Annotated in this window: 51 protein-coding genes, 1 pseudogene and 3 riboswitches (2 of these 55 cut by a window edge); of the genes and pseudogenes, 21 read left to right on the forward strand and 31 right to left on the reverse strand. The window is 68.4% G+C overall.

The genetic code is table 11. From position 1 onward, the window contains the following. From ABIC51_RS08815 to ABIC51_RS08850, 8 genes are all read right to left on the reverse strand, one after another. Positions 1–1,001, reverse strand: the 5' portion of a protein-coding gene (locus tag ABIC51_RS08815) for an extracellular solute-binding protein (protein ID WP_175899755.1). The gene continues 166 nt to the left of window position 1, outside the view; the window shows 1,001 of its 1,167 coding nt (coding positions 1–1,001); the start codon lies at positions 999–1,001; its stop codon lies beyond the left edge, outside the window. 284 nt (positions 1,002–1,285) lie between these two features. Further along, positions 1,286–1,459, reverse strand: a complete 174-nt coding sequence (locus ABIC51_RS08820; RefSeq protein WP_167562610.1) for a hypothetical protein — start codon at positions 1,457–1,459, stop codon at positions 1,286–1,288. Between the two features lie 134 nt (positions 1,460–1,593). Continuing rightward, a complete protein-coding gene (locus ABIC51_RS08825; protein WP_175899757.1) occupies positions 1,594–2,187 on the reverse strand; it encodes an RBBP9/YdeN family alpha/beta hydrolase in 594 nt (197 codons plus the stop codon). Positions 2,188–2,203: 16 nt separating this feature from the next. Continuing rightward, complete coding sequence (locus tag ABIC51_RS08830; RefSeq protein WP_175899760.1) at positions 2,204–3,568, reverse strand: MFS transporter; 1,365 nt, start codon at positions 3,566–3,568, stop codon at positions 2,204–2,206. A gap of 171 nt (positions 3,569–3,739) precedes the next feature. Continuing rightward, a complete protein-coding gene (locus tag ABIC51_RS08835; protein ID WP_021159631.1) occupies positions 3,740–4,795 on the reverse strand; it encodes a beta-keto acid cleavage family enzyme in 1,056 nt (351 codons plus the stop codon). 118 nt (positions 4,796–4,913) lie between these two features. Further along, the gene (locus ABIC51_RS08840; RefSeq protein WP_175899763.1) at positions 4,914–5,762 is read right to left on the reverse strand and encodes a TauD/TfdA dioxygenase family protein; all 849 of its coding nucleotides are present in this window, start codon (positions 5,760–5,762) and stop codon (positions 4,914–4,916) included. A gap of 10 nt (positions 5,763–5,772) precedes the next feature. Further along, positions 5,773–6,753, reverse strand: a complete 981-nt coding sequence (locus ABIC51_RS08845; RefSeq protein ID WP_175862932.1) for a quinone oxidoreductase family protein — start codon at positions 6,751–6,753, stop codon at positions 5,773–5,775. Positions 6,754–6,771: 18 nt separating this feature from the next. Further along, positions 6,772–7,740, reverse strand: a complete 969-nt coding sequence (locus ABIC51_RS08850) for a universal stress protein (RefSeq protein WP_175899766.1) — start codon at positions 7,738–7,740, stop codon at positions 6,772–6,774. A gap of 242 nt (positions 7,741–7,982) precedes the next feature. On the opposite strand from ABIC51_RS08850, the gene ABIC51_RS08855 reads away from it, so the two are divergent. Then, positions 7,983–10,685: a winged helix-turn-helix domain-containing protein gene (locus ABIC51_RS08855; RefSeq protein ID WP_175899769.1), complete on the forward strand. Its 2,703-nt coding sequence runs from the start codon at positions 7,983–7,985 to the stop codon at positions 10,683–10,685. A 222-nt stretch (positions 10,686–10,907) separates the two neighbouring features. After that, complete coding sequence (locus ABIC51_RS08860) at positions 10,908–12,032, forward strand: porin (protein WP_060172245.1); 1,125 nt, start codon at positions 10,908–10,910, stop codon at positions 12,030–12,032. A gap of 47 nt (positions 12,033–12,079) precedes the next feature. Here ABIC51_RS08860 and ABIC51_RS08865 read toward each other — a convergent pair. After that, a pseudogene (locus ABIC51_RS08865) lies at positions 12,080–12,289 on the reverse strand (transposase); the annotation flags it as partial. Between the two features lie 67 nt (positions 12,290–12,356). After that, the gene (locus ABIC51_RS08870) at positions 12,357–12,893 is read right to left on the reverse strand and encodes an Imm21 family immunity protein (RefSeq protein ID WP_175899771.1); all 537 of its coding nucleotides are present in this window, start codon (positions 12,891–12,893) and stop codon (positions 12,357–12,359) included. Between the two features lie 416 nt (positions 12,894–13,309). Here ABIC51_RS08870 and ABIC51_RS08875 point away from each other — a divergent pair, with 416 nt between their 5' ends. The 6 genes from ABIC51_RS08875 (at position 13,310) to ABIC51_RS08900 (ending at position 18,596) form a co-directional block, all read left to right on the forward strand. Then, positions 13,310–14,014, forward strand: a complete 705-nt coding sequence (locus tag ABIC51_RS08875; protein WP_027787401.1) for a glutathione S-transferase N-terminal domain-containing protein — start codon at positions 13,310–13,312, stop codon at positions 14,012–14,014. Positions 14,015–14,222: 208 nt separating this feature from the next. Then, complete coding sequence (locus tag ABIC51_RS08880; protein ID WP_175755829.1) at positions 14,223–14,597, forward strand: immunity 22 family protein; 375 nt, start codon at positions 14,223–14,225, stop codon at positions 14,595–14,597. A 956-nt stretch (positions 14,598–15,553) separates the two neighbouring features. Beyond that, positions 15,554–16,447 (forward strand): LysR family transcriptional regulator, encoded by an 894-nt coding sequence (locus ABIC51_RS08885; protein WP_060172240.1) that lies wholly within the window; start codon positions 15,554–15,556, stop codon positions 16,445–16,447. Between the two features lie 158 nt (positions 16,448–16,605). Further along, complete coding sequence (locus tag ABIC51_RS08890) at positions 16,606–17,163, forward strand: carboxymuconolactone decarboxylase family protein (RefSeq protein ID WP_059700261.1); 558 nt, start codon at positions 16,606–16,608, stop codon at positions 17,161–17,163. Between the two features lie 179 nt (positions 17,164–17,342). Further along, the gene (locus ABIC51_RS08895; RefSeq protein ID WP_175899775.1) at positions 17,343–17,783 is read left to right on the forward strand and encodes a carboxymuconolactone decarboxylase family protein; all 441 of its coding nucleotides are present in this window, start codon (positions 17,343–17,345) and stop codon (positions 17,781–17,783) included. Positions 17,784–17,924: 141 nt separating this feature from the next. Beyond that, positions 17,925–18,596 (forward strand): hypothetical protein, encoded by a 672-nt coding sequence (locus ABIC51_RS08900; RefSeq protein ID WP_175899778.1) that lies wholly within the window; start codon positions 17,925–17,927, stop codon positions 18,594–18,596. A 122-nt stretch (positions 18,597–18,718) separates the two neighbouring features. Here ABIC51_RS08900 and ABIC51_RS08905 read toward each other — a convergent pair whose 3' ends face one another. Then, the gene (locus ABIC51_RS08905) at positions 18,719–19,297 is read right to left on the reverse strand and encodes a TetR/AcrR family transcriptional regulator (RefSeq protein WP_060084879.1); all 579 of its coding nucleotides are present in this window, start codon (positions 19,295–19,297) and stop codon (positions 18,719–18,721) included. 170 nt (positions 19,298–19,467) lie between these two features. Between ABIC51_RS08905 and ABIC51_RS08910 the strand changes: the two genes are divergently transcribed. Both ABIC51_RS08910 and ABIC51_RS08915 read left to right on the forward strand, forming a co-directional pair. Next, a complete protein-coding gene (locus tag ABIC51_RS08910; protein WP_175899781.1) occupies positions 19,468–20,907 on the forward strand; it encodes an alpha/beta fold hydrolase in 1,440 nt (479 codons plus the stop codon). Positions 20,908–20,967: 60 nt separating this feature from the next. Then, a complete protein-coding gene (locus tag ABIC51_RS08915) occupies positions 20,968–21,396 on the forward strand; it encodes an MFS transporter (protein WP_175899785.1) in 429 nt (142 codons plus the stop codon). A gap of 105 nt (positions 21,397–21,501) precedes the next feature. Here the strand turns inward: ABIC51_RS08915 and ABIC51_RS08920 are convergent, their stop codons facing one another. After that, a complete protein-coding gene (locus ABIC51_RS08920) occupies positions 21,502–22,017 on the reverse strand; it encodes a MarR family winged helix-turn-helix transcriptional regulator (protein ID WP_175900135.1) in 516 nt (171 codons plus the stop codon). Positions 22,018–22,155: 138 nt separating this feature from the next. Between ABIC51_RS08920 and ABIC51_RS08925 the strand changes: the two genes are divergently transcribed. Both ABIC51_RS08925 and ABIC51_RS08930 read left to right on the forward strand, forming a co-directional pair. Next, a complete protein-coding gene (locus tag ABIC51_RS08925) occupies positions 22,156–23,334 on the forward strand; it encodes an MFS transporter (RefSeq protein WP_175863854.1) in 1,179 nt (392 codons plus the stop codon). A 171-nt stretch (positions 23,335–23,505) separates the two neighbouring features. Continuing rightward, positions 23,506–23,652 (forward strand): hypothetical protein, encoded by a 147-nt coding sequence (locus tag ABIC51_RS08930; protein WP_175899789.1) that lies wholly within the window; start codon positions 23,506–23,508, stop codon positions 23,650–23,652. Here ABIC51_RS08930 and cobM read toward each other — a convergent pair whose 3' ends face one another. From cobM to ABIC51_RS08955, 5 genes are all read right to left on the reverse strand, one after another. Beyond that, a complete protein-coding gene (gene cobM / locus ABIC51_RS08935) occupies positions 23,653–24,381 on the reverse strand; it encodes a precorrin-4 C(11)-methyltransferase (RefSeq protein ID WP_060172228.1) in 729 nt (242 codons plus the stop codon). 43 nt (positions 24,382–24,424) lie between these two features. Beyond that, complete coding sequence (locus ABIC51_RS08940) at positions 24,425–25,156, reverse strand: cobalt-precorrin-6A reductase (protein WP_060196418.1); 732 nt, start codon at positions 25,154–25,156, stop codon at positions 24,425–24,427. Continuing rightward, the gene (locus ABIC51_RS08945; protein WP_060196421.1) at positions 25,153–26,241 is read right to left on the reverse strand and encodes a cobalt-precorrin-5B (C(1))-methyltransferase; all 1,089 of its coding nucleotides are present in this window, start codon (positions 26,239–26,241) and stop codon (positions 25,153–25,155) included. The genes ABIC51_RS08940 and ABIC51_RS08945 overlap by 4 nt, the downstream gene beginning before the upstream one ends. Continuing rightward, positions 26,241–27,503, reverse strand: coding sequence for a precorrin-6y C5,15-methyltransferase (decarboxylating) subunit CbiE (cbiE, locus tag ABIC51_RS08950; RefSeq protein WP_175899792.1), 1,263 nt, complete (start codon positions 27,501–27,503; stop codon positions 26,241–26,243). Before cbiE ends, ABIC51_RS08945 begins: the two co-directional genes overlap by 1 nt. Positions 27,504–27,637: 134 nt before the next feature. Continuing rightward, positions 27,638–27,934 carry a hypothetical protein gene (locus ABIC51_RS08955; protein ID WP_146252710.1) on the reverse strand — a complete coding sequence of 99 codons (297 nt, stop codon included), beginning with the start codon at positions 27,932–27,934 and terminating at the stop codon, positions 27,638–27,640. A gap of 142 nt (positions 27,935–28,076) precedes the next feature. Beyond that, a riboswitch (cobalamin riboswitch) is annotated at positions 28,077–28,267 on the forward strand. 106 nt (positions 28,268–28,373) lie between these two features. Here ABIC51_RS08955 and cobG point away from each other — a divergent pair. From cobG to cobJ, 4 genes are read left to right on the forward strand one after another with little or no spacing between them, the layout of a single operon-like run. Further along, a complete protein-coding gene (gene cobG / locus ABIC51_RS08960; protein WP_354006476.1) occupies positions 28,374–29,738 on the forward strand; it encodes a precorrin-3B synthase in 1,365 nt (454 codons plus the stop codon). Next, the gene (locus ABIC51_RS08965; RefSeq protein WP_059623562.1) at positions 29,731–30,357 is read left to right on the forward strand and encodes a precorrin-8X methylmutase; all 627 of its coding nucleotides are present in this window, start codon (positions 29,731–29,733) and stop codon (positions 30,355–30,357) included. Before cobG ends, ABIC51_RS08965 begins: the two co-directional genes overlap by 8 nt. Then, positions 30,354–31,088 carry a precorrin-2 C(20)-methyltransferase gene (locus tag ABIC51_RS08970; RefSeq protein WP_027787411.1) on the forward strand — a complete coding sequence of 245 codons (735 nt, stop codon included), beginning with the start codon at positions 30,354–30,356 and terminating at the stop codon, positions 31,086–31,088. Before ABIC51_RS08965 ends, ABIC51_RS08970 begins: the two co-directional genes overlap by 4 nt. Beyond that, positions 31,085–32,806, forward strand: a complete 1,722-nt coding sequence (cobJ, locus tag ABIC51_RS08975) for a precorrin-3B C(17)-methyltransferase (protein WP_354006411.1) — start codon at positions 31,085–31,087, stop codon at positions 32,804–32,806. The genes ABIC51_RS08970 and cobJ overlap by 4 nt, the downstream gene beginning before the upstream one ends. A gap of 6 nt (positions 32,807–32,812) precedes the next feature. Here cobJ and ABIC51_RS08980 read toward each other — a convergent pair whose 3' ends face one another. Further along, positions 32,813–34,012, reverse strand: a complete 1,200-nt coding sequence (locus ABIC51_RS08980) for an MFS transporter (RefSeq protein WP_354006412.1) — start codon at positions 34,010–34,012, stop codon at positions 32,813–32,815. A 94-nt stretch (positions 34,013–34,106) separates the two neighbouring features. On the opposite strand from ABIC51_RS08980, the gene ABIC51_RS08985 reads away from it, so the two are divergent. Next, positions 34,107–35,009: a LysR substrate-binding domain-containing protein gene (locus ABIC51_RS08985; protein WP_354006413.1), complete on the forward strand. Its 903-nt coding sequence runs from the start codon at positions 34,107–34,109 to the stop codon at positions 35,007–35,009. 216 nt (positions 35,010–35,225) lie between these two features. Here ABIC51_RS08985 and ABIC51_RS08990 read toward each other — a convergent pair whose 3' ends face one another. Both ABIC51_RS08990 and ABIC51_RS08995 read right to left on the reverse strand, forming a co-directional pair. After that, a complete protein-coding gene (locus ABIC51_RS08990; RefSeq protein WP_354006414.1) occupies positions 35,226–37,490 on the reverse strand; it encodes an Ig domain-containing protein in 2,265 nt (754 codons plus the stop codon). A 510-nt stretch (positions 37,491–38,000) separates the two neighbouring features. Next, positions 38,001–38,489, reverse strand: a complete 489-nt coding sequence (locus ABIC51_RS08995) for an H-type lectin domain-containing protein (RefSeq protein WP_124671876.1) — start codon at positions 38,487–38,489, stop codon at positions 38,001–38,003. 229 nt (positions 38,490–38,718) lie between these two features. On the opposite strand from ABIC51_RS08995, the gene ABIC51_RS09000 reads away from it, so the two are divergent. Continuing rightward, positions 38,719–40,074: a chitinase gene (locus ABIC51_RS09000; RefSeq protein ID WP_059700229.1), complete on the forward strand. Its 1,356-nt coding sequence runs from the start codon at positions 38,719–38,721 to the stop codon at positions 40,072–40,074. Between the two features lie 125 nt (positions 40,075–40,199). On the opposite strand, the gene ABIC51_RS09005 is transcribed toward ABIC51_RS09000, so the two are convergent. The 4 genes from ABIC51_RS09005 to ABIC51_RS09020 form a co-directional block, all read right to left on the reverse strand. Continuing rightward, complete coding sequence (locus tag ABIC51_RS09005; RefSeq protein ID WP_124544980.1) at positions 40,200–40,943, reverse strand: IclR family transcriptional regulator; 744 nt, start codon at positions 40,941–40,943, stop codon at positions 40,200–40,202. A gap of 60 nt (positions 40,944–41,003) precedes the next feature. Further along, on the reverse strand, positions 41,004–42,170 hold the full coding sequence (locus tag ABIC51_RS09010) for an acyl-CoA dehydrogenase family protein (protein ID WP_021160073.1): 1,167 nt from the start codon (positions 42,168–42,170) through the stop codon (positions 41,004–41,006). A 142-nt stretch (positions 42,171–42,312) separates the two neighbouring features. Next, on the reverse strand, positions 42,313–43,614 hold the full coding sequence (locus ABIC51_RS09015) for a CitMHS family transporter (RefSeq protein WP_060084866.1): 1,302 nt from the start codon (positions 43,612–43,614) through the stop codon (positions 42,313–42,315). Between the two features lie 113 nt (positions 43,615–43,727). After that, entirely contained in the window at positions 43,728–44,924 is a 1,197-nt protein-coding gene (locus ABIC51_RS09020; protein ID WP_027787419.1) for a CaiB/BaiF CoA transferase family protein, read from the reverse strand. A 277-nt stretch (positions 44,925–45,201) separates the two neighbouring features. Here ABIC51_RS09020 and ABIC51_RS09025 point away from each other — a divergent pair, with 277 nt between their 5' ends. Next, positions 45,202–45,441 (forward strand): hypothetical protein, encoded by a 240-nt coding sequence (locus tag ABIC51_RS09025; protein ID WP_027787420.1) that lies wholly within the window; start codon positions 45,202–45,204, stop codon positions 45,439–45,441. Between the two features lie 149 nt (positions 45,442–45,590). Beyond that, the gene (locus ABIC51_RS09030; RefSeq protein ID WP_059710208.1) at positions 45,591–46,013 is read left to right on the forward strand and encodes an NUDIX hydrolase; all 423 of its coding nucleotides are present in this window, start codon (positions 45,591–45,593) and stop codon (positions 46,011–46,013) included. A gap of 21 nt (positions 46,014–46,034) precedes the next feature. Here ABIC51_RS09030 and ABIC51_RS09035 read toward each other — a convergent pair whose 3' ends face one another. From ABIC51_RS09035 to cobW, 7 genes are all read right to left on the reverse strand, one after another. Further along, on the reverse strand, positions 46,035–46,361 hold the full coding sequence (locus ABIC51_RS09035) for a low molecular weight protein tyrosine phosphatase family protein (RefSeq protein ID WP_124838891.1): 327 nt from the start codon (positions 46,359–46,361) through the stop codon (positions 46,035–46,037). Between the two features lie 13 nt (positions 46,362–46,374). Further along, on the reverse strand, positions 46,375–46,947 hold the full coding sequence (locus ABIC51_RS09040) for a DUF1993 domain-containing protein (RefSeq protein ID WP_027787423.1): 573 nt from the start codon (positions 46,945–46,947) through the stop codon (positions 46,375–46,377). A 182-nt stretch (positions 46,948–47,129) separates the two neighbouring features. Further along, positions 47,130–47,582 carry a YaiI/YqxD family protein gene (locus ABIC51_RS09045; RefSeq protein WP_354006415.1) on the reverse strand — a complete coding sequence of 151 codons (453 nt, stop codon included), beginning with the start codon at positions 47,580–47,582 and terminating at the stop codon, positions 47,130–47,132. A 60-nt stretch (positions 47,583–47,642) separates the two neighbouring features. Then, positions 47,643–48,251, reverse strand: coding sequence for a vWA domain-containing protein (locus ABIC51_RS09050; protein WP_175899810.1), 609 nt, complete (start codon positions 48,249–48,251; stop codon positions 47,643–47,645). A gap of 68 nt (positions 48,252–48,319) precedes the next feature. Continuing rightward, on the reverse strand, positions 48,320–49,396 hold the full coding sequence (locus tag ABIC51_RS09055) for a magnesium chelatase ATPase subunit I (RefSeq protein ID WP_060372701.1): 1,077 nt from the start codon (positions 49,394–49,396) through the stop codon (positions 48,320–48,322). Continuing rightward, positions 49,393–53,205: a cobaltochelatase subunit CobN gene (gene cobN, locus ABIC51_RS09060; protein ID WP_354006416.1), complete on the reverse strand. Its 3,813-nt coding sequence runs from the start codon at positions 53,203–53,205 to the stop codon at positions 49,393–49,395. The genes ABIC51_RS09055 and cobN overlap by 4 nt, the downstream gene beginning before the upstream one ends. Before the next feature lie 6 nt (positions 53,206–53,211). Further along, positions 53,212–54,300, reverse strand: coding sequence for a cobalamin biosynthesis protein CobW (cobW, locus tag ABIC51_RS09065; RefSeq protein ID WP_059484574.1), 1,089 nt, complete (start codon positions 54,298–54,300; stop codon positions 53,212–53,214). A 330-nt stretch (positions 54,301–54,630) separates the two neighbouring features. Continuing rightward, positions 54,631–54,895: riboswitch (cobalamin riboswitch) on the reverse strand. A 113-nt stretch (positions 54,896–55,008) separates the two neighbouring features. Beyond that, positions 55,009–55,246, forward strand: a riboswitch (cobalamin riboswitch). Between the two features lie 167 nt (positions 55,247–55,413). Between cobW and cobA the strand changes: the two genes are divergently transcribed. Beyond that, positions 55,414–55,751: the start of a uroporphyrinogen-III C-methyltransferase gene (gene cobA / locus ABIC51_RS09070; RefSeq protein ID WP_175899814.1), read on the forward strand. 412 nt of this gene lie beyond the right edge of the window; 338 of the gene's 750 nt are visible here — the first part of the coding sequence; it begins with the start codon at positions 55,414–55,416; its stop codon lies off the right edge, out of view.

The raw sequence follows: 55,751 nt of genomic DNA on the forward strand, positions 1-55,751 counted from the left end.
AGCGTCACGCCTTTCACCGCCGGGCCCGGATAGAAGTAACCGTCGTCGTAGGTCATCGCCTGCTGCGCCGGTTCGAGCAGGAAGTTCATCAGCTTGAACAGCACGTCGAGCTTGTCCTTCGGCACGCCCTTCGGGATCACCATGTAGTGCGCATCGTTGACCCACGTCATGTTGTCGAACGCCTGGACCCGGAACTCGGCCGGCACGATGCCGAGCGCACGCGGGTTGAGGTCCCAGCCGGTGACGGTCACGGTCATGTCGCGCGTGCCTTCGCCGAGCTCCTTCATCACCGCCGACGTGCCGCCCGGGTAGTACGGGACGCAGTCGTTGAGCTGCTTCAGGAACGCCCAGGTCTTGTCCCAGCCGTTGATCGGGTCCTGCGGGTTCTTGTCGCCGAGCACGTACGGCAGCCCCATCAGGAACGTGCGGCCGGGGCCCGAGTTCGCCGGGCGCGCGTAGATCAGCTTGTTCGGGTGCGCCTTGCACCACGCGAGCAACTGATCGGGTGTTTTCGGCGGGTCGCTGACCTTCGCCGGGTTGTATTCGAGCAGCGGGCCGGCCGGCATGTAGGTGACTTCGAGGCCGAAGCCCTGTGCGAGGTCCTGCATCTTGCGCGGGCCGGGTGCGTACCTGTCGAGCACGCCGGGGAATGCGCCCGCGTTGTCGGGCAGCACCTTCAGCCACAGGTTCTGCTCGATGCCGGCGGCCAGCGCGTCGGTGCCCGTCAGCACGAGGTCGATGTCGGCGCGCCCCGCCGCCTGCATCGCCTTGATCTTGCCCGGCAGCTGCGGCGCCGGTGCGTTCGTGAACGTGACGCTCGACACGAGGGTCGGGTTCTTGTCCCTGAAGGCTTCGATGGCCTTCTGCGTGAGTTGCAGGTTGCCCGCGACATCGACGATGTTCAGCGATACGGGGGCGGCAACGGCTGCCGAGGCCGACAGCGTGAAGCCCACGGCGAGTGCGATCCGGCGGACACGGCGAGCGATCGTGGTGGCGTTCATGTCTCCTCACTTCGGTCGGTGGATGGGACCTTTCTTTTCAGGAAATCATGACGGCGTTATACGATGTCGGTCAACAAAAAACCGATCGGCGCGGGGCGGGACTTTCCCTGACAAACACCTTCCGGTGAGTGCCGATTTGGTTACCTGGCAAGATGGGCCGGGGATCGCGGCTGGACGCCAAGTCGTCTTGCGACGTCATATCTCTGCGGGGGGCAATCCGGGCGAAGCGGATACAACGGGCCCCGACCGGATCGGTGCCGTCAGCGTTCGGCAGGCCCGGCAAATCAGCGGTTCTTCAGCGCGATCAACACGTCCCGGTGTCCGGAAATGACTTTTCGCGCCGCGCGCGGCACGTCGCCCTTCTCGGCTTCGGTCGAAGCCTTGACCTCGCTGGTGGGACGGATGATCGTGCGGGGTTTCAACGCGACTTCGTACAGCACCTTTCGTTTGGGATCCACGACGGCATTCCGCAAAAAATGACAGTGATCGACCGCTTGTCCGTCAATCGGATGCAGCGGTCGCGTCGCTGTCAGTCATGGCGTCCGACGAACGGACGAAAACGGCCGCAAGGCCGGCAAACAATGCCCGAATATCAATTCCTCAAGCCTGAATCGCCTTCGCCCAACGCCCTCACCTCGTCGATCAACCGTTCCGCATCACGCCACTCGCCATACCCGGACGCCGGATTCAGGTGCCCCACCTCGCCGAGATCGACGAGCCTGCTGCCCCACCCTGCCGCCAGCGTTTCGACGCGCTCGTAGCGCGCGAGCGGATCGTTGCGGCTCGCGGCGACGATGCTCGGAAACGGCAGCCGCCCGGTCGGCACCGGCGTCCAGCCGTTCGCGTCGATTGCGTCGGGCGCCGGATAACCGGCGGGCATCGGCGTATCGAGATCGGCCGGCGCCGCGAGCAGCGCGCCGTGGATCTTGCGCGTGGCCTGCCGCGCCCAGTGCACGGCAATCATCACCCCCGCGCTGTGCGCGACGAGGATCACGGGGCCCTTGATCGCGGCCAGCGCCGCATCGAGCGCCGCGACGCGTGCGGCGCGGCTCAGCTTGTCCGCTTCGAGCGGCGCGACGGCGCGTGCGTTCGGCAGGCGCCGTTCGAGGTGCGTCTGCCAGTGGTCTTCGACGTGATCGCGCAAGCCGGGCACGATCAGGATGGTGGGTGCGGTCGTCAGGGTCATGCAGCCTCCGAAGCGTTCAGGAAAGTCTGGGCGCGCGCCGTTCGCGTTCGACGCGCGCGAGGTCGGCCACATAGCTCGCGCGTCCGATCGCGAACAGCACGGCGGCCATGAGCGGCACGACGGGAATCCATTGGAGTGCGCCGACGAGGCCGGCGCGATCGGCGGCCCACCCCGTCAGCAGCGGGCCCGGCGCCATGCCGAGCAGGTTGTTGGCGAGCGTGAGCGTCGCGAACGCCGACGCGTGGATCGCGGCCGGCGTCAGGTTCGCGACCATCGCGCCCGACGCACCGGACGCGCCCGCGCCGACCAGCATCCCCGCGCAGATCAGCGCGAGCTGCAGCGGCCCGGGCGGCAGCCGGAACGCGACCGCGAGGCAGACGCCGGTCAGCACGCAATACGCGATCGCGGTCAGCCACTTGCGCTTGCCGTCGGTTTTGCCGACGCGGTCGGTGACGATCCCGCAGCCGACCATCCCGATACCCGCGAGCAGCACGAAGCCGGCGGCGAGCACGGCCGCGCGGTCGGGCGCCATCGCGTAGTAGCGGTTCAGGTAGCTCGGCAGCCATGCGAACAGCGCGCCCGGCACGAACAGGTGCAGCCCGCTGCCGAGATACGCGCAGATCACCGAACGCGACGCGAACAGCCCCGACATCAGCACGCGCACGCTGCCGCGCAGGTCACGCGGCGTGTCGGTGTCGCGCCGGCAGGGTTCGGCGCCGTATTCAGTGCCGTATTCGGTGCCGTATTCAGAGCGATATGCGGCGAGCCGCCGTTCGGTCACAACGCAGCGATACGCGACGAGCAGCACGATGCCGAGCGCGGCCATCACGCCGAACGACCAGCGCCAGCCGAGATGCGTGCCGACGAGCCCGCCGAGCGCCATGCCGAACACGGAGCCGAATGCGCCGCCGGCCATGAACGCGCCGGTCAGCGTCGCGCGCAGCCGCGCCGGGAAGATGCTGAGGATCAGCGCGACGCCGACGCTGCCGTACGCGGCTTCACCGAGCCCGACGAGGCCGCGCGCGACGAGCATCTCCGTGTAATGGGTCGACAGCGCGCAGCCGAGCGTCGCGACGCTCCACAGCGCGGCCATCAGCACGATGCTGCGCACGCGCCCGAAGCGGTCGGCGAGCACCGACAGCGGAAACGTCAGCAGCCCGACCAGCAGCGCGACGACGCCGGAGAGCGAACCGAGCTGCGTGTCCGACAGCGCCCATGCTTGCTTGAGCAGCGGGAACACGGCGTTGAGCACCTGCCGCGACATGTAGTCCGACAGCAGCAGGCCGACGGTCAGCCCGAACACGAGCCACGCATAGGCAGGCGCGCGCCGGCCGGCGGCGGCGACGTCCTGGATCGACGGCTCGACATGATGGATCAGCATGCGTGTCTCCTCCGGCACCGGAGCGATCGTGCTCCGGCGCGGCTTGCGTGGCCCCGCTCCGTTGACCGGAGTCCGCCCCCGCATCACGCGCGGGGATGGGTGCCACGCCACAACGATCGGCGGGCCGCGGCCGCCATGGCCGCGGGCCCGGATGCGCGGATGCGCGGCGCGTCAGGCGGCCCGCAGCGGCACGTTCGGCTGGCCCGGCCGGCGGTTCGGCGCCATCCCGAGCTGCGCGAGGGTCTCGTCGATGCCGTCGTACTGCACGCCGATCCGGTAGATCGCCTTCGCTTCCTTGCCGGTCGCGATGTCGCGGCCGAGTTCGCGCGCGATCCGTGCGCACTGCTCGACCTGCTGCACCGACGTCATCCGGTTGCCCTTCTGGTCGATGATCGTGTCCTCGATCCCGCAGCGCGGATGCAGGCCCAGCGCCATCGCAACCGTATTGATCGGCAGCACGTTCTTCATCAGGGATTCGAGCGTGATGCACGCGCCGTCCGGGCAGCGCCGCACGAATTCCATGAAGTTGTACGGATTCGGGCCGTCGAAGCCGCCGCCGATGCCGACCCACGTGACGTTCAGCGGGCCGCGATAGACGCCGCGGCGGATGATCCGTTCGAGCGTTTCCAGCGCGTGCATGCCGGTGAGCTGGAAATGGGGCTGGATGCCGGCCGCCTGCAGGCGGCGCAGGTGCTCGTCGACCCAGCCGGGGCCGGCCGGCACGGTCATCTCGCGGTACGCGTCCCACAACGCGGCTTCGTTCAGCGACGTGCCGGCGATGTCCTTGCGGTTCATCAGCTCGGTGATGTTCATCTGCACGGTGTTGATCGCGACCGTCACCTGGTCGGGCTTCGGCGTCAGCTCGGCGAGCATGTGGCGCGTGTCGTCGGACAGCCATTTTGCTTCCGCGCCGTCGCCTTCCGGCGCGAACGAGATCGAGCCGCCCACCTGCAGGATCATGTCGGGCACCGCCTCGCGCAGCCGGCCGAGCAGCTCGTTGAACTTCGACAGCCGCTTGCTGCCCTTGCCGTCGAGTTCGCGCACATGCAGGTGCAGCACCGTCGCGCCCGCGTTGTAGCAGTCGACGGCCTTCTGCACGTGCTCGTCCATCGTCACCGGAATGTCTTCCGGAAAATCGGCGGGCATCCATTCGGGGCCATACGGTGCGACCGTGATGACTACCTTGTCCTGGTTTTCCGGGTGCAGCGAATCGTCGAGAAATTGCATGTCGTCCTCCAGTGGAAATCGTTTTTGTGCAGGCGTACGGGCGTGCGTATCCCGCCGCGCCGGGCGTCGGGCCCGGCGCGTTGTTCGGGGTGGCGAATCGGTTAGGGTGCGAGCGCGCTCAGAACGGCGCGTCGCCGACGATGCCCGCGCGCTCCATCCGGCGCACGCACGGCGGGTAGTCCATGACCGCGTAATGCTGGGTGCTGCGGTTGTCCCAGATCGCGACGCTGTTCTTCTTCCAGCGCCAGCGCACCTGGTATTCGGGGATGTATGCCTGGCTGATCAGGTATTGCAGCAGCTGGCCGGCGCCGGGATTCGCGTCCTGCCCGACCCGCACGCGCGCGGGCGTGTGGTAGTTCGTGAAATGCGTGGTGAACGCGTTCACGTACAGCACCTTCTCGCCGGTTTCGGGGTGCGTGCGCACGACCGGATGCTCGGCGTCCGGGTACTGCGCCTTCAGCGCGAGGCGCTTGTCGATCGGCATCGCCGCACCGAAGCTCGCCTCGATGCTGTGGCGCGCGCGCAGGTCGTCGATCTGCTGCTTCACGTGGTCCGGCAGGCGCTCGTAGGCGAGCACCATGTTCGCCCACATCGTGTCGCCGCCAACCGGCGGACCGTCGATGCAGCGCAGCACGCAGCCGAACGGCGGCGCCACGCGCCAGCTCGCATCGCTGTGCCACGCATTCTCGTAGCGGTCGTTCGGCTGGTCGGGCGACTTGTAGATCCGCACGAGCCCCGGGTGTTCCGGGTCGCTGCCGGCGACCGGATGATCCTCGAGTTCGCCGAAGCGCCGCGCGAACGCGACGTGCTCGGCGCGCGTGATGTCCTGGTCGCGCAGGAACAGCACGCGATGCCGCAGCAGCAGCGCGCGGATCTCGGCGAACAGGCCGTCGTCGTGCACGGCGTCGGCGAGGCTCACGTCCAGCAGTTCCGCGCCGAGCGCACAGGTCAGGGGTTCGACTCGCATGCGCGTCTCCTCAGACGATGAACACCGACGAACCGGTCGTCTTGCGCGATTCGAGATCGCGGTGTGCCTGCGCGGCATCCTGCAGCGCGTAGCGCTGGTTGATCCCGATCCTGATGCGGCCGGCCGCGACGTGCGCGAACAGTTCGCCGGCCAGGTCGTTCTTCTCGGCCGGATCGGCGATGTAGTCGGCCAGCGCCGGGCGCGTCAGGTACAGCGAGCCCTTCATCGCGAGGCGCTGCGGATCGAACGGCGGGATCGGGCCCGACGCGGTGCCGACGCACACCATCAGCCCGCGCCGCTTCAGCGAATCGAGCGAGCCTTCGAAGGTGTCCTTGCCGACGCTGTCGAACACGACGTCGACGCCCGCGCCGTCCGTCAGCTCGCGCACGCGTTTCGCGACGTCCTCGTGGCTGTAGTCGATCGTATGGTCGCAGCCGTGCGCGCGGGCGATCGCGGCCTTGTGCTCGCTCGAAACCGTGCCGATCACCGTGAGCCCGAGCAGCTTCGCCCATTGCGACACGATCAGCCCGACGCCGCCGGCGGCCGCGTGCAGCAGGATCGTGTCGCCCGGCGCGAACGCGTGGATACGGCGCAGCAGGTAGGCCGACGTCAGGCCGCGCATCGTCATCGCCGCGGCCGTTTCGCACGAAATGCCGGCCGGCAGCCGCACGAGCGGCGCGGCGGGGATCAGCCGCTCGGTGCTGTATGCGCCGAGCGTGTTCAGGAAGCCCGTGTAGGTCACGCGGTCGCCGACGGCGACGTTCGTCACGCCCGGGCCGACGGCGTCGACCACGCCGGCCGCCTCGACGCCGATTCCGGCCGGCAGCGGCACCGGATACAGGCCGCTGCGGAAATACGTGTCGGCGAAATTCAGCCCGACGGCTTCGTGCCGCAGGCGCACCTGGCCGGCGCCCGGATCGCCGACGTCGACTGCTTCCCAGCGCAGCACGTCGGGGCAGCCGGTTTCGTGGAATCGCACTGCATGTGCCATCGTGTTCTCCGTATGTTGTCAGTCGGATGCGCGCCGCGCATCGTCGGGTTCGTTCATGTCCGGCGGCGTCGCGGCTGCGCCGTCCGCCAGCGGTTCATCCAGTCCGGCCCAGTCCGCGTCGCCCAGGTAGCGTCGCGCGGCCGGGAAAATCACGCCTTCCATCCGCCCCATCTGCTCGAACGCGCCGTGTGCATAACGGGCGAGCGCCGCGTCGAACGCGGCCGACGGCAGCCCGTCCGCGGCGATCCGCTCGAGCGCATCGAGCGCTTGCGCATCGCGCTGCCGCTGGCGGTCGAGTTCGTCCAGTTCGGCCGCGACGCACTCCGCGCGCACGCGCAATGCCGCGAAGAGGTGCGCTTCGGCGGCCGTGCCGACACGGGCGCGCTGCAACGCGGCGAGCGATGCCAGCGCACGCTGTGCGTCGGCCGCGTGCAGCAGCGGTACGTCCGCGTCCATCAGGCCATGCTGCGCGTCGCTCGCTTGTCGCTGCCGTGCATCCGCGTCCACGCCGGACGCCATCAGCGCATGCAGCAACCCGCCGACCGCGCGATGCGCATCGAGGCATCGCGCCATCACGCGCGCCTCGGCCGGCGTTCGCCGCGACGTGCACACGAGCACCGGTACACCGCTCGTCGCGAGCAGGTGCTGCCGCTGCGCGCAGGCTGCCGCATCGGCATCGTGCGGCAGCGCCGCGACGCCGATCAGGTCGCAGCCGAGTTCGGCCGCCAGCGCGCCGGGTGCCGCATCGCCGGCCCCCGGAGGGCCGGCCCCCGCGATCGCATGGGACAACCCCTGCGCCCGCGCGGCGGCTTCCACTTTCGCACCGTGTTCCGGCAGCCGCGCTCCGGATAAACGCGAGGCCGGCGCGGCGCCGGCCAGCAGGAACGTGACCCGGGCACCGACCGCGCGCGCCAGTTCGAGCGCATGGCCGATCGCGTCGATGCCGCCGGGCGCGCCGTCGACCGTCACGAGCAGATGGCGGTACATCGTGCCGCTCCGTTTATCCGGCGAGCGACGCGTTGCGTCGTGTGCCGGTCGATACGATGTTCATGGCCCTTTCCTCGTTGCGTTCGTCATGGATCGGAACCCATGCTATCGACGCGGTGCCGGCACGGCCCCACTCGTCGCGGGGGGGATTGACGCGCGAACGCGCTTCGGCCGATCCTTCCCCCCACACCCACCCCGGACGCTGGCCCGCACGGCACCGCCGGATTCCGACTGCTGCCCCGATGGCCCACCCACCCGCTCGCGCCGACGCGCCTCCCACCGAACTGGTCCTGAAGACGACCGCGCCGCGCGTGCCGGCGCAGTTGCTGGCCCGCGCGCGGCTGAGCCTCGCGTCGCCCGCTTTCGACGGCCGGCCGGTCACACTCGTGCAGGCGCCGGCCGGTTACGGCAAGACGTCGCTGCTCGCGCAATGGCGCCGCGAGACCCTCGCGCTCGGCCGCGCGGTCGTATGGCTGTCGGCCGACGAGCGCGACGATGCGCCCCGGTTGCTGCAGGGGCTCGTGCAGGCGGTGCGGACCGGTTGCGCACGGCCCGGCTTCGGGCGCCTGATCCCGCCCGGCGCGGCCGACGCGGCGCGTGCGCTCGAGGGCGTGACCGCCTGGCTGGCCGAGGTCGCGCAACTGTCGATCGACGCCCTCCTGATCGTCGACGATGCGGAGCGGTTGCCGCCGGCCGGCCTCGAGGCGCTGACCTACGTGCTGCACAATGCGCCGCAAAACCTGCATGTCGTCGTCGCCGCGCGGCGCGGGCTCGACCACACGGCCGGCGACCTGCTCGCCGGCGGCCAATGCACGCTCGCGGGCCCCGACTGGCTGCGCTTCACGCTCGACGAGACGATCGCGCTGGTCGGCGCGCGCTTTGCGCAGCGGGTCGACGCCGACGCGTGCGCGCGGCTGTTCGAACGCGTCGACGGCTGGCCGCTCGGCCTGCAGCTCGCGATGGCCGCGATGGCGCGCTCGGCCGATCCGCGCCAGGCGGTCGACGCGCTCGCCGCCCGCGTGGACGGCACGCGCGACCGCCTCGTCGAGCTGCTGCTCGCGAACCTGTCGGCCGACGACACGGCGTTCCTGATCCGCACGAGCGTCGCCGATCGCCTGCATCCGTCGCTGTGCGCCGCGCTGCTCGACGACGCGGACGCGCCCGACCGTCTCGCGCGGCTCGCCCGCGACACGCCGCTGTTCATCGCGTCGGACGATTCGGACTGGTGCCGACTGCATCCGCTCGTGCGCGACACGCTGCGCGACCGCCTCGCCGCGGGCCCCGACGCCGAGCGCAGCGCGCTGCATGCGCGTGCGGCCGCCTGGCTCGACGCGCACGGGATGACCGAGGAAGCCGCGCGCCACGCGTATGCGGCCGGCCAGTTCGAGGTGGCGTATGCGCTCGCGCAGCGCTGCCTCGAGGATGCGATCAAGCAGGGCCGCATCAACGACGTGCTCGACTGGCTCGCGCTGCTGCCCGACGCGGAGCTCGACAAGCGCCCGACGCTGCGCATCGCGGTCGCGTGGGCACTGGCGCTCGGCGAGCGCCACGTCGAGGCGCAGCGCCAGATCGCGGGCATCCTCGCGGACACCGGCACGCCCGCGGCGATGCGCTACGAATGCGCGCTGATCCTCAGCGCGGCCGCGTATTACGCCGACGAAATCGACCGTTTCGTCGAGCTGTTCGAACCGTGGGCCGACTTCACGCCGCCGGCGGCGACCTGGCTCGCGCAAATGCACGCGAACCGGCTGTCGGCGCGCGCGATCATCGTCGGCGAACCGGCGCAGGCGCGCCGCTTCCAGCACGCCGCACCGCGCGGCGAGACGGCGGCCGGGTTCGGCTACGTCGCGCGCTGGGGCGAGCTGATCACGGGCCTGAGCTACCTGCGCGAAGGCCAGGTCCGGCTGGCCGACGACACGCTGTCGCCGGCGCTGGCACGCGCGGAAGCCGATCTCGGGCGCCGCCATCCGCTGACCTGCATGCTCGCGGCGATGTGCGCGGCGCTCGCGTACGAGGCCGACCGCGTCGACCAGGCCGCCGCGTTGCTCGCGAACCGGCTCGACGTGCTCGAACATGCGGGCACGCCCGATACCGTGCTGCTCGGCTATCGCACCGCCGCGCGCATCGCGCTGCTGCGCGGCGTCGAGCACCGCGCGATCGACCTGCTCGAAGCGCTCGACGCGATGGGCGTCGCGCGCCGCCTGCCGCGCCTGTCCGTCGCGAGCCTCGCCGAACAGGTGCGCATTCACGCGGCGCGTTATCGCGAGGCGACCTGCCATGCGCTCGTCGAGCGGATCGATGCGATCGCTGCCGCCGAGTTTCCGTCGCACGGGCCGTTGTGGCGGCGCCCGGTCGTGCTGCTGCAGGCGAGCGCGCATGCGGGTGCGGCGCTGGCCGCGCGCCGCTGGGACGACGCGCGCGCGGCGCTCGACGAAGCGGCGGTGCTGGCCCGTGAAATGAGCATGGGGCAGGCGCGCATCGAGATCATGGCGCTCGGCGCGTTCGCGCTCGAACAGTCCGGGGGCGGCGGCCGCGCGCTGCTCGACGAGGCGATGAACCTCGCGGAGCTGTTCGGGCTCACGCGCACGCTCGCCGACGCGCATCCGGCCGTCGCCGACTGGGCGCGTCGCGCCGGCGACGAAGCTGCCGCCGGCGCCGGCCCCGCGCGGCACGCGCTGCCGCCGCCGCGCATCGTGCCGCCCGCCCCGCGCGGGGCGGCCAGCCCGCGCGCGGTGCCGAGCGTCGTCTTGACGCCGAAGGAGCGCGCGATTCTCGAGCTGCTCGCGCGCAACCTGTCGAACAAGGAGATCGCGGTGGCGCTCGCCGTCGGCGAGGAAACCGTGAAGTGGCACCTGAAGAACCTGTTCGGCAAGCTCGACGCCAGCTCGCGCAAGCATGCGGTGCGCCGCGCGCTGGTGCTCGGCCTGCTCGAAAGCGCGCCGTAACGCCGGTTCCGCCGATCGGGCGGCGCTCCCGCCCCCACCTCCCGCGATTCTCCGCAACCCTGCCCCCCGCGCATGGGGGGGAGCGGCCGCCCGCCGTTGCGTAGTCTTTCCGCATGGCTCACGCGGGCGCCGCCTGTCACGTCTTCCCGCCCGCCTCGTTGCTTCCCCGCTTCACCCGGACGGGCTCGATCCCGTCCGGTCCAATACGACCCTGGAGACTTCATGAAGACGAAACTGGCCGCGCTCGCGGCGCTTGCCGGCTGCTCGGCGCTCGCGCACGCGCAATCCTCCGTCACGCTCTATGGCGTGATCGACACGGGCCTGCTGTACCAGAGCACGTCGGCGGCGTCGTTCAGCCCCACCGCGCCGAATACGGGCAAGGTGTTCCGCATGAAGGACGGCGGCATCTACTCGAGCTTCTGGGGCATCAAGGGCAGCGAGGACATCGGCGGCGGCTACAAGGTCAACTTCAAGCTGCAGGGTTCGTTCGACAGCGGCACCGGCAAGCTGCAGCTGAGCGATACGCCGGGCGCCGTCGCGATCTTCAACCAGGTCGCGTCGCTCGGCGTGTCGGGCCCGTTCGGCACCTTCACGGCCGGCCGCCAGATCGTGCCGATGATCTACGCGATGGCCGACACCGACGTGCGCAACGCGCAGTTCTTCGGCAGCGTGCTGACCGCGTGGCTCGGCCTGAACACGGCGGCCGGCTGGCCCGGGACGAGCACCAACGGCGCGATCGGCGCGCTGTACGACAGCAATGCGCTCGTCTACCAGTCGCCGGTGTTCGCGGGCGCGTCGATCGCGCTCGAATACGCGCCGGGCGGCGTGGCCGGGCAGTTCCAGGGGGGCACGCGCGAATCGGTCGTGCTCAAGTATTCGAACTACGGGCTGAACGCGTCGGCCGTCTACTACAACGGGCACGACACCAACCCGGCGCCGGGCGTCGCGCCGACCGGCGTCGACAACAACCGCTTCGTCTACGTCGGCGCGAAATACACGATCCGCGACTTCTCGGTGTCGGCGTCGTACGGCAACGGCCGGAATCCGTCGCATGCGGACAAGGTGAACCTCGACATGCTGTCGGCCGGCATCGGCTATCGCTTCACGCCTTTCCTTCAGGTGAGCTCGGCCGTGTATTACCTGAAGGATCGCAACGTCTCGGCGAACAAGTCGACGTCGGTCGTGCTCGCGGCCGACTACAGCCTGTCGAAGCGCACGACGGTCTATGCGCAGGTCGGCCACGTGAACAACCGCGGCACGATGGACCAGATGCTCGTGTACGGGCAACCGGTCGCGCCGGGCGTCGGCACGACGGCCGCGATGGTCGGGCTGCGGCACAACTTTTGACGGCGGCCGGGCATGTGGCGGCTGTTTCGTGACAATAAAGTTTGGGGCACTCCCTCCGTGGCGTATACGGCCCGTCCAATCTCCGGCGGGAACACGTAGAGCGGCACGCCGTGCTCTCACGCGCGCTGCCACGACTGCACGGTCGCCGGATACTTCGTGCCCCAGGGACCGCCGGCGAAATCTTGCAGCACCTGCCTTGCCGGCTCTTCGCCGGCGGCCGCGTAGATTGGCCGCAACGTGGCGGCGAGTAGGCCCCTGGCGCTTTGTCGGCAACGCGTAACTACGGTCTACGACGCAGCGCCGGTGCGTCAAAGCCAATCAGCCTCACACCCTGCTCAAGCGCACCACCCAGAGCAGGTTATTGTCGTTCTCGTACTTGATCAAAGAAACGGCGTACCTCCCGCACTCGACCACGACCTCGATCGTATTGTCCATGCCGACCGCATCTTCCCAGGCAAACGCCGCGTCGAACACAGCCATGTTCGATGATTTGATCTCGAACTCGAAGGGTTGATCCTCGACGCTCGCCCATCGTCCGTTCACCACTTCACGCAGGCACTGCTCGATTTCCTCTTCGCTCCCACCAAACTCGATCTTCACCAACAAGTACGAACCAGCGGAAATTTCATAAAAACCGATCTCCTGTTGCGCCCCACACACCACCAAAACATCGCTGACGAGCACGTTTCTCAACACATTCACGTACTCGTCCGGTCCCACGAGGCTACGGCATGCCAGATCGTAATCGCTGCCACCGATGGCAGCGAGCGTCACACTCGATCCTTCGTTGCCTCGCCACCGCTCGGCAACAGGCATTCCCGTGAAAATGAAATTTCCGCCGCTGGAGTAGATCCATTTCATCATGCAAACCTTATGAAGAGTCTTGCGTCTAAAAGCCCTGCGCACAGGGTGCGCAGGGCCGCAGCCTGACGTTCAAAAACCCGACGCGCGTTTACGCATGCCCTTCAGGGTCCCATCCCCCAGGGAGTTTGACTGCATCGTCCAGAAAACCCCTCCCGGCGGAACACAAGTGACATCCGCTTTCCTTGCCTATCGCGTTGATGGCTCAGTTCGTCAACTTTCCAAGCTTCGCTGGCATTTCCAAAATTTATCGTGCCGGAGCTGGTGCCGTCGCGCGCAGCCGCCGCCAGCATCGATCGCCGGGATCGGCTACAGTGGGCGTTTTCGGCGCGCGCCGTTCCGCCGCCGCGCCACCGTCCGTGGCGCGCGGCAGCAAGGACGGTGCGCAAGTCATTCACTTCGACGAGCGAACCTTCATGCCCGATCTGTCCGCCTTCCCGATCACGCAAAAGTGGCCGGCCCAGCATCCCGACCGTCTCCAGCTCTACTCGCTGCCGACGCCGAACGGCGTCAAGGTGTCGATCATGCTCGAGGAAACCGGCCTGCCGTATGAGCCGCACCTCGTGCGCTTCGACACGAACGACCAGCTCTCGCCCGCGTTCCTGTCGCTGAACCCGAACAACAAGATCCCGGCGATCATCGATCCGGACGGTCCCGACGGCAAGCCGCTGCCGCTGTTCGAATCGGGCGCGATCCTGATCTATCTCGCGGACAAGACGGGCCAGCTGATCCCGAAGGATCTCGCGGGCCGCTACGAGACGATCCAGTGGGTGATGTTCCAGATGGGCGGCATCGGGCCGATGTTCGGCCAGGTCGGCTTCTTCCACAAGTTCGCCGGCCGCGACTACGAGGACAAGCGCCCGCGCGACCGCTACGTCGACGAGTCGAAGCGCCTGCTCGGCGTGCTCGACGCGCATCTCGCGAACCGCCAGTGGGTGATGGGCGATACCTACACGATCGCCGACATCGCGATCTTCCCGTGGGTGCGAAATCTTGTTGGTTTCTATGAAGCGGGCGATCTGGTCGGCTTCAGCGAATTCCGCAACGTCAAGCGGGTGCTCGATGCGTTCGTGGCGCGTCCGGCCGTTGCGCGTGGGCTCAATATTCCGGCGCGGGGTTGATGAGCGGCTGGGCGGGTCGCGCGTTGTCCGGCCCGCGTAGCTGTGGACTTGAAACGCCCGCCGCATTGGGCGGCGGGCTTTCGGGGGCTTTGCGATTTTCCGGGGAATGCTGGGAAGACGGTCGGTGTTCGGCCAGAAGCAGCCGCTCAGTAGGTGAAGGAATACAAATTTCTTTGCGCTCAAGGGGAGCCAACCAACGATGCATAGAATGGAAGCTTCTCATTTCTATCTTGGTCGGATAACTGACACCTCCCGATTTTCAAGCTTTCTCGCAGAACACTACGGCGAGGATGAAAGTCGACCAGTTTCCGAGTTCTACGGCTCCCAGGGTGAGTTCTTCTGTGACCATGACTTCATGGAAACAGGGCTGCGACAGTCGGGTACTTCACTGGAAGAGTTCTTTGCACCTCACTCGTACTCGGACAAATGGTCGGAAGCGCTATGTGAAGCGGCGCGCGCTGCAAATTTGGGAGATGCGAACGCACTGATTTTCATCAATTGCGAACAGATAAAATCGCCAAGGTCAGTGCAAGGCGAAGGATTCGAACTGGTCTACATCGGAATGTTCGAGTATCCAATTTGAGCTTCTCGAACTTGGTTTCGCCTGATGCGACGCCTACTGCTGGGCGACCGCTTTCGGCCAGCAACCGTCGCTCAAGTCGGGCATAAGCCAGACATTCGGGTGCCGACTCCTAGTTAGCTAACGGTCATTCACGCTCGGTTCTTTGCGTCGAGCCTTTTTGTTTGTATGCTCCGAATACTTTAACCAGCAATTACTGCCCCAGGAGCTAACGATATGCCAATTACGGTGACATTCGACATAGATGACGCGTCCGTACTCGATGGCAACGACCGCACCCGAATTCTCGCGTGCTTTACCAGACTAGGATGGGAACGTGTCGGCGGTTCCGCGTGGCGATACCCCGCGCTGGGTACGGCTAATGTCTCCGAAGATTGGATGAACCATGTTATTCCTGCGCTGATGTATCTGCGGAGTATCGCTTGTCACGCCAACCTAGACGTTTACAACTTCACGATTGACGCGCACTCCGAGGCTGGGCATCGAGGGCAGGCAAATCCTCCTTTAGGAGAGCCGATAACACAGGCCGCACAGATAACGATGTACCCTACCAACGCGGCCTACAACGGAGTACTTTCCGAACAACGTCTAAGGGATTTCATCCAAGCGTCGACGGATAACCTGTAAATCGGCCGTAGACAAAGAAGTTGCAGGCGGTTGGGTCTTGCGGCTTCCCTATGCCTCCAGTCAATAATCGTTGCCGGGCTGAACGCTTGCGAACCGTGGGACCGTTACACCTCGAAAAACGGACCAACGTAACGTCTCGTATCGAACGACGGGCTTGGGTCGATCTGCGCCGGTCATGCGTCACCGAGCGGCGGCCGGCCGCGCTCGGCCAGAAGCAGCCATCCGCAGCATTCATTCGGCGCACTCCGAATGTTTCACCCAGAAAAATGATAATTTTGTATCCATGAATCATCTTTCATTGGGTGGAAGATTAAGTGGATAGACTGGAAGCAATGTCGATCGTGCTGCTCACGATCGAAAAAGGTAGCCTCACTGCGGCCGCGAAGGCTTTGAACATGCCGCTCCCGACCGTCAGCCGGAAGGTCACGGAACTCGAGGAGTACCTAGGCACGAAATTGCTGCATCGTTCAACGCGCAAGCTGACCTTGACCGATGCCGGCCAGGCTTACGTCGAGTCCGCCAAACGCATCTTGGAAGAGATCGAGGAAATCGAACGAGCTGCGGCCGGCGAGTACACCACTCCACGCGGAGAGCTGGTTCTCACCGCGCCGGTGCTGTTTGGCCATATGTACATCCTGCCCATTGTCACGGACTTTCTGGCTGCCTATCCCGAGATCAACGTCCGGTTGGTTCTCTCCGATCGGAACCTTCATCTCTATGATGACCACGTTGACATGGCCGTTCGCATCGGCACCTTGCCGGACAGCAACATGATTGCAACCCGTGTTGGCGCTATGGATACACTGGTGTGCGCTTCGCCGGACCTGCTAGCTGCGCACGGCAAACCCAAACACCCGACTGACCTGGAAAAGCTTCCGTGCGTTGTCTTCACTGGCCCTTCCACCGCAACATGGTGGTTTCGGGATCCGGCAACCAAACGTGATTTCAATGTCAACATCATTCCGCGCCTGTCCGTCACCACCGCTGAGGCTGCCGTACAGGCAGCGCTCCGTCGCACCGGTTTGACGAGGGTGTACCGCTACCACTGCGATGCCGCGCTCCGCACCGGGGAGCTTGTCCACGTCCTTCCGAAGTTCGATGTCGAGTCGATTCCTGTCAGTCTCATCCACGGAGAGCGCGGGCTGTTGCCGCTCAAGATGAGGGTCTTCCTCGACTTCGCAACCGACCGGTTGCGCTCGGCGATGTCGGAGCTGGGTAAGGCCTGACGGGCGTTCGCTCTACCGAATGCGCCCCTTTCCCATTCCTCGATACTTTCGTTGAATGGAAGGTCGGTTCTCGAAAATAGCCAATTATTGTTTTGGGCGGAAGTCCCTACTATCTCTCCTACCGAAGCCGCAGTGGCTCGGATCAACGGAGAAATCTCATGGCCCGCCTTGCAATCCCCTCGAAAGAAGCTGCTCCCGCCAAAGCGCAACCGATCCTCGCGAACTACGAAAAAGTTCTCGGCGTGATCCCGAACTTCTTCGCCCTGATCTCGCAATCCCCCGATGCACTGAAGGCGATCGCCGACATGCACGGCGCGCTCGGCAGGAGTCTCGGTCACAAGACCCGGGAACGCATCCACGTGATGACCGCCGAAGTGAACGGCTGCAACTACTGCCTGTCGGCGCACACCTATCTCGGCGCCAAGCTGCAGGGGCTGACGCCGGAAGACATGGAACTCAACCGCGACGGTCATTCGACCGATCCCAAGGCCGACGCCGCGCTGCAGTTCGCCTACAAGATCGCCACGTCGCGCGGTCACATCGAAGACGCGGATGTCGAAGCCGTGCGTGCTGCGGGTTACACCGACGAGCAGATCGTTGACATCGTCGCCGAGACGGCGTTCAGCTTCATCACCAACCTCTTCAACAACACGTTCAAGACCGACATCGACGCGACGTTCCCGCCGCTTCAGACCCGGGCCCGTGAGGCCGCCTGAAGCCCGGGCGGACTGGGCGCCGTATGAAGCGTCCGGCTGCCTGGTCTCGATGGCTGGTTGCTCCGTTCTGACCATGCGCAATTCTCCATGCGCGCGTGGTCGGTCGTAACACGTCTATTGAAGCAATCACGTTGGATTGTCGCGCCTGACAGGCGCGGCGATTCGTGAAGGAACCGTCGATGTCCCGTTTGCACATCTCTACGCGAGACGATGCTCCAGTCGAGAGTAAGCCGATACTGGACGTTGTCTATCGGAAGCTGGGCGTCGTGCCGAATTTCTACCGTCTCATCGGCAGCAGCCCGGTCGCATTGGCAGCATTTGCGGCTTTTCAGGACGGCCTGTCCACCACGCTCGATTCCAAGAACCGTGAGCGCATTGCGTTGGTGGTTGCGCAAGTCAATGGATCGGACTACTGCCTGTCCGCGCATCGTTTTCTCGCCACCAACTTCGCAAAGCTATCCCCGGACGAAATTGAACTTAACCGCAGCGGTGGATCGAAGGATCCGAAGGCCGAAGCGGTCGTGAAATTCGCTGCGAGCGTAGCTAGACGGCGCGGTCATATCGACTTTCCCGTTGTGGCCGACCCGGCACATCGACCGCATGCGGCAGAGGTCCGATGAATCATGGACCATCCGCGCTTCGTAGATCCGCGTATAGCGAAGGGACGAGCAAGATCCATTTCAGACGCGACGTCTCAGTTCACGTTTCTCAGGGTATTTGATGGCGCGATAAAGCGGGTATCAAAGCAATGGCGACCCCGGATGAGCGGCAGGAAGGCATTCCGCTACATGGAGCGTGTGCTGAAGCCAGAACTCGACAAGCACCTGGTCACGTTTCCGCTGATACGCCTTGGCGAAATGACCCTGTACTGCGGATTGTTCGAGCAACGTGGCGCCGCTGGCGGGCTGGATTTCTTCTTCCTTGTCTGTTCGTCAGTTGCTCGGCCGGAAGACGGTCTCATGTACCGGATCGAGGTTAGCCAGCATGCGATGCAACGGATCATTCAGCGGACGGGCCGAACTGGCGAGGACGAGGTTCGCACACGCCTCTACACCGCCATGGCGAATATTTATTGGTTGCAGCCGTGGATCTACCGGGAGAAATGGTTGCAGTTGGGCCTCGCGTGCGAAGAAGGCGTATTTGTGGGTGAAGTGCGAGACGACTGCTACAGCATCAAGACGTTCATCCCGGCGATCGACAACGGCAGGCCGTCGCGATGGCGCGATTTACATGCCGACCTGTGGCCCCGGATCCAGCAGCGCGTTCCCCGCGACAAGACGTACGAAGCGGATCAAAGCTCGATCGGCGACTGGTATTTCTTCGCGGATGGGCTGACGCGGCGTCATCCCTTTCTGCTGAAGCCTTATTTACCGGGACACGATTATCTAGATGCGGCGTGGGCGAGTCGCCCGGTTGATTCTGGAAATATTTGAGGGGTAGCCGGAGCGTCACATGCCGCGCGCGGCAACGGACAGTTCAGTGCGTGAGATTCGCCTGCCGATACCCCATGTAGCCTCCAGAATCACCAGAAGCCATCAGAAGGTGGCGATGAGACTTACTCCGGAGCGTGATCCTTGCCGTCCTTCGAAAGTTCGAGCAACGCGGCCATGGCCCGCTTATACGGCCCGAGATCGCTGTTTGCCGCCTGCAGGATGAGCGCCCCTTGCAGGCGAGCAACCCAGTCCTCCGCGAAATGCCGCGCCCGTGCCGGCGACATGCCGCTTTCACGCGCCAAAGCTTCGATGGCGTCGATCCAGTGCGAAAACGCCAGCAACAAACCCTGTTTCGCAACCGAGCCGATATTGGCCGTGGCGAGTTGACCGAGCACGCAGGGGGCGCGCCCACCGACGTACATCTGGTCCAGCGTGGCCACGATTTTGCGAATGCGGGCCTTTAGCGTGCCGGACGATCGCGCCGCGTTCAGGATTTCGCTGTCGATTATCGCTGTCGCGCGCTCCAACACAGCCTCGGCCATCTGCTCCTTTCCGTCGGGGAAGTGGTGATAGAGGCTCGACTTGCCGAGACCGGTTGCGCGCGACAGATCGGTGATCGACGCACCCTCGAAGCCGCGATCCCGGAACACCGTGAACAGCCGGTCAATGATTTCGTCCTTCGATGCCTGAGCAGTGGCCATAGATCTTTTCGCTTCCCCAAAAGTACTGATCGTTCGGTACAAGCGGAAGGGTAAGTTGCCTCGCTCGTTAAATCAACCCTTGACGTCCGCAATTTACGGAAGTACTGTACCGATCGTTCGGTACAGATAATTCAGGCCGACGCCTCTTTCCGTGATTCAGGAGATTTTCGATGTCCACACTCGTGACGTATCAAACCACCTCCGTCGCCGATCGTCGTACCGGCTCGGCCCTCAATCTGTTCTACCGGGAAGCCGGCCAGAAGGACGCGCCCGCGGTGCTGCTGCTGCACGGTTTCCCGACTTCGAGCCACCAGTATCGCGGGCTGATCGAGCGTCTCGCCGACAAGTACCGGGTGATCGCGCCGGACCTGCCCGGTTTCGGCTTCTCCGACGCCCCGGAAGCGAAGACGTTCGGCTACACCTTCGACCATCTCGCGGAAGTGATCGAGAGCTTTACCGACACGCTCGGCCTGACGCGCTATGCGCTGTACGTTTTCGATTACGGCGCGCCGGTGGGCTTCCGCCTGGCTGCGTCGCGCCCGGATCGCGTGTCCGCACTCGTCTCGCAGAATGGCAACGCGTACGAGGAAGGCCTGAGCGACGGCTGGAATCCGATGCGTGCTTACTGGCAGGATCCGTCCGATGCGAACCGTGAGCAACTGCGCGGTTTCCTGACGGCCGGCACCACGCAGTTCCAGTACCAGCATGGCGAGGCGGATACGTCACATATTGCGCCGGAGAGCTACACGCTCGACCAGCACTTCCTCGACCGCGCGGGTAACGACGATATCCAGCTCGACCTGTTCGGCGACTACAAGGCGAACGTCGCAGCCTATCCGCGCTTCCACGAATACTTCCGCACGCATCGTCCGCCGACGCTGGCTGTGTGGGGCAAGAACGATCCGTTTTTCCTGCCTGCGGGAGCCGAGGCATTCAAGCGTGATATCCCCGATGCCGAGGTGCATTTCGTCGATGGCGGTCATTTCCCGCTCGAATCGCATCTGGACGAAGTGGCCGGCATCATTCGCGCGTTCTTCGCACGGACGCTGGACGTCGCACAAGGTCAGGCGCTGTTTGGCGCACTGGACGACGTGTCTGCGTCGGCGGAGGCGCAGCCGCTGTTCGATGCGATGCGCGGCGTATTCGGTTTCGTGCCGAATCTCGGCCACGCGCTTGCGGTCGAACCGCCGGTGCTATCGGCTTACCTGCAGTGGCTTCATTCTCTCGGTACCACGACCCTCGATGCGGTGGCGCAGCAGGTCGCAATGGCGGCCGCGAGCCGCGTGAATGCCGCGGACTATGGCGTGGCCGTCCACGCGACGCTGGCCGGCAGGCTCGGTGCCCCCGCCGACGTGGTCGACGCGTTGCGTACCGGCGGCGCGCTTGCCGATCCGAAGCTCGAAGCGGTGCGCCAGTTCGCGACAGCCATCGCATCGAAGCGCACGCAGGTATCGGATAGCGACGTGAACGCGCTGAAGGCGGCAGGCTTCGACCGCCGCGCGGCGGTGGCGATTGCGATGGCCGTGGCCGGCAAGACGCTCGTCAACACGGTCGCGCACCTGTCGAAGATCGAGATCGATGCAGGTTTCCTTCAGGACGCCGTTGCCTGACCTGCTGCGCCGGGGCGGCAGTCAATGGCTGCCCCGCAAGCAGCCTTGAGGATCGAGAGAATGTCGGGTAATCAGTTCAATCACGAAGTGAGCGATGTGGGTGCGCCGCTGGAAATACCGGTCGGAAGCGGTCGGCGCAACAATCCGTTGTCGCTTGCCGTGGGGCTCGTTTGCCTGGTGCTGATTGGTGTGAATCTGCGGCCGGGCATCGTGTCGATCGGGCCATTGCTGCCGTCGATCAGCCAGGCTTTCGGCCTGTCGCATACGGAGGCGTCGATGCTGACGTCGATCCCTGATGTCCTCATGGGGCTACTGGCATTGCCGACGCCGTGGCTCGCCCGCCGTTTCGGGCGCGATCGCGTCATCCTGGCAGCGCTGTTCGTACTGTTCGCGGCGACCTTGGGCAGGGCATTCGCGGGTTCCGTCGCTCAGATTCTCTTGCTGACGGATCAAACAGTCGCCCGAGTAACCCGTGAATGTCCACTTTAAGGCGCGTTGATCGTCCGCTTCGGGCCACCAAGCGACATCCACGAAAATTTACGAAGAACCTTGTTTTTGCCCGCGGCGTGCATGTGCATGACGCATTCCGCGGCGCTACTTGCCTTCCGTCTCTCCCGGCGCCCCGCCCCCCAGCCCCGCCAGCAGTTTCTCCAACAGTCGCGACAACTGCGCCTGCTCATCATCCGACAGCACGGCCAGCAACGCGCGCTGGTTGTCGATGTGCGCGACGACCGCTTCGTCGATCAGCGCGCGGCCGGTATCCGTCAGCGCGACGAGCGTGCCGCGCCCGTCGGCCGGGTTCGGCCGGCGCTCGACCCAGCCGGCTTTCTGCAGCCGGTCGATGCGCGCGGTCATCCCGCCCGACGACATCATCAGCGCGTCGTACAGCGCCGTCGGCGTCAGCGCGAACGGCGCACCGCCGCGCCGCAGCGTCGCGAGCACGTCGAATTCGCCCGGCTGCATCCCGTAGCGCGCGAACAGCGGATTGAGACGGTCGCGCGCGATCACGAGCGCCGCTTCCTGCAGCCGCCCCATCACCACCATCGACGACGCGTCGAGATCCGGACGCTCGTTACGCCATTGCGCGAGCGCATGCGCGGCTCGATCCACTTGATCCATTAACCCTCCTCGGCCTGCCAGTTATCTTGACGTCGAGATAAATCGGCGTTTATCTTGATGTCGAGATACTTTACATGAAAATCGCGCGACGCCCTTCCGGGGCCGCGCACCGATTTCGAGGGCCTTGCGATGAATCGCTTCACTTCCCCCGGATGGCGGCTCGCCGCCATCGTGCTCGTCGGGCTGAACCTGCGGCCGGCGCTCGCCGCGGTCGGCCCGCTGCTCGACATGATCCAGCGCGCGACCGGCATCGGCGACGGCGCGGCCAGCCTGCTGACGACGATCCCGATCCTGCTGATGGGGCTCGGCGCGCTGAGTGCGCGGCGCCTGCAGCGCGTGACCGGCATCGCGGGCGGCGTGTGGCTCGGCGTCGCGCTGATCGGGCTGGCCTGCGTGTCGCGCATCGGCGCGCAGCACGCGTGGTTGCTGCTCGCGAGCGCCTGCTGCGCGGGTGTCGGGATCGCGATGGTGCAGGCGCTGCTGCCCGGCTTCGTGAAGGCCCATTTCGCGACGCGGATCGGCGGCGCGATGGGCGTCTATTCGACGTCGATCATGGGCGGCGCCGTGCTCGCGAGCGTCGTCGCGCCGTTCGCCGCGGCCCGTTGGGGCTGGCTCGCCGCGCTCGCGGGCTGGGCGCTGCCGGCCGCGGTGGCCGCGCTGGCGTGGCCGCTGGCCAGCCGCGGCGGTAACACGCTCGCCGCCGGGCCGGCGTCGGCCACGCATGCGCGGCCGTCGCGCTCGCCGCGCGCGTGGCGGCTCGCGCTGTTCTTCGGTATCGCAACCGGCGCGTACACGCTCGTGCTCGCGTGGCTGCCGCCCTACTACATGCGCCTCGGCTGGTCGCCGACGGCGGCCGGCAGCCTGCTCGGCGGCGTGACGCTCGCGGAGGTCGTCGCGGGGCTGACGATCTCCGCGACGATCGACCGCCTGCCCGATCGCCGCCCCGCGCTGCATGCGGCGATCGCGTCGCTGTTCGTCGGCTTGCTGGTGATGCTGGCCGCGCCCGAAGCGCTCGCGTTGCCCGCCGCGCTGCTGATGGGCGCGGGGATCGGCGCGCTGTTTCCGCTGTCGCTGATCGTCACGGTCGACCATGCGGCGACGCCGGCCGATGCCGCGTCGCTGACGGGATTCGTGCAGGGCATCGGCTACCTGATCGCCGGGCTGTTTCCATTCGCGGCCGGCATCGTGCGCCAGCATCTCGCGGACTTGACGCCCGCGTGGGTCGCGATGGCCTGTCTGTGTGCCGCGCTGTTCGCGCTGGCCGCGGGGTTTGCGCCGCGGCTCGCGCGGCGTGTTGCGCGTGCCTAGCGCGGGACGGGGAACACGGCCGTTGCCGTTCGGCTGCGGCCGCCGCTCAGCAACGTCCTTGTGATCGACTGCGGCGCGACTGCACGCGCGACACCGAACGCACATCGTCGACCCTGGCCCGGAAGCAACTTTCGCGGCGCGCGCGGCAACGCATCGTACTGGAGCGTGGTCGTGCTCAACCTGATCCCCGTCATCGGCATCGCCGCGTCGATCCTGATCCTCGGCGAATCGGCCGCGCCGATCTACTTCGTCAGCGGTGCGATCACGATCGGCGCGGCGCTCTGCACGCTTCTGCGTGAACGCCGCGCCCGTGCGTAATCAACCCGCACTCGCGTACAACGTCGAATCCGCAAACCCTTCGGCGTCGAGCACGCGCCCGATCAGGATCAGCGCGGTGCGCTCGATCTGCGTGCCCTGCACCTTGGCGACGATGTCGGCGAGCGTGCCGGTCACGCGTTCTTCATCCGGCCAGCTCGCGCGATAGATCACCGCGACCGGGCAATCGGCGCCGTAATGCGGCAGCACTTCGTCGACGATGCGGGCGAGATGGCGCACGCCGAGATGGATCGCGAGCGTCGCGCGGTGCGCGGCGAGCGAGCCTAGCGCTTCGCCTTCCGGCATCGTCGTCTTGCCCGCGAAGCGCGTGAGGATCACCGTCTGTGCGACGCCGGGCAGCGTCAGCTCGACGCCGAGCGTCGCCGCGCATGCGGCCGTGGCCGTCACGCCGGGCACGATTTCGTACGGTATCCCGAGTGTCTTGAGACGGCGGATCTGTTCGCCGATCGCGCCGTACAGCGACGGGTCGCCCGAATGCACGCGCGCGACGTCCTGCCCTTTCGCGTGCGCGGCGGCGAGCAGCGCGACGATGGCATCGAGGTCGAGCTCGGCCGTGTTGACGACCTGCTCCGCGCGATGGCCGTCGAGCACGGCGGCCGGCACCAGCGAACCCGCATACAGGATCACCGGGCACGTGCGCACGAGGCGCTGGCCCTTCACCGTGATCAGCTCCGGGTCGCCGGGGCCCGCGCCGATGAAATACACCGTCATCGAAAAATCTCCGTCAATTCATGGGATGACCGGCCGCGCGGCGTCATGCGCGCGCGGCCGGATCGAGCGCGTCGATGAGCGCCGCGGCCGAGTCGAACGCGCGGTCGGCGTCGGGCAGCGGCGGCCGGCGCAGCATCACGACCGGCAGCCTGCGTTCGCGCGCGACGTCGAGCTTGGCTTCGGTGGCCGCGCCACCGCTGTTCTTGCTGACGACGACGTCGATGCCCGCCAGCGCGAACAGCGCGCGCTCGCCGTCGAGCGTGAACGGCCCGCGCGCGGCGGCGACCTGCGCACGCGCGTTGCCGGGATGCGGGTCGAGGCAGCGCACGAGCCAGAACTGGTGCGGCGGGATCGCGTCGAGATGTGCGAGCGGTTCGCGACCGAGCGTGAACAGCGGCCGCCGGAACGGCGCGAGCGCGGCTTCGATGCCGGCCCAGTCGTCGACCATGCGCCAGTCGTCGCCGGGTTGCGGCGACCACGGCGCGCGGCGCAGCGCCCACAGCGGCACGCCCGCTTCACGCGCCGCGGCGGCGGCATTCGCGCTGATTTGCGCGGCATACGGATGCGTCGCGTCGATCACGAGGCCGATGCCGGCGTCGCGCAGATAAGCGGCCAGCCCGGCCGCGCCGCCGAAACCGCCGACCCGCACGTCGCAGCGCAAGTCGTCGGGTGTCTTGCCGAGGCCGGCGAGACTATAGACATGATGCGGGCCGAGCGCGCGCGCGATCTTCAGTGCGTCGCCGGTGCCGCCGAGCAGCAGGATGCGGGCGCTCATCGCGCTGTCCCGACGAAGCGGCCCTGCCGGTCGATCGCGAACATCTCGACCGCAACCGACGGCGGCACGATGTCGCGCGCGACGCGCAGCGCATGCGCGCAGACGAGATCTCCGAGCGGCACACCGTCGGCGTGTGCGAGCTTCAGCGCTTCCTGGCTCGTGTTCGCGGCGCGCATCGCCGCCTGGAGCGCGTCGCTGGCGCCGGCCTCGGCCGCCCACTGCGCGAGCAGCGGCAGGTCGATGCTCGAATGGCGGCTGTGCAGGTCGAGATGGCCGGCCGCGAGTTTGCTGAGCTTGCCGAAGCCGCCGCACATCGACAGCCGCGCGACCGGCGCGCGCCGCAGGTGCTTGAGCACCGCGCCCGCGAAATCGCCCATCTCGATCAGCGCCATGTCGGGCAGGTGGTAGTGCGCGCGCATCGCATCCTCGCTTGCGTTGCCCGTGCACGCGGCGATATGCGTGATGCCGTTCGCCCGCGCGACGTCGATGCCTTGATGGATCGACGCGATGTAGGCCGAGCACGAGAACGGCCGCACGATGCCGGTCGTGCCGAGGATCGACAACCCGCCGACGATGCCGAGGCGCGGGTTCATCGTCTTCAGCGCGAGCGCCTCGCCGCCCTCGACGCCGATCGTCACGTCGAAGCCGCCCGCATACCCATGCTCGGCCGCCAGCGCTTCCAGGTGCGTCGTCATCATCTGGCGCGGCACCGGGTTGATCGCCGGTTCGCCGACCGGCAGCGTCAGCCCCGCGCGCGTGACCGTGCCGACACCCGGCCCCGCATGAAAACGCACGCCGGGCGCCGCCGCGAGCGCGACACGCGCGAAGATCAGCGCGCCGTGCGTGACGTCCGGATCGTCGCCGGCATCCTTGATCGTGCCGGCTTCCGCGCCGTCGGCCGTCGTCCGGCAGAACTCGAGCCGCATCATCACGCGCTGCCCCTTCGGCAGCACGATCTCGACCGCGTCGTCCGCACGCCCCGCGAGCAGCAGCCGCGCGGCGGCGAGCGACGTCGCGGTCGCGCAACTGCCGGTCGTGTAGCCGAAGCGTAGCGGCGCGGGCTGTTCGGGGGTTTCGTCGCGCATCACGCGTCCGTTGTATGCGTCGTGGCCGGCGAAGCCGCCGTGTCGGCCATGTCGACCGTGTCCGGCTTGCGCACGTCGTACAGCGTGACCGGCAGCGGCTGACGCCAGGTGTCGAAGCGGCCGAGCGGCTCGGCATGCGCGAGCGACACGCGCGTGAGCGTGCCGCCATGCGTCTCGCGCCATGCGGCGAGCGCCAGTTCGCCCTGCAGCGTGACCGCGTTCGCGACCAGCCGGCCGCCGGGCTTCAGCGATGCCCAGCACGCGTCGAGCACGCCGGCCGCGGTCGCCCCGCCGCCGATGAAGATCGCGTCGGGCGCGGCGAGCCCCGCGAGCGCATCGGGTGCGCGGCCCGCGACGAGTTGCAGGCCCGGCACGCCGAGCGCGTCGCGGTTGTGCTCGATGAAGCGCTGCCGCTCCGCATGCGCTTCGATCGCGATCGCCTGGCATGACGGATGCGCGCGCATCCATTCGATGCCGATCGAGCCGCTGCCGGCGCCGACGTCCCACAACAGCTCGCCGGGCACGGGCGCGAGACGGCCGAGCGTCATCGCGCGCAGGTCGCGCTTGGTGAGCTGGCCGTCGTGGCGGTACGCATCGTCGGGCAGGCCGGGCGTGAGCGCGCGGCGCGGCGCGTCGGGGCCGGCCCGGCAGTCGAGCGCGACCAGATTGAGCGCGGCCGTTTCATCGACGCGCCAGTCCTGCGCGAGCCCGTCGAGACGCCGCTCGAGCGGGCCGCCCAGATGCTCGAACACGCTGATGCGCGTCGGCCCGAAGCCGCGTGCGACGAGTTCGGCGGCGACGGCGGCCGGCGTCCGGCCGTCGGCGCTCAGCACGAACAGGCGACGGCCCGGCAGCAGGTGGCGCGCGAGCGCCGCAAGCGGACGGCCGACGAGCGAGACCGCGCCGACATCCTGCAGTGCCCAGCCGAGGCGTGCGGCCGCCAGCGACAGCGACGACGGCGCGGGCAGCACGCGCCATTCGTCAGGGGACAGCGAGCGCGCGAGCGTGGCGCCGACGCCGAACAGCATCGGGTCGCCGCTTGCGAGCACGCAGACGGGCGACATGCGCCGTGCAAGCACGCCCGCAAGGTCGAACGGCGACGGCCACGCTTCGCGCGCGGCCGGCAGCCTTGCGGGCAGCATGTCGAGATGCCGCTTCGCGCCGACGACGAGCGTCGCGTCGAGCAGCGCGCGGCGCGCGCTGCGGCCGAGCCCCGCGTAACCGTCGTCGCCGATGCCCACTACCGTCAGCCACGCCGTCATGCACCCTTCCCCATCGTTCGATTCCATCCCGTTTGTTGCGATGCGCGGCTGCCGGAGCGCCGCGCGTTGATCCGTTGCTGATCCCGATCCGCTTTCGCGCCACGCACGCCCTTCGGTGCGATGCAGCGGCGACGTCACCCGAGCGGCACGCCGACGACAAACGTCAGCACGGCCAGAACCATGCCGCCGATCGACGCGATCAGCAGCCAGCCGAGCAGCAGCCACATGAGCGGCCGCGCCCCGCTTTTCCTGTACAGGAGCGTGCCGCCCGCGACGATCGGCACGCCGAGGCCGGCGAGCCCGACATTCTTCGGCCACTCGGCCGACGGTGCAAGCGGGATCAGCACGCACGCGAGCAGGACCCATGCGGGGATGGCCAGCAGGCCCAGTGCGATGCCCATGCCGAACAGTTCCGTCCTGCCGAGTTTCATGGCGGATGCCGGCGGTCGCCGATCTGATGTCGAGGCGCCAATCCTACCATTTGCGAGACAGCGCAAAACCGTCTGCGGCCATGCTGCGACGCGGTTGCGCGACGTACCGCCGATGCCGGATCGTCGCGAAAATCGGGTATCCTACGGCCGTTCGTTCGCCGGTGCCCTTCGGGGCCGAAGAGGGAACACAGGGCGCACCACGCGCCGCTGTGGCTGCCCCCGCAACTGTAGACAGCGAGCCGATCTCCCCCTCATGCCACTGGTTTCACCGGGAAGGCCGGGAGCCGGCGCCGACCTGTCAGCCAGGAGACCTGCCGGCCAGAAAGTGCGTGCGTGCCAGTCGGCGTCGGGCGGGGTGTACCGACGCGTTGGCCGCGGCGCGACACTGCCCCGGTACCCCGTGAGTTCCGCCCCCGATTCGATTCCTGCGTCGCCCGTCGTGCGCCCGTCGGCTTGCCCGGGGCTCGTGCGCGTGGTCGCGGCCGCCGACGGCGGGCTGTGCCGGATCAAGCTGCCCGGCGGCCGGCTCGATGCGCGTCAGGCGCGCGCGATCGCCGCCGCCGCGCGTGCCTGCGGCTCCGGTGCGATCGACGCGACCAATCGCGCGAATCTCCAGCTGCGCGGCATTCGCGACGACGCGGCCGACACACTGATACGCGCGTTGCTCGACGCGGGCCTCGGCCCGTCCGTCGACGCCACCGCGGATGCCGTCGCCGATACCGCCGCGCTCGCCGCGAGCGACGACGTCCGCAACGTGATGCTCAGCCCGCTCGCCGGCGACGACCCCGCCGCCCTCGTCGACGGCCGCGCGCTCGCCGCGCCGCTCCTCGACATGCTGGCGCGCGAGCCGCGCCGTGGCGAGCTGTCGCCGAAATTCTCGATCCAGCTCGACGGCGGCGAATCGGTTGCGGCGCTCGATCATCCGCACGACATCTGGCTCGCCGCATGGCGTCGCGGCGACGGTGCGGTGCGCATCGCGGCCGGGCTGGCCGGCTGCCCGCCGGTCGCGCACGACGACCGACCGGCCTCGGTCGATGTCGCGCCCGATCAAGGTGTCGCGCTGGTCCGCGCGCTGCTGCTCGCGTTCCTCGATCTCGCGCCGGCGGACGTCACGCGGATGCGTGCCCTGCTCGCGACCTGCGGCGAACGCGCGTTGCTCGAACGCGCGCAGCACTATGTGCCGTTCGCGCTTGCGGCCGATCCGGCGCTCGCCGGCTGGCGCCGCGCGCGCACCGATCCGGCGCTGCGTTTCGGCGTACATCCGTCGCGCGATACCGCGCGCTGCCACGTCGGCGCGCAATTCCCGCTCGGCCGGCTCGACGCCACGCAACTGGAACGGCTCGCCGCGCTGGCCGAAACCGACGGCGACGGCACGCTGTCGATGACGCCCTGGCAAGGCGTGTTCATGCATCGCGTCCCGCGTGAACGCGCGCCGGTCACGCTCGATGCGCTGGCATCGCTCGGCCTCGTCTGCGCGTCGTCCGACCCGCTGGCGTCGCTCGTCGCGTGCACCGGCAGCGCGGGCTGCGCGAAAGCGCGCGCCGACACGAAACACGACGCGCTCGCGCTCGCCGCGCGCATCGGCCATGCGGTCGACGTGCACCTGACCGGCTGCGAGCGCCATTGCGCGCTGCCGCATCCCGCGACGCACACGCTCGTCGCGGTTGCGCCCGCGCACTACGACCTTTACCGGCGCGATGCGGCCGCGGGCCTCGGCGCCCCGCTCGCGCGCCATCTGACGATTGACCAGGCCGCGGCCCGACTGACGGGCGCGCGGCACAGCCAGGACACCACCGATGCTTGACTACATTCGCGACGGGCAGGAAATCTACCGCCAGTCGTTCGCGACGATCCGCGCCGAGGCCGACCTGTCGCAGGTTCCGCCCGACCTCGAGAAACTCGCGGTGCGCGTGATCCATGCGTGCGGGATGGTCGACGTCGTCTACGACCTGCGCTTCTCGGCCGGTGCCGGCACGGCGGGCCGCACGGCGCTCGCAACCGGCGCGCCGATCCTGTGCGACGCGCGCATGGTCGCCGAAGGCATCACGCGCGCGCGGCTGCCGGCCGGCAACCGCGTGATCTGCACGCTCGGCGAGCCGGAAGTGCCCGATCTCGCGCGGGATCTCGGCAACACGCGTTCGGCCGCCGCGCTCGAACTGTGGCGTCCGCAGCTCGCCGGCAGCGTCGTCGTGATCGGCAATGCGCCGACCGCGCTGTTTCACCTGCTCGACATGATCGACGCCGGCGCGCCGCGCCCCGCCCTGATCCTCGGTTTCCCGGTCGGCTTCATCGGTGCGGCCGAATCGAAGGCGCTGCTCGATGCCGACAGCCGCGGCGTCCCGTACGTCACGCTGCTCGGCCGCCGCGGCGGCAGCGCGATGGCCGCTGCGGCGGTCAACGCACTCGCGACGGAGGTCGAATGACGACCGCGCGCGGACGCCTGTTCGGGGTCGGCGTCGGCCCCGGCGATCCCGAACTGATGACGATCAAGGCGCTGCGCGTGCTGCAGGCCGCGCCCGTGGTCGCGTATTTCGTCGCGAAGGGCAAGAAAGGCAATGCATACGGCATCGTCGAGGCGCACCTGCGGGACGGGCAGACGCAACTGCCGCTCGTCTATCCGGTGACGACCGAGGCACTGCCGCCGCCGCTCTGCTACGAGACGGTGATCGCCGATTTCTACGACACGGCCGCCGGGGTCGTCGGTGCGCACCTCGATGCGGGGCGCGACGTCGCGGTGATCTGCGAAGGCGACCCGTTCTTCTACGGCTCGTACATGTACCTGCACGACCGCCTCGCACCGCGTTACGACACCGAGGTGATCCCCGGCGTGTGCGCGATGCTAGGCGGCACCGCCGTGCTCGGCCAGCCGCTCGTCTATCGCAACCAGAGCCTGTCGGTGCTGTCGGGCGTGCTGCCCGAACACGAGTTGCGCACGCGGCTCGCGCAGGCCGATGCGGCCGTCGTGATGAAGCTCGGCCGCAATTTCGACAAGGTGCGGCGCGTGCTCGACGAGCTGGGGCTCGCGAAGCGCGCGCTGTATGTCGAGCGCGCGACGATGGCGAGCCAGCGCATCGTGCCGCTCGATGAAGTCGATCCGATGGCGTCGCCGTATTTCTCGCTGCTCGTCGTGCCGGGGGAAAAATGGCAAGGATGACGACCCCGCCCGCGATCGTGATCCTCGGCGCGGGCGCGCTCGATACCGCGCGGCGCATCCAGGCGCGTTATCCGGGGGCGCGCGTGCACGGCCTCGCGTCGCGCGTCGCCGCCGACGTGCCGTTCGATGATCTCGGCGCGCACTTGCGCGAACTCTATGCACGCGGCCTGCCAATCGTCGCGCTGTGCGCGGCCGGCATCGTGATCCGCTGCATCGCTCCGGCGCTTGCCGACAAGGGCGTCGAACCGCCCGTGCTCGCGGTGGCGGAAGACGGTTCGGCGGTCGTGCCGCTGCTCGGCGGCCTGACGGGCGTCAACGTGATGGCGCGCGAAATCGCCGCCTGCGTCGGCGTCGCGCCGGCGATCACGACGAGCGGCGAACTGCGCTTCGGCGCGTGCGTGCTCAATCCGCCGGAAGGCTATGCACTCGCCGATCTCGCCCAGGGCAAGCGCTTCGTGTCCGATCTGCTCGCGGGTGCGTCGACGCGCATCGACGGCGCGGCGCCGTGGCTCGACGATGTCGCGTTGCCGCGCGACGACGCCGCGGCGCACGCGATCCGCGTGACGCCCGAAGCCTGGCGCGGCACGCATGACGAGCTCGTGATTCATCCGCGCAGCGTGGTGGTGGGCGTCGATGCGGACGCTGTTTGCGCGGATGGCGCGCTCGCGGCGCGCATCGCGGCATCGCTCGACGCGCACGGTCTCGCCCGGCTGGCGCTCGCGGCCATCGTGGCGCCCGCAGCGGCGATCGGCGATGCCGCGCTGGAGGATGCGGCGCACACGCTCGACGTACCGCTTCGTTTCGTCGATTCAGACGGCGACGGTGACGGCGGCGCACCGGCCGACGCGGCCGCGCTGCTCGGCCGCGCGTTGCGTGTCGCGCACACGCTGCGGGCCACGACGAACGGCATCGCATGCGCGGTCGCGGCGCATCCGGTCGATCCCGCCACGCTCGGCCGTGCGCGCGGCCGCCTGACGGTGCTCGGGCTCGGCCCGGGCGGCGCCGCGTGGCTCACGCCGGCCGCGCGCGCCGCGCTCGCGGACGCGACCGACATCCTCGGCTACACCACCTACGTGAACATGGCCGGCCCGTTCCGCGACGACCAGCGCGTGCACGGCACCGACAATCGCGAGGAGATGCAGCGCGCGCGCCATGCGTTCGAACTCGCGGCCGAGGGCCGGCGCGTCGCGGTCGTGTCGTCCGGCGACCCGGGCGTGTTCGCGATGGCCGCGGCCGTGCTCGAGGCGCTCGACGAAGCGCGCGACCCGCACTGGGCCGCAGTCGACCTGCGCGTGGAGCCCGGCATCTCGGCGTCGCTCGCGACGGCCGCCCAGGCCGGCGCGCCGCTCGGCCACGATTTCTGTGCGATCTCGCTGTCGGACAACCTGAAGCCGTGGGACGTGATCGAGACGCGCCTGCGGCATGCGGCGCAAGCCGATCTGGTGATGGCGTTCTACAACCCGATCTCGCGCGCGCGGCCGTGGCAGCTCGATCGCGCGCTCGATGTCGTGCGCGCGCATCGCACGGCCGATACGGTGGTCGTGCTGGGCCGCGACATCGGCCGGCCGGGCGCGACGCTCGCGACGACGACGCTCGGTGCATTGCGCAGCGACCAGGTCGACATGCGCACGATGGTGATCGTCGGATCGTCGACGACGCGCCGCTTCGCGATCGGCGAGGGTCGCGAGTGGGTCTATACGCCGCGCTGGTATCGCTGAACCCGGTCAGCGCGCCGGCCTGACGCCGTGCGCGCCGACATACGCCGTGCCGCCCGCCCCCCAGAACCGATACACGAGCACGCCGACGACGGCCTGCGCAGCGACCACGAACGCGACGCAGCCGGCCCATCCCCACCGGTGCCAGCCGGGCACCGGCAGGATCGAGCCGAGGCTGCCGCCGAAGTAATAGCAGGACAGGTAGATGCCGATCGCCGTCGAGCGCGCGCTCGACGCCGCCTGCGAAATGAACGTGTTGGCCGACGCCTGTTCGACGAACACGGCGGTCGAGCCGAGCGCGAGGCCGGCCAGGATCACCGGCACGTGGTCGGACAGCGTGAGCAGCGCTCCGCCGATCGCGAGCGCGGCCGCGGCAAGCCCCGGTGCGCGCGGGCCGCGATGCCGCGCGAGGCGCCCTGCCAGCGGCGTCACGACCACCGCCACCAGGAACACCGCGTAGATCGCGCCGATCCCGACCGTGCCGAAGCCGAACGGCGCGCGGGCCAGGCGCAGGCCGACGAACGTGAACGTCGCGACCTGCGACGCGAGCACGCACGCGCCGATCGCGAACGACGCGAGCAGCGGGCCGCGCGTGACGATGCGCCAGGCCGGCTCCGCACCGGCCTCCGTGTCGGGTTCGACACGCCGCGCGATCGCACCGGACGCCGGCAGGCTCGCGTAGATCGCGACGCCCGTGACGAGACACAGCGCCGCGACGACGTCGAGCGCATGCCGCCAGCCCCACATCGACGTCATCAGGTTGGTCGCGAAGCGCCCGGCGAAACCGCCGAGCGTCGTGCCGGCGACGAACAGCGCGCTGATCTCGGCCGACGTGCCGCGATCGAAGCGCTCGGCGATGTACGCGATCGACAGCGCGAAGACGAACGGCATGACCAGGCCGGCGGCAAAGCGCGCGCCGAGAAACGACGCGAAACCTGCCGCATGCGCGGACCACACGACCGGCAGCGCGACGGCCATCGCCGCGAGCGAGATCGCGATGCGCCGCTCGATGCGCGCGGCCAGCACGCCGACGAACGGCGCGATAATGGCGACGGCCGTCGTGGTGGCGCTCACGCCCTGCCCCGCGCGCTCCGCGCTGACGCCGAAGGTGGCCGCGAGTTCGTGCAGGATGCCCTGCGTCGAATACAGATTGAGAAACGCGGCGAAGCCGCAGAGAAAGAACGCGATGCGCGTGGTCCTGTCGTTCATCGGAGCTGCCTGGTCGTCGATGCCGACAGTCTGACGAGCGCGCCGTGCGCACGCCAATACCGTTTTCATCGCGATTGATACCGGAACGACAACAATGCTCGACCTGCGCCGCCTCCGCTATTTCGTGGTCGTCGCCGACGAACTGCACTTCGGCCGCGCGGCATTGCGCCTGCGCGTCGCGCAGCCGCCGCTCACGCGCCATATCGCCGCGCTGGAAAGCGAGCTCGGCGTGCGGCTGTTCGAGCGTTCGACGCGCGCGGTGCGGCTGACGCCGGCAGGTGCCGCGTTTCTCGAACAGGCGCGCAACGTCGTCAGCGCGGCCGCCGAGGCCGAGGCGAGCGCGCGCAAGCTCGCGCAAGGCATCGCCGGACGAATCGTGATCGGCTATGCGAGTGCCATTCCGATGTCCGACACGTTCCCGGACGTCATCCGCGCCGCGAGCCGCACGATGCCCGACGTCGAATTCGCGTTCCGCGAGGCGGCGACCGCCAGCCAGCACCGGCAGATCGCGGACGGCACGATGGACATCGGTTTCGGCTGGGCATGGGGCGACGCGCCTGGCGTGCCGGTGGCGTCGCTCGTCGTGTCGCGTGAACCGCTCGTGGCCGCCGTGCCGGCCGCGAATCCGCTCGCCGGCCGCGCGAGCGTCGACGTCGCGGCGCTGTCGAGCGAAACCTTCGTGACTTTTCCGCCGGGTTATGGCTCGGCATTGGCCGCGGCACTGGACGACCTGTGCGCACAGGCCGGATTCGCGCCGCGCATCGGCGCGACCGCGGCACAGATCACGACGCTCGTGTCGCTGGTGGCCGCCGAACGCGGCATCGCGATCGTGCCGGGCTTCACGGCGACGCTGCGGCGTCCGGGTGTCGTGTACGTGCCGCTCGCCGGCGCGCGCGCGGTCGAGCAGATCATGTCGTGGAGCGAGCCGTTTGCGTCGGCGTGCGTCGAACGCTTCGTCGCACTCGCGCGCTCGCTTGTGCAGCCCGCATCGGCTTGATGCGAGTCAAGCGATCCGGATCGACCTTCCCCGTGGTTTCGGTGCTCCGGCCGCGCGCCACCCTCTTCCGCACCGATCACGTTCGCCGGAACGGTTGATCGCCCTCACCGAATGCCGCGGGTCTCGCCGGAATGACGCGCGCCGCACTGCCGCCGCGACGCGCGTCCCGAATGCCGGCGCGCTCGCCCGCGAAATCGATGAGGGCTGCTCGATACCTCACTGCACCACGATGGTGTAAACCGCTCGCGCGTCAGCCAGTCCCCCGTCATTCGTGGCCGTGACGGTAAACGTGTACCGCCCGGTCTTCCTCGGCGTACCAATAATCCCGCCCGTATCCTGATTGAACTGGAGGCCTGGGGGCAAACCCCCGTTGGTCACCGTGAAGCGGACGGTCGCAGGCGTATTCGTCGTGATTTTCGCTCCGTAGAGCGCGCCTTGAGTGGCGACCGGCAGGACGGCGGGGCCCAGTTGCGGTGTGGGTGCCGATACGGTCTGCGGAGCGCCGATCGGGACGCCGTCGGCATTCACCTGCTGCAACGACCAGCGTTGCCCGGGGGTGACGGCGCTCAGGGTCCACGAGGTCGTCTGGTCGCGAAGCGCGGCCCTCTGCTTTTCGGTGAATGCGCCGAGATTCCTGGCGGTTTCCCACTGCTTGATCTTGTCGAGGATATCCGGCGTCGACTCTGCCGAGAGCAGGAATGCCACCGTGCTCTGGAAGCCAATGCCGGCGTTGAGCGCCGCGCCGCGTGCGAGCCTGGTTTCGATCGTGGTCAACGAGACGCCCGTGATATCGAACCATCCAAGCATGCCCGGCAGGTAGTTGGCCTGGTAGAAGGCGTTGTCGCGGTACAACTGATCCACGTCCGGGTTGGACCAGCTCGCGCGGGTCAGAGTGTCCCATGCGTTCGAGGTCATCCGGCTCGTCTCGCTGATGTATCCGTCGTGCCCGGTCTGGGCGGCGTAGGTGCCGTTGATCAACCGGGCAATGCCGAAGCTGCCCCAGCCGGTATCACTGGCGGATTCCACCCCGTCGAAGGAGTGGGACCGGATGCCGACGTTGTTCCTGAGGGCGCCCAGCCGGGTGGCGATCTCGTCGATGATGCCGAGGCCGCCGATGGCCCCGCCGTACGAATTCACGATCACCCTCGCAACGGGCGTGCCACGCGCGGCTTCGGCCGGGACGGAGCCCCACTGGCCTCGGGTCAGTCCACTGACTTGCCATTCGGTGACGCCCCTTTGGACCGCGTTGAACGAGATGAACTCGTTGCCGATACGCAGCATCTGCTCGTTGATCCCGTCCCGCACCGGCGCGAATCCGCTCAGGTAGAGCATCGTGCTCGTCATGCTCAACTGCCGGGACAAGGCGGCTTGACCGCCCAAGGCCAGACGAGGGTCCGCGGGCGGCGAAACGTAGGGATCGATGGAGGTGGGCTGGCCGACGCTGATGAAGTCCGACATGGTATGGACGCCGACGCGGACGCCGTACTCCTTTGCCGCTTCCACCAGCTTTTCGGCTCCGCTGTCGCTGTCGCCGAAGGTGAAGTCGAACTGATAATGCCCGGTGTATTTCCAGGGGCCGCGAAAATTCCGTGGCGAGTAGATGTAGTTGATTCCCGCGCTGCTGGCGAATCGGGCTGCCTTGCCGACATTGCCGGTGTCGAGATCGTCCAGCACGAAAGACGACTGGCCGCTGGCCTGCGCCACTTTCTGCCACTGGCCGTTCTGGGTCGGATACGGGAGGTTTTCACCCGAGGCAATGAACGACAACAGGGTCGTCACGAGCTCCGGTGCGCTGCCGTACAGCGCAATCTTCGATCCGATGACCGAGCCTGCGCTGTCGAGCGGGCCGAGCGGGATCGGATAGCCATTGGGATTGAGCCGGTCGCGCCGGCGCGTATAGTCGAACGTGAAGGCGCGCAGCACGGCCCCCCATGACGTCTTCGCCGCCGCGCACCACGGCTCCAGCGCCGCCACGTCCACGTTGTAAGGATTGGGGATGACGTCGCTTTCCCAGCCGTATTGCGGATATTCCTTGGGCCACGCGCCTTCGGTGCGGTCGTTGAGCGGCTTGAGGCCGATCGCGAATTCGTTGTCTCGCACCACACCCGCGGCTTCGCCGACGGTCTGGTTGATCGCGACAGGCAACGGGCCCCACAGCAGCGTCTGAACGTCCGAAGCGGGATCGGTCGACACGCGGGTGACTTCAAAAGTGGCGTAGCCGTTTTTCTGCAGGACGCGGACATCGACCTCGAATGCGAGGCCGGCATCATTCACGAAGGACAGCGTGTTGTCGGCGGACGACCATCGGACGCCGGCGGGTTTCGCCAGTACGCCGTTGATCACGAGCCTGACGAGCGGGACGGATTTCCCGGGCGAGATGTAGTTGCGGCCGCTGCGCGAATCGATGAGTTCGACGACAGCGCCGGTGGAGTCCAGGCCGAGCGTCAAGTAGCCGGCCGGAATGTGTAGAGTGCTTGTCATGTTTCGACTTTCCTGACGAAAATGGCGGGGCCGTGAGCGGCGCAGATGCACCCGTGCCCCCGTCCTTGGCGTGCCGCGAGCCAGTGTTGGAATTCCGAATCGATCGACCCGACGGACAGATGGCGACAGTCGGCGGATACCCCGGACATTGGACGTAGCGGGTCTGCCCGACCGATTCGAGCGCTCCCGCCTGCCGTCGATGCCGGCATCTTTCATTGGAAGGCCACCGTGCCGGCGCTTTCGAGCGCGATCCTTTGCGGCGCCAGGATCGCGGGATCTGCGCCGCGAGCCCTGGGTCCTGGGTCCAACAACGCACCATCACCGCCTCGACCGCCCTCGCCTGCGCAAGCAACCTGCGCGGAGCATGCGGCGCGACAGGCGACGCCGATGGCGGCCAGCCGCAGTGAATGGCTGCGGCTGGCCGGCCGCCGGAACTGCCTCGTCAAACTTCCGGCGGTGAAACCGGCGCAGTTGGAAAGAGGCAGCGGCCGCGTGATTCCGGTTCGGGTTTTACTGGCTCGGCACTTCGGCGATATACGAAACGTAGAGGTTTTGCCCCCAGTCGCTGCCCGAGTAGTTGGGGAACACCCTGTCTTCGCGGGTGATGTTGACGTTGAATCCGGTCGTCGTGACCTTGGTCACCGTCACCGAGAACGTGTCCGGATAACTGGATGCGTCGTTGGGGTCCTGGAGGGCCGTCACGACCACGATGGGAGCGGTCGAAAACGTGCCCGGAAACGTGATTTGGGCATTGAAAGGCGGGTTGATCCAGGAATCCTGATTGCCGCCTTGAACGCTTCCGACTGCCTGCTTTGCTACGATTCTTTCCAGCATGTTGAGCTCCTGATGGTTGGAACGACGTGACGTCGTGAGTGAGTGAGCCTCGCGCGAAAGCACTTCGCTCGCAGACAACGTTATGCCGCGCATGCGTCGAAAGCGATTACACGTGATTACATGATCGAGGCGGCCATCAAGGGGCGTCGAAAGCGTCGATTTCATGTCGAAATCGACGGCAATTTTGTCCCGCTCCGCGCCCGATGCATGACGGAACGATGTCGAATCGGCAAGATCGTTACGTATCGAGAATCAAATAACAAAAAGAACAACTAAGCATTCACTATTCGACGCGAATCCTCCAAGATGGGCACGCCGCCGGCCGGGCATGCCTGGTCGCCCGACCGGCGGCGATACGCGGGCCAGCGTATCCCTCTTCCACTTGGAGAACACAATGCACAACAATGTGTTGCCGCGTTTCATCCCGCGCGCGCTTGCCGCGGGTTGCCTGCTCGCCGTGGCGAGCGTGTCCCAGGGCGCCGGTGTCTATGCGCCCTACGTCGACGTGACGCTCTATCCGACGCCGCTCGTCGACCAGATCGGCGTCCGGCAAGGCATCCAGCAGTTCACGCTCGCGTTCGTGGTCGCGGGCAACGGGTGTACGCCGTCGTGGGGCGGCGTGCAGCCGATCGGCAACGGCGCGAGCGGCGGCCTGCTGACCGCGCTGTCGACGTCGATCGCGAGTTATCGCGCGAAAGGCGGCGAAGTCGCCGTGTCGTTCGGCGGCGCGAACGGCACGCCGCTGATGCAGGCATGCTCGACGGTTCCCGCGCTGGCGGGCGCGTACCAGACCGTGATCGACACGTACGGCCTCACGCACATCGACTTCGACATCGAGGGCGCGTCGCAGCTGGACACGGCCGCGGTCGCGCGCAACTTCCAGGCCGTCGCCCAGCTGCAGGCGAGTTATGCGGCGAAAGGCAAGCCGCTGCACGTCACGCTGACGCTGCCGACGATGCCGACCGGGCTCACGCAGGACGGCCTGAACGTCGTCAACGCGGCGATCTCGAACAAGGCCGTGTTCGATGCTGTGAACGTGATGGCGATGGACTACGGCCCCGCGAACATCGATATGGGGGCGGCCGCGATCAGCGCCGCTCAGGCGCTGTACGCGCAACTCGATACGGCCTTCAAGTCGGCCGGCCAGCCGAAGACCCATGCCCAGCTCTGGCAGATGGTCGGCGTCACGCCGATGATCGGCGTGAACGACGTGCAGGGCGAAACCTTCACGCTCGCGAATGCGCAGAGCGTCCTGAACGCGGCGGTCGCCAACGGCTACGGCTTCTTCGGCAACTGGTCGGTCGGCCGCGACCAGGCGTGCCCGTCCGGCGGCACCTATGCGTCGCCAACCTGTTCGGGCGTCGCGCAGCAGCCGTACGCGTTCGCGACGATCTTCAGGCAGCTCGACGGCAAGTGGGGCGCGGGCGTCACGCAGGATCCGAACTACGGCGGCGGCTCGGACGGCGGCACGCCGCAACCGGGCGCGCCCTGGGCGGCCGGCCAGGTCTATACGGCCGGCGCGACCGTCACCTACCAGGGCACGACGTATCAGGCGCAATGGTGGACGCAGGGCGACGTGCCCGGCCAGGCCGCCGTGTGGAAACCGGTCGGCGGCGGCACGGCCACGTGGTCGGCGACCACCGCGTATTCAGGCGGCACCTGCGTGATGTACCAGGGCGCGAAATACTGCGCGAAATGGTGGACGCAAGGCGACAACCCGAGTGCGGGCGGTGTGTGGGTGAAGTCGTGATGCCGCGGATCGGCCGTCGCTAGGCCTGCGCGCGCATCGGGGGCCGTTCACGGCGATCGCGGCCCGATCGCCTGCGGACGGCCCGCTTCGCTTGCCGGCCCTCCTCCGGCGCGCCCCGCCCGCGGTCAGCCGCGCGCGTGCTCGGCGAGCAGCCTGGCCTTCGCATCGACCAGCAGCGCCGCATGCGTATCGCGATGCTGGCGGATCCGCTCGGACGGCCCGACCACCGACAGCCCGTACCAGTCGCCGTCGAGCGTCAGCGCGACGGCGATCGCCGACAGCTCGGGCGCGCTCTCGCCGAAGTTCTCGGCCCAGCCGAGTTCGCGAAACCGAGCGGTTTGCGCGACGAGCGCGGGCAGGTCCGTCACCGTCGCGTCGGTGAAGCGCTCGAACGGCAACTGCGCGCCGAGCGCCTGCTGCGCGTCGCCGGCCAGTTCCGCGAAGATCGCCTTGCCGATCGAGTTCGCATGCAGCGGGCGCAGTTCGCCCGGCTCGCGCGTATAACGGATCGCCTGCTCCGATTCGACGACGTCGAGGTAGGTGACCGACACGCCCTGGATCTTGCCGAGCACGGCCGTCTCGCGGCTCGCGTCGCGCAGCGCGACGAGATGCGGATGGACGATGTCGACGACGGGGTCGGTCGCGTCGATCGCCGCGGCGATCGTCTGCAGGCGGCGCGTCGGGTAGTAGCCGCCGCGCCTGCGCACTTCGTACAGGTAACCGCGGCTCACGAGCGTGCGCGCCATCGCGAGGCAGCTCGACGCCGGCACATTGAGCAGGCGCGCGAGTTCGGTGAGCGGCAGCGGCCGCCGTTCGGCGGCGAACAGCTCGAACAGGTCGAGCGTGCGGGCAACGAGTTTGACGTCCATGACGAGCGCTTGAATCGGAACGGGAAACCGCGCGCCGGGCCGGCCGCCGGGTCGGTACGGTCAGTACGACTTCGGCAGCCCGAGCACCTTCTCCGCGATGTAGCACAGGATCAGTTGCGGACTCACGGGCGCGAGCCTCGGAATCATACACTCGCGCAGGTAGCGTTCGACATGGTATTCCTTCGCGTAGCCCATCCCGCCGTGCGTCGCGACCGCCGTCTGGCACGCCTGGAACGCGGCTTCCGCGCCGAGGTATTTCGCGGCGTTCGCTTCCGCGCCGCACGGCTGCCCCGCGTCGTAGCGCGTGGCGGCCTTCATCACCATCAGCCACGCAGCCTCGAGCTGCATCCACGCCTGCGCGAGCGGATGCTGGATCGACTGGTTCTGCCCGATCGGCCGGCCGAACACGACGCGCTCGCACGCATACTGCGTCGCGCGGCGCAGCGCGGCCTGCCCGAGCCCGATCGCCTCCGCCGCGATCAGGATGCGTTCCGGATTCAGCCCGTGCAGCAGATAACGGAAGCCGTCGCCTTCGTTGCCGATCAGGTCGCCTTCCGGCACGCGCAGGTTGTCGATGAACAGCATGTTCGAATCGACCGCCTTGCGGCCCATCTTCTCGATCTCGCGCACCTCGACGCGCGACCGGTCGAGATCGGTGTAGAACAGGCTCAGCCCGTCGGTCGGCTTCGCGACCCGGTCGAGCGGCGTCGTGCGCGCGATGATCAGCATCTTGTTCGCCACCTGCGCGGTCGAGATCCAGATCTTGCGCCCGCTCAGCACGTAGTGGTCGCCGTCGCGGCGGGCCTGCGTGCTCAAGTGCGTGGTGTCGAGGCCCGCATCGGGTTCCGTCACCGCGAAGCACGCCTTGTCGCGCCCGGCGATCAGCGGCGGCAGGAAACGCGCCTTCTGTGCGTCGTTGCCGAACACCTGCACCGGGTTCAGCCCGAAGATGTTCATGTGGACGGCCGATGCGCCGGACAGGCCGGCTCCCGATGCGCTGATCGTGCGCATCATCAGCGCGGCCTCGGTCATCCCGAGCCCGGCCCCGCCGTGCGCCGGGTCCATCGCGATGCCGAGCCAGCCGGCCTCGGCAAGCGCCGCGTGGAAATCGGCGGGAAACCCGCCCGCGCGATCGCGTTCGAGCCAGTAGTCGTCGCCGAAGCGCGCACAGATTTTCTCGATCGCGCTTTCGATTGCGCGCTGGTCGTCGGTCAGGTCGAACTGCATGGATGGCTCTCCGGGAAAAGGCCGAGCGGCCGCGCCGCTCTGAAGAAAATGCCAGGCGGCGCCAGGGGGGGCGCCCGGCGGAACGTTCCCTCGCGGGATCGCCCCGTCGGAGCGCCGGCACGACGCGGCAGGCCTGGGGCGCTCACAACGGAAACACGCCGACGATCACCGCGGCAAACACCATCAGCACCGTGGCGGCGAACAGGAACGGAATCGTGAATTTCTGATGCTCGGCGAGCTCGACGCCGGTCAGGCCGACGATCAGGAACGTCGCGGGCGTGAGCGGGCTCACCGGGAACCCCGTCGTCATCTGGCCGAGCAGCGCGGCCTGCGCCATCTGGATCGGCGGCACGCCGAGCAGCTTCGCGCTTTCCGCGAGCACCGGCAGCACGCCGAAGTAGAACGAATCGGGGTCGAACAGCAGGCTGAGCGGCATCGACAGCAGCCCGAGCACGAACGGCATGTGGCGCGCATGCTCGACCGGCACGTGCGCGACCACCACGTCCGCCATCGCCTTCAGCATCCCGGTGCCGGACATGATGCCGGTGAACGCGCCGGCCGCGAGCAGCACGCTCGCCATCATCAGCGCGGCCTTCGCATGCGCGTCGATCCGCTCGCGCTGGGCCTGCACGTCCGGGTAGTTGATCACGAGCGCGGCGACCGTGCCGAGCATGAACATCACCATCGGGTCGACGATGCCCGACACGAGCGTGACGAGCACCACGAGCGTCAGCGCGAGATTGATCCGGAAGCGTTCCGGCCGGCGTAACGCGCGCTCGGCATCGGTCAGCGCACGCGGTGCGATCTCGAGCGGTGCCGCGCCGGCACGATCGAGCCCGAGCCGTTTCGCCTCGCGCACGCCGAGCACGTACGCGGTGCCGAACACGAACACGAGCCCGACGATCTGCACCGGAATCATCGGCATGAAGATCGCGGAACCGGGAATGTGCAGCGCCGCCGACGCCCGCAGCATCGGCCCGACCCACGGCAGGAAATTGACGCCGGCCGCCATCGACGCGACGCACGCGAGGATGCGCCGATCCATTCCGAGCCGCGTATAGAGCGGCATCATCGCGGGCAGCGTGACGAGAAACGTGACGGCGCCGGAGCCGTCGAGGTGAATCAGCAGCGCGAGCAGCGCCGAGCCCATCACGATGCGCGGCGGATGGCAGCCGATCACGCGCAGCACGCCCGCGATGATCGGGTCGAGCATCCCGGCGTCGGTGAGGATACCGAAAAAAAGAATCGCAAAAACGAACATCCCGGCGATCGGGCCGATGTTCTGTACGCCGTGCACGATGAACTTGCCGGTCGCGAGCCCGAAACCGGCCGCGAGCGACGCGGCCACCGGCACGACGATCAGCGCGACGAGCGGCGACAGCCGCTTCGTGATGATCAGGCCGAACAGCGCGACGATGGCGATCGCGCCGATCCATGCAAGCATGATGCGTCTCCTCTTCAGCCGGTGCGCCCGTGGGTGGGCCGGCGTGGGGTTCGAATGGTCGTGCGGTACAGCGCCGCCGGTCGCGCGGTACGCGTCGGCGGCCGCGATGCCGGTCAGTTCCGGCGCGGGGCGTTATCGCGGTCGTTATCGCGTTCGGTCGCGCAGCCGGTCGTGCCGGCGTCGGCGAATACCTGCGCCACGTGTTCGTTCAGCGCGGGCGGCGGCCGCCGGTACGTGGCCGGCGTGCGGCCGAGCTTGATCGGCGACGCGATGCCGCGATGCCGGCCCAGCTCGACCTTCATCTCCCGATGCGCGACATGCGGATGATCGAGCGCCGCATCGAGCCCGAGCACCGGCGCGCACGGCACGCCGCGGCGCATCAGCTGCTCGGCGAGCGCCGCGCCGTCGTGCGCGGCGAGCGCCGTTTCGAGCAGCGTGCGCAGCACGGCGCGGTTCGCGCTGCGCGCGCGGTTGTCCGCGAAACGCGGATCGCCGGGCCAGTCGCGCGTGCCGAGCACGTCGCACAGCGCCGCGAACTGCCCGTTGTTGCCGACCGCGAGAAAGATGTCGACGCTCGCCGTCGGAAAGCTGTCGTACGGCGTGATGTTCGGATGCGCGTTGCCGGTGCGCACGGGCGCGTTGCCCGAATGGAAGAAGTTCGGTGTGTGCGGATGCAGGATCGACAGCGCGCAGTCGAACAGCGTCGCTTCGACGAACTGGCCGCGGCCGCTCGCGTCGCGCTCGCGCAGCGCCATCAGCACGCCGAGCGCCGCGTTCAGCCCGGTGACGAGATCGACGATCGGCACGCCGACCCGCAGCGGCGCGCCGCCCGCTTCGCCATTGACGCTCATCAGCCCCGCGAGCGCCTGCACGGCCGCGTCGTAGCCGGGCAACCCGCCGAGCGGGCCGTCTGCACCGAAGCCCGACACGCGGCAATGGACGAGGCGCGGAAACCGCGCATGCAGTGCGTCGAAACCGAGCCCCCAGCGCTCCATCGTGCCGATCTTGAAGTTCTCGACGATGGCGTCCGCGTCGTCGAGCAGGCCGAGCAGCCGCTCGCGGTCGGCCGGTTGCGTCAGGTCGAGCGCGATGCCGAGCTTGTTGCGGTTCACCCCGAGGAAGTACGACGCGGTATCGCCGTCGAACGGCGGCCCCCACGTGCGTGTTTCGTCGCCGGACGGCGGTTCGACCTTGATCACCTCCGCGCCGTGGTCGGCAAGGATCTGCGTGGCGTACGGGCCGCCCAGCACCCGCGACAGATCGATGATGCGCAATCCCGCCAGCGCGCCCTGCTGCTCGTATTCCGCCATGCGTCCCGCTCCTGGTTCCGGTTGATCGGACTGCCGGTTCCGGCAGGCCAGGCGCCTGCGGCGCGACCGTCCGGATTCGACGAATAATTCTTGTGCGTGAATTTATATTCACACTGGGGAATTATGTTGTCAACCCCGGCGGCACCCTGAGACCGTGCGGAAGACGTCGCCGTGCGCAAGTGGGGACGACACCGAATACGGGCCGGTTGCGATGGCGCCCCGCCTTTCGCTAAGCTGGCGGGAAACCTCTATCTCGAAAAATTCAGGCGGACTATTCATGAAACGGATGCTGCTGGCGGCCTTCGTGCTGGCGTCGACGCTGGGTGTCGGACATGCGCAGACCCAGACGTACCACTTCGGCGAGGGACAGACGCAGATGCCCGGGGGAGCGCCGCACGCCACCGCGCCGGCCGCACGGCACGCGAGCCCGCCGCCTCACCATCGGCGTGCCGTTCACAAGCGCCGCCATCCGCGCCACGTGAAGCCGACGCGCAACGGGATCTATACGCACACATGACCCGGCGTCCGTTGCGCGACGCCGCGCACGGAACTGTCATGAACGACCGGTAGGATCGCTGCGGCTGCCTGCAAGCCGTCGCGGCCGCGGCCGGGCAACGCGCCGCCGACGCGCACTTTCTCCACGATTCAGCACCTGTTTTGCCGAACATGAGTACCGGGCCGGACACCCTCGCCGTCATCAAGGAACGCGCCACGATCGTGTGCCGCCAGCACGGCAGCGTGCTGCTGGTCGCCCGCACCGCGTCGCGCTGGTCGCTGCCGGGCGGCACGATCCGGCGCGGCGAGACGCCGCTCGACGCCGCACTGCGGGAGCTCGCCGAGGAAACACGGCTGGAGGGGCTCGCACTCGACTACGCGGTGCAGTTCGGCGGGCTGACGAAGCTCCACCACGTGTTCGTGGCCGACGTGCCGGCACACCTGACGCCGCGCGCGAGCAACGAGATCGCCCGCTGCAAGTGGTTCACCGTCGACCGGCTCGACACGCTCCGGGCGAGCGTGCCGACGCGCAAGATCATCGAGTTGCTGCGGCTCGACTGTTTTTCGGCGATCGCGAACGGCCGGCTGCGCTGACGCCGATCCCGCCCGCGCCCGTCACGTGCGCAGGAACGGGCCGGCCTTGCGTTCGAGCAGCATGACGAGTTCTGGCTGCATGTACGTGTAGCGATCGGGAATGTCGAGGCAGACGACCTTCTTGTGCCGCAGATGCGTACCGAATTGCGCGGCCAGCCTGGTCTTGTGCGCGCGCTCCATCACGAACACGACGTCGGCCCAGTCGAGCTGCTCGGTGCACACGTGCGTGTCCGCATCGGGCGCGAGGCCCGCCGAATCGGTTTCGACACCCGGCCACGCGGCGAATACCGCTTCGGCCGTCGGGCTGCGCAGCCGGTTGCGGCTGCAGACGAAGAGTGCCCGTGTCATGTCGCTGCGAGGTTCAACCTTGCGGAATCGTGCCCGGCCGGACGTACGCGAGCATGTGCGACACGTAGTCGGCCTTGCCGAGTTCGACACCATGGTGGCGCAGGATCGCGTAAGCGGTGATCGCGTGGAAATTGAACTGCGGCAGAGCCCAGTCGCGCGCGTACTGTTCGCCTGTCATGTCGAATGCGACTCCGTTCGGCAACTCGAGCGCGATCGGCAGCGCGCCGCCGCCGTCGAGCGCATCCGGCGCGAGTTCGCCGAGAAATGCGAGCGTGCCGGCGATGATCGCCTGCGCATCGGCGAGCGAGCCGGGCTGCGCATCCGCATTCCATCCCGCCTCGCGCAAGGCCAGCAGTGCAGCCGGCAACGGTTCGCCACGCAGCCGGTGAATGGGCTCCATGGCCTGGAAGCACGAGAAGCGCACCTGCGCCGCGAGCGGATACATGTCGGGCGCCAGCTTCAACGTCATCGCCGCGTCGGGCGCGTCGCCCGCGGCCTGCCGGTGCGCGGCGGCCTTGTCGAGCCACGCGGTCTGTGCGCGCAGCATGTGGGTGAAGGTCGGAACGAGAAGTTGGGTCGGTGTCACGCGTGCGCTCCTGGGTTGGGTTGTCGTTTGCGCCACGATAGCAGCGTCGGTGCAAACGTGCATCCCGGCCCGGGTGATGAACGCGATTCGATGCGGATTCAACGGTGCGGCATGGCGACGCATGGCGTGCGGGTGTTCCCCCGCTTCAGGACGATCACGACGCGCGGCCGTTGTCCCCGGCCTCAGGGCTTGCCGTGCCGGGCCAGGAACCGGTCGAACTGCGATGCAAACGTCTTGCCGTCGCGCGCGCTGAACGGCGCCGGCCCGCCCGTGTCGATCCCGGCGCTGCGCAACTGGTCCATCATCGCGCGCGTCGACAGGCGTTCCTCGATGTTCTCGCGGCTGAACCAGTTGCCGCGCGGGTCGAGCGCATGCGCGCCCTTGTCGAGGACGGCGGCGGCCAGCGGGATGTCGGCGGTGATCACGAGGTCGCCGGCTTCCGCCAGCTCGACGATCCGCGCATCGGCGACGTCGAAGCCGGCCGGCACCTGCACCGCCTTGATGAACGGCGATGGCGGCGTGCGCAGGAACTGGTTCGCGACCAGCGTCACGCGGATTTCGGCACGACGCGCGGCGCGAAACAGCATGTCCTTGATGACGGCGGGACACGCGTCGGCATCGACCAGTACTTGCATGGCGGTTTTTTCCAGTGGGCAGAAGCAGAAGCGGCGATCATAGCGCACCGCGGCCGGCGATCAGCCGGTGCGGCCCGAGCACAGCGCGTCGGCCGTCACCCACTGCGCGCCCCACGCGGCGGCCAGCCGCTCGCCTTGCCCGATCCGCACGGCCGCATCGTCGAAGTCGACGAACACGACGTGATCGGCCGCCGCGGGTTTGGCCGGCATCTCGCGCGTGCGTCCGTCGGACAGCACCCACAGCCAGCGCTGCTTGTCCGGATCGCGCCGCGCCGCGTGCGCGAGCAACTGCGCGGCGGCCGCGATGCCGTCCGCGAGCGGCGTACCGCCGCCACCGCCGACCGGTTCGAGCCAGCGCGCATTCCACCAGCGCGGCACGGCCGGGCCGAAGCGCCGCGCTGCGCCGTCACCGCCGAAACAGATCAGCGCGGTTTCAACTCGATCGCGCGCGGCTTGGTCGAAATACGCGACGATCAGCCCCTTCGCCAGTGCGAGCCGCTCGTGCGACAGCATCGACGCCGAACAGTCGAGCACGAAGCAATGCAGTGCATCCGGTGCGCCCGCCCGCTTCCGGAAGCGCAGATGGCCGCGATGCAACGGATCGCCGCGCTTCGCGGCGAACGTCGCCGGCCATGCGACGGCCGTGCCGGTGCGCGCCGTGCCCGGCACGCGCGCGGCTGCGCCTGGCTGCCATCGAGGACCGCGAACGGCGTTCGCGGCGGCGCCGGCTCGATGGCTCAGTGTTTTTTTAGCGGCAGCGGCACCACGCTTTTCACGTCGCGCAGCCCCGCCGGCTCGGGCCGCAGGTAACCCCAGTCGCCCTGCGCGACGGCGGCGCCGTTCCCGCTTGCGGCCGGTTGATCGTCCGGCTGCTGGCGTGCATCCGGCGGCGAACGGTCGTCGCTTGCGCGATCCGGCTGCGACGCGCCGGACGACGGCGGCGCACCGGCATGGCGCCGGTGCCGCAGCACGGCTTCGGCCACACGCGCCACATGCGACACCGTCACTGCATCGGCCTGCTCCAGTGCGGCGAGCGCGCGCGCCGCGCGCAACATCACGAGGTCGGCACGCAGCCCGTCGACGGCCGCATCGATGCACAGCGCGCTGACGTGCGCATGCACTGCATCGCCGAAATCGAGCGTCGCCAGCCGTGCGCGCGCCGCGTGAATCCGGTCGCCGAGTGCGCGCTGCGCGGATGCATGGCGCGCGCGGAACGCCTCCGGATCGAGATCGAAGGCAAGCCGCGCCTTCACGATCCGCTCGCGCTGCGCGGCGTCGAAGCAGTTCTCCAGTTCGACCATCAGGCCGAAGCGGTCGAGCAGTTGCGGACGCAGCTCGCCCTCCTCGGGATTCATCGTGCCGACGAGCACGAAGCGCGCGTCGTGCGCATGCGACACGCCATCGCGTTCGACGATGTTCACGCCGCTCGCGGCGACGTCGAGCAGCGTATCGACGAGCCCGTCGGCGAGCAGGTTCACCTCGTCGACATACAGCACGCCGAGATGCGCCCGCGCGAGCAGGCCCGGCCGGAAGCGCACGCCGTTGTCGGCGAGTGCATGCGCGAGGTCGAGCGTCCCCGTCACCTGCTCGTCGCTCGCCGACAGCGGCAGCGTGACGAACTGCCCTTCCGGCAACAACTCGGCGAGGCCGCGCGCGGCGGTCGATTTCGCGGTACCGCGCGGGCCGCTCACGAGCACGCCGCCGAGCGACGGGTCGATCGCGGCGAGCAGCAGCGCCTGCTGCAGCGCGTCCTGTGCGACGAGCGCCGCAAACGGAAAAACCGCGCGCGCGCGGTGCGTCGTCGGATCGGTCATCGCCGTCCCCCTTCCTGGAGTTGTTCGCTGTCGAGCCAGACCGCTTCGATCCGCTCGCGATAGTCGCCCGGCTGCTGCCACAGGCCGCGCTGCATCGCCTCGACGAAGCGTTCGCAGATGCCGTGCAGCGCCTTCGGGTTGTGCCGCTCGAGGAACGCGCGGGTGGCGTCGTCGAACAGGTATGCGTCGGCGACGAGCGCGTACTGGTGGTCGGACAGCACGCGCGCGGTCGCGTCATAGCCGTACAGGTAGTCGACGGTCGCCGCCAGCTCGGCCGCGCCCTTGTAACCATGGCGCTTCACGCCGTCGAGCCATTTCGGGTTGACGACGCGCGAACGGATCACGCGCGCGATTTCCTCGCGCAGCGTGCGCATCTTCGGCGCGACCGGGTTCGCGTGGTCGCCGTGGTAGATGCTCGGTTGCTGCCCGGACAGGTGCCGCACCGCCGCGGTCATCCCGCCCTGGAACTGGTAGTAGTCGTTCGAATCGAGGATGTCGTGCTCGCGGCTGTCCTGGTTCTGCACGACCACGTCGATCGTCGCGAGCCGCTCGCCGAACACGTCGGCCGCGGCGTCGCCCGCGCTGTTCTGCGCATACGCATGGCCGCCCCACTGGCGGTAGGCCTCCGCGAGATCGGCGTCGGTCTGCCAGCGGCGCTGGTCGATCAGGTCCTGCAGGCCCGCGCCGTAGCTGCCCGGCCGCGCGCCGAACACGCGCCAGCCGGCGCGGCGGTGCGCTTCGTCCGGCGCCACGCCCTGTGCGACCCACTTCGCGCGTTCGCGCTCGATGCGCGCGCGGATCGGGTTCAGTTCCTCCGGCTCGTCGAGCGCGGCCACTGCCTGCACCGCTGCGTCGAACAGATGCATCAGGTTCGGGAACGCGTCGCGGAAGAAACCCGATACGCGCAGCGTCACGTCGATGCGCGGCCGGTCGAAGATCTCGATCGGCAGGATCTCGAAGTCGGTCACGCGGTGGCTGCCGTGCGCCCATTTCGGCCGCACGCCAAGCAGCGCGAACGCCTGCGCGATGTCGTCGCCGCCCGTGCGCATCGTCGCCGTGCCCCACACCGACAGCCCGATCGCGCGCGGATAGTCGCCGTGATCCTGCAGATGGCGCTCGACCAGTTGCTGCGCGGATTTCAGGCCGAGCGTCCACGCGGCCTGCGTCGGCACCGCGCGCGTGTCGACCGAGTAGAAATTGCGGCCGGTCGGCAGCACGTCGGGGCGGCCGCGCGACGGCGAGCCGCTCGGCCCCGGCGGCACGAAGCGGCCGTCGAGTCCGCGCAGCAGCTGACGCATTTCCTCGCCGCCGCACGCGTCGAGCGCCGGCAGCAGCGTCGCGCGGACGCGCTCGATCACGGCGAGCGTGTGCGGCCAGTCGCCGGGGGGCGTCGCGTCTTCCGCACCCGTATGGCTGCCGTCGGCTGCACACAGCCTGTCCAGCCATTGCTGCGCGAGCCGTTCGAGCCGCTCGCGCGTATCGCCCGCGTGGCGCCACGGCGATGCGTCGAGCGCCTGCAGGATCGCCGGTCGCGGGCCGACCCACGGCGCGGCCCAGTCGGCCGCGAGCGGATCGAAATCGTCGCCGAGCGCGAGATCGCGCGCGAGCGCGCCGATCAGTCCTGCGCGTGCGCCCTTGCCGTCGCCGACCGGAAAGCGCGCGAGCGCCAGCAGCGTGTCGCGCCGCTGGCGCCCGGCCGGCGACACGCCGAACACGTGCAGCCCGTCGCGAATCTGCGCTTCCTTCAGTTCGCACAGCCACGCGTCGACGCGCGTCAGCAGCGCGTCCTCGTCGCCCGCATCGCGCGGCGGCGACACGCTCAGTTCGTCGTGCAGCCGGTGTTCGGCGATCGTCGCGAGGATCGTCTTGCGCAGCAGCTTCGCGCGCCGCGCATCGACCATCAGCGCTTCGTAGTATTCGTCGACCTGCCGCTCGAGATCCTGCAGCGGGCCGTAGTTTTCCGCGCGCGTGAGCGGCGGCATCAGGTGATCGACGATCACGGCCTGTGCGCGGCGCTTCGCCTGGCTGCCCTCGCCCGGATCGTTGACGATGAACGGATAAAGATGCGGCAGCGGCCCGAGGGTCAGGTCGGGCCAGCACGCGTCGGACAGCGCGACGCTCTTGCCCGGCAGCCATTCGAGGTTGCCGTGCTTGCCGAGGTGGATGACCGCGTCGATGCGATACGCATCGCGCAGCCAGAAATAGAACGCGAGATACGCATGCGGCGGCACGAGATCCGCGTCGTGGTAGCTCGCGTAGTCGTTCTCGCCGCGCGAGCGCGACGGCTGGATGCCGACGAACACGTTGCCCGCGCGCCAGCCGGCGATCGTGAAGCGCCCTTGCCGCAGCGTCGGATCGGCTTCGGGCGGGCCCCAGCGTGCGTTCAGCGCGTCGCGCACGGCCGCCGGCAGCCGTGCGAAGTGCGCGACGTAGTCGGCCAGCGGGAAGCTCTGGAAGGCGGGGCGCAGCGCATGCACGGCCGCGTCGTTGGTCACGCCTTCGGTGAGCCGCGCGATCAGCGCGTCGCCGTCGGGCGGCAGGTCGGCCACCGCATAGCCCGCGTCGCGCAGCGCCGCGAGCACGCGCAGCGCGGACGCCGGCGTATCGAGCCCGACACCGTTGCCGATCCGCCCTTCGCTTTGCGGATAGTTCGCGAGAATCAGCGCGACGCGCTTGGTCGCGTTGTCGAGCGTGCGCAGCCGGCACCAGCCGCGCGCGAGCGCCGCGACGAACGCGATCCGCTCGGCGTCCGGCTGGTAGCGCACGACGTCGACCTCGGTGTGCGGGCAGCGGTACGCGAGCCCCTTGAAGCTCACCGCGCGCGTGATGATCCGGCCGTCGACCTCGGGCAGCGCGATGTGCATCGCGATGTCGCGCGCATGCAGGCCCTGGTTGTCGGCCACCCATGCGTCGCGATTGCCGCCGGACAGGATCACCTGCAATACCGGCGCGTCGCCGGCGAGCACGTCGTGTTCCGGGCTGTCGATCGCGCCGGCCGCGAACGCGGTCGTGTTCAGCACGAGTGCGACGTCGTGCGTGTCGCAGAGCTGCGTGATGACTTCGCGGCTCACCGCATCCTTCAGCGACGTGACCGCGACCGGCAGCGGATTCAGCCCCTCCCGCACGAGCGCATCGGCCAGCGCATCGAACACGGCCGTGTTCGCGGCCTGCCAGTGCGCGCGATAGAACAGGATCACGACGACGGGCGCGCCCGGCGTCCAGCGCGGCCGCCAGTCGTCGACGCTCGCGCGGTCGCGCGCCGGGTGATACAGCGCGGCGGCCGGCAACGGGCGCGGCGGTTCGGGTTCGTTGCCGAACCCGAGTGTGTGGAATGCGATGCTGCGCAGCAGCGCCTCGGCGTTGTGCACGCCGCCTTCGCGCAGGTAGCGCCACCACAGCCGGCACAGGCCGGGCGCGACGGTGCTCTTCGCGACGAGGTTCGGGTCTTCCTGCAGGTCACCCGAGAACATCGCGAGCTGCTGCGCGCGCTTCGACGCGAGCGACACGGCCTGCTCGATCCCGTACGGCCAGTACGCCTCGCCGCCGAGATGGTCGATCACGACCGCCTTCGCGTGCTGCAACACGTCGTCGACGTAGAAATCGACCGACGCCGGCTGCCGCAGGAACGTGACGTTCGCGAGCCGCACGCTCGGGAAGCCCGCAGGCAGGTGCGGCACGACGCTGGCAAGCAGCGACAGCGTCGTGTCGGCCGAACTCAGGATCACGATGTCGGCCGGCTGCTGGTCGATCCGGACGACACCCTGCGTATCGTCGACGAAGCCGCCCGGCGTGGTGCGCAGCAGATGCATCGTGCGTTACGCCTGTTGCGGCTCGGCCGCGCACGCGGCGTCGAATGCGCGTTGCAGCGCCGCCGCGTCGAGATCCTCGCCGATCAGCACGAAGCGGCTCGCGCGGGTTTCGCCGTCCTGCCAGCGACGGTCGAAATAGCTGTCGAAGCGGCGGCCGACACCCTGGATCACGAGCCGCATCGGTGCGCCGGGCAGCGCGGCGAAACCTTTCGCGCGGTAGATCGTATGCGCTTCGACGACGCGCTGCAGCGCGGCGATCGTCGCCTCGCGCGTGCCGGCGTCGCCGGACACGACCACCGAGTCGAAATCGTCGTGATGGTGATCGTGATCGCCGTCGTCGGCCGAGCCGTGATGGTCGTGGCGCAGGTGGATCGTTTCTTCCGATGCCGACTCGAGGCCGAGCAGCATCGCGAGATCGAGCTCGCCGCGCGTCGCGCGCACGATCTTCACCTGCGGCGGAATCTCGTCGCGGATCGCGGTTTCGATCTGCGCAAATTCCGCGTCGCCGACGAGATCGGCCTTGTTCACGATCACGAGATCGGCGGACGACAGTTGATCGGCGAACAGCTCGTGCAGCGGCGATTCGTGGTCGAGGTTCGGATCGGCGCGGCGCTGCGCGTCGACGGCCTGCGGGTTTTCCGCGAACTGGCCACTTGCGGCGGCCGGCCCGTCGACGACGGTCACGACCGCGTCGACCGTGAAGCTGTTGCGGATCGTCGGCCAGTTGAACGCCTGCACGAGCGGCTTCGGCAGCGCGAGCCCGGACGTCTCGATCAGCACGTGGTCGATGTCCGCGCGGCGCTCGACGAGCGCTTCCATCACCGGATAGAACTCCTCCTGCACGGTGCAGCACAGGCAGCCGTTCGCGAGTTCGTACAACTGGCCCGATGCTTCGCCCTGCGCACCGTCGGCATCCTCGCAGCCGATGCCGCAGCCCTTGAGGATTTCGCCGTCGATGCCGAGTTCGCCGAATTCGTTGACGATCACCGCGATGCGGCGGCCTTCGGCGTGCTGCAGGATGTGGCGCATCAGCGTCGTCTTGCCGCTGCCGAGAAAGCCCGTGACGATCGTGACGGGAAGCTTGCGTAGGGTCATGGTAGGTCCTGTGTCGAAAAAGGAATCAGCCCGGGATCGTCGCGTCGATGGCGGCGTGGCAGTTCATCTGGCGGATCGCGGGCATGCCGCCGCGCGATCCGGACGGACAGTCGCGGGACGGGCGGAACGACGAATCGGACATGGTGCTTCCTTGCGAACGGTCGACATCGTGAATGCCAACACGGCTGCCGCCGGCCCGGCTCGCGCCGCCTGCCGTTCACCGCGCCGGCCGGCGCGGGTTCGCGCAGCGGCAGATCGGCGGTGGAAACGAGCAACACGCGGGCGTCGGGCCTGCTGCGGCCGTGGACGATGCGCCGCCTCCCCGCGGCGCTGAACCCCAACGTTTGGGCCGGTATCCGGGCTGGCGAACACGCCGCTTCGCCTTCCCGGATGGACAGCAATCCAGTGGCGGTCGTCCGCATGCGCGCGGCATGCGGCGAAGCGGCGCTGCGTGGCGCTTGTGCGCGACGCGTTCGCTTACCGTTGCGGGGGCAGCACAGGTTGGCTCGACTGCGGCGCAGGCAGGCTCCCTGTTTCCCGTTTAACTGCGCGCACCGGAGCGGCGCGCGCGAGCACCAAAACGCGTGCGAGTGTAGGCGGCGGTGCGGGGAGCGTCAAGGCAAAACGGGCCGCCGGGCCCGGTTCCGGAGGGCCGCCGCGCGCGGCCGGACGCCGCGCACGGCGGTTCGCGCGGGGGGATCGCTGTGCTATCGTATGCGCCGCGTTCGGTGCTCGCATGCGCATTCCGTGCATGCAGTTAAACGGGAAACAGGAGGCGGATCGCCGCCCTGCCTGTGCTGTCCCCGCAACGGTACGCCGCCCGCGCGACGCGCTTCCCCGCGCACGCGCCCATGCCGCCCACGATGCCACTGCCCTTCCACCGGGCGGGAAGGCTGCGGCCTGGCAAGCGGCCAGCCCGGATACCGGCCGACGCAAGGGGCGAGCCCGATGCTCGCCGAACGCCCGATCCGCGGGGGACGGATCGAGTGCGCATTCCGCCCGCGTCCGCGCGGGCTTCGTCCGATCCGTCATGCTTCACCTGTCTGCTGGCCGCCGCCCCGCCCGCCTTCCCGTTTCCACTGTTTCGACACGGTGCGCGCCGTGCCGCGCCCGATGAGCCGCGCCTGGCTCATCGGCGCCGGCCCCGGCGACGCCGACCTGCTGACGCTCAAGGCCGTCCACGCGATCGGCTCGGCCGACGTGCTGCTCGTCGACGATCTCGTGAACCCCGACGTGCTGCGCCATGCGCGCGCCGATGCGCACATCGAGCACGTCGGCAAGCGCGGCGGTCATGCATCGACGCCGCAGGAGGCGATCGTCGCGGCGATGCTTGCGCATCTGCGCGCGGGCCGCAGCGTCGCACGGCTCAAGGGCGGCGACCCGTTCGTATTCGGCCGCGGCGGCGAGGAACTGGCCGCGCTCGGCGCCGCGGGATTTCAAGTCGAGGTCGT

It is taken from the genome of Burkholderia sp. 572 (genome assembly GCF_040545135.1).
GTDB lineage: Bacteria > Pseudomonadota > Gammaproteobacteria > Burkholderiales > Burkholderiaceae > Burkholderia > Burkholderia cepacia.

What these genes read in the sequence shown, in the direction of transcription:
- ABIC51_RS08825 (WP_175899757.1), bottom strand. Translation starts at nt 2,187, where the DNA reads ATGACCCTGACGACCGCACCCACCATCCTGATCGTGCCCGGCTTGCGC.
- ABIC51_RS08830 (WP_175899760.1), bottom strand. Translation starts at nt 3,568, where the DNA reads ATGCTGATCCATCATGTCGAGCCGTCGATCCAGGACGTCGCCGCCGCC.
- ABIC51_RS08835 (WP_021159631.1), bottom strand. Translation starts at nt 4,795, where the DNA reads ATGCAATTTCTCGACGATTCGCTGCACCCGGAAAACCAGGACAAGGTA.
- ABIC51_RS08840 (WP_175899763.1), bottom strand. Translation starts at nt 5,762, where the DNA reads ATGCGAGTCGAACCCCTGACCTGTGCGCTCGGCGCGGAACTGCTGGAC.
- ABIC51_RS08845 (WP_175862932.1), bottom strand. Translation starts at nt 6,753, where the DNA reads ATGGCACATGCAGTGCGATTCCACGAAACCGGCTGCCCCGACGTGCTG.
- ABIC51_RS08850 (WP_175899766.1), bottom strand. Translation starts at nt 7,740, where the DNA reads ATGTACCGCCATCTGCTCGTGACGGTCGACGGCGCGCCCGGCGGCATC.
- ABIC51_RS08855 (WP_175899769.1), top strand. Translation starts at nt 7,983, where the DNA reads ATGGCCCACCCACCCGCTCGCGCCGACGCGCCTCCCACCGAACTGGTC.
- ABIC51_RS08860 (WP_060172245.1), top strand. Translation starts at nt 10,908, where the DNA reads ATGAAGACGAAACTGGCCGCGCTCGCGGCGCTTGCCGGCTGCTCGGCG.
- ABIC51_RS08870 (WP_175899771.1), bottom strand. Translation starts at nt 12,893, where the DNA reads ATGAAATGGATCTACTCCAGCGGCGGAAATTTCATTTTCACGGGAATG.
- ABIC51_RS08875 (WP_027787401.1), top strand. Translation starts at nt 13,310, where the DNA reads ATGCCCGATCTGTCCGCCTTCCCGATCACGCAAAAGTGGCCGGCCCAG.
- ABIC51_RS08880 (WP_175755829.1), top strand. Translation starts at nt 14,223, where the DNA reads ATGGAAGCTTCTCATTTCTATCTTGGTCGGATAACTGACACCTCCCGA.
- ABIC51_RS08885 (WP_060172240.1), top strand. Translation starts at nt 15,554, where the DNA reads ATGTCGATCGTGCTGCTCACGATCGAAAAAGGTAGCCTCACTGCGGCC.
- ABIC51_RS08890 (WP_059700261.1), top strand. Translation starts at nt 16,606, where the DNA reads ATGGCCCGCCTTGCAATCCCCTCGAAAGAAGCTGCTCCCGCCAAAGCG.
- ABIC51_RS08895 (WP_175899775.1), top strand. Translation starts at nt 17,343, where the DNA reads ATGTCCCGTTTGCACATCTCTACGCGAGACGATGCTCCAGTCGAGAGT.
- ABIC51_RS08900 (WP_175899778.1), top strand. Translation starts at nt 17,925, where the DNA reads ATGAGCGGCAGGAAGGCATTCCGCTACATGGAGCGTGTGCTGAAGCCA.
- ABIC51_RS08905 (WP_060084879.1), bottom strand. Translation starts at nt 19,297, where the DNA reads ATGGCCACTGCTCAGGCATCGAAGGACGAAATCATTGACCGGCTGTTC.
- ABIC51_RS08910 (WP_175899781.1), top strand. Translation starts at nt 19,468, where the DNA reads ATGTCCACACTCGTGACGTATCAAACCACCTCCGTCGCCGATCGTCGT.
- ABIC51_RS08915 (WP_175899785.1), top strand. Translation starts at nt 20,968, where the DNA reads ATGTCGGGTAATCAGTTCAATCACGAAGTGAGCGATGTGGGTGCGCCG.
- ABIC51_RS08925 (WP_175863854.1), top strand. Translation starts at nt 22,156, where the DNA reads ATGAATCGCTTCACTTCCCCCGGATGGCGGCTCGCCGCCATCGTGCTC.
- cobM (WP_060172228.1), bottom strand. Translation starts at nt 24,381, where the DNA reads ATGACGGTGTATTTCATCGGCGCGGGCCCCGGCGACCCGGAGCTGATC.
- ABIC51_RS08940 (WP_060196418.1), bottom strand. Translation starts at nt 25,156, where the DNA reads ATGAGCGCCCGCATCCTGCTGCTCGGCGGCACCGGCGACGCACTGAAG.
- ABIC51_RS08945 (WP_060196421.1), bottom strand. Translation starts at nt 26,241, where the DNA reads ATGCGCGACGAAACCCCCGAACAGCCCGCGCCGCTACGCTTCGGCTAC.
- cbiE (WP_175899792.1), bottom strand. Translation starts at nt 27,503, where the DNA reads ATGACGGCGTGGCTGACGGTAGTGGGCATCGGCGACGACGGTTACGCG.
- ABIC51_RS08955 (WP_146252710.1), bottom strand. Translation starts at nt 27,934, where the DNA reads ATGAAACTCGGCAGGACGGAACTGTTCGGCATGGGCATCGCACTGGGC.
- ABIC51_RS08965 (WP_059623562.1), top strand. Translation starts at nt 29,731, where the DNA reads ATGCTTGACTACATTCGCGACGGGCAGGAAATCTACCGCCAGTCGTTC.
- ABIC51_RS08970 (WP_027787411.1), top strand. Translation starts at nt 30,354, where the DNA reads ATGACGACCGCGCGCGGACGCCTGTTCGGGGTCGGCGTCGGCCCCGGC.
- cobJ (WP_354006411.1), top strand. Translation starts at nt 31,085, where the DNA reads ATGACGACCCCGCCCGCGATCGTGATCCTCGGCGCGGGCGCGCTCGAT.
- ABIC51_RS08980 (WP_354006412.1), bottom strand. Translation starts at nt 34,012, where the DNA reads ATGAACGACAGGACCACGCGCATCGCGTTCTTTCTCTGCGGCTTCGCC.
- ABIC51_RS08985 (WP_354006413.1), top strand. Translation starts at nt 34,107, where the DNA reads ATGCTCGACCTGCGCCGCCTCCGCTATTTCGTGGTCGTCGCCGACGAA.
- ABIC51_RS08990 (WP_354006414.1), bottom strand. Translation starts at nt 37,490, where the DNA reads ATGACAAGCACTCTACACATTCCGGCCGGCTACTTGACGCTCGGCCTG.
- ABIC51_RS08995 (WP_124671876.1), bottom strand. Translation starts at nt 38,489, where the DNA reads ATGAAATCGACGCTTTCGACGCCCCTTGATGGCCGCCTCGATCATGTA.
- ABIC51_RS09000 (WP_059700229.1), top strand. Translation starts at nt 38,719, where the DNA reads ATGCACAACAATGTGTTGCCGCGTTTCATCCCGCGCGCGCTTGCCGCG.
- ABIC51_RS09005 (WP_124544980.1), bottom strand. Translation starts at nt 40,943, where the DNA reads ATGGACGTCAAACTCGTTGCCCGCACGCTCGACCTGTTCGAGCTGTTC.
- ABIC51_RS09010 (WP_021160073.1), bottom strand. Translation starts at nt 42,170, where the DNA reads ATGCAGTTCGACCTGACCGACGACCAGCGCGCAATCGAAAGCGCGATC.
- ABIC51_RS09015 (WP_060084866.1), bottom strand. Translation starts at nt 43,614, where the DNA reads ATGCTTGCATGGATCGGCGCGATCGCCATCGTCGCGCTGTTCGGCCTG.
- ABIC51_RS09020 (WP_027787419.1), bottom strand. Translation starts at nt 44,924, where the DNA reads ATGGCGGAATACGAGCAGCAGGGCGCGCTGGCGGGATTGCGCATCATC.
- ABIC51_RS09025 (WP_027787420.1), top strand. Translation starts at nt 45,202, where the DNA reads ATGAAACGGATGCTGCTGGCGGCCTTCGTGCTGGCGTCGACGCTGGGT.
- ABIC51_RS09030 (WP_059710208.1), top strand. Translation starts at nt 45,591, where the DNA reads ATGAGTACCGGGCCGGACACCCTCGCCGTCATCAAGGAACGCGCCACG.
- ABIC51_RS09035 (WP_124838891.1), bottom strand. Translation starts at nt 46,361, where the DNA reads ATGACACGGGCACTCTTCGTCTGCAGCCGCAACCGGCTGCGCAGCCCG.
- ABIC51_RS09045 (WP_354006415.1), bottom strand. Translation starts at nt 47,582, where the DNA reads ATGCAAGTACTGGTCGATGCCGACGCGTGTCCCGCCGTCATCAAGGAC.
- ABIC51_RS09055 (WP_060372701.1), bottom strand. Translation starts at nt 49,396, where the DNA reads ATGACCGATCCGACGACGCACCGCGCGCGCGCGGTTTTTCCGTTTGCG.
- cobN (WP_354006416.1), bottom strand. Translation starts at nt 53,205, where the DNA reads ATGCATCTGCTGCGCACCACGCCGGGCGGCTTCGTCGACGATACGCAG.
- cobW (WP_059484574.1), bottom strand. Translation starts at nt 54,300, where the DNA reads ATGACCCTACGCAAGCTTCCCGTCACGATCGTCACGGGCTTTCTCGGC.